This is a genomic window from Streptomyces coeruleofuscus (genome assembly GCF_039532725.1).
GTDB classification, from domain to species: domain Bacteria; phylum Actinomycetota; class Actinomycetes; order Streptomycetales; family Streptomycetaceae; genus Streptomyces; species Streptomyces coeruleofuscus.
On sequence record NZ_BAAASE010000018.1, the window covers coordinates 56,688 to 98,610 of the forward strand.

Genomic DNA, 41,923 nt, shown 5'->3' on the forward strand with positions numbered 1-41,923 from the left:
TCGCTGTTCGCCGAGAAGAGCGCCGACAACACCGTCTTCGGCTGGGAGTTCCCGGTCTCCTGGTACCAGTCGGTCAACCCGGTGCTGATCATGGCGCTGGCGCCGGTCTTCGCCTGGCTGTGGCTGTGGCTGAACCGGCGCGGCAAGGAGCCGAGCACCATCGTGAAGTTCTCCTCCGGCCTGATGCTGGTGGGTGCGTCCTTCTTCCTCTTCCTCGCCCCGCTGTCGATCGCGGAGGGCGGTCACAAGGCCGCGGCGATGTGGCTGGTCGCGATCTACTTCGTGCAGACCGTCGGCGAGCTGACGCTGTCGCCGGTGGGTCTGTCCGTGACGACGAAGATGGCGCCGGCGAAGTACGCCTCGCAGATGATGGGCGTCTGGTTCCTCGCGGTCACCGCGGGCGACTCCGTCACCGCGCTGCTGTCCAACCCGGCCGTCGGCGGGATCAACCTCGACCGGACCGGCTTCGTGGCCCTGGAGGCGGCGCTGGCCGTCGTCGCCGGTTTCGCGGTGTACATGTTCCGCAAGAAGGTCAAGGGGCTCATGGGCGACGTCCGCTGATCGCCGGAGCCTGACAGAGGGCCGTCGCACCCGCGTGGTGCGGCGGCCCTTCTTCATGTCCGCATGTCCTTCATGTCCTGCTTCGGTCTCGATTGTTCGGCGTCCGGGGCGACCCACGGCAGGTCGGAGGGCCGGCGTGCTGCGGGCAGGCGCGGGAGGAGGCGGCGGGGCGGGCGGGACGCGTGGACGGGGCGGCGGGGGCGGGCGTGGTCCACGACGGCCAGGCCGGCGCGGAACAGCGCCGCCGGGACGACCAGGCAGACGAGGACCCAGAACAGGGTCACGCCCCAGGGGCGGCCCACGCCCCAGGGGTGCTCGGCGAGGACCTTGCCGCCGTACTTCAGGGACACGGTGTAGTCGCCGTGCGCCCCGGCCGCGAGTTCCACGGGGAGTTCGATGCGCGCCTTCCCGCCGGGCCGGATCGTGCCGCGCCAGCGCTGGTCCTGCCACTGCGGGGCGAACACACCGTGGGAGGTGCCGACCTGGAAGACGGGGTCCTTCACGGGGGACGTCCCGACGTTCCCGACGGTGACCACGAGCGTCCGGGCGGGCGGGGAGCCGAACCAGGTCAGCAGTCCGCCGGAGCCGCGCAGCCGGGTGTCCGCGAGCAGTGACAGCCGTCCGCCGGCCCGGTCCGCGGGCAGCGGCTCGACGGCGTGCCCGGCGACCTGGAGAACCGCGTCGGCCTCGGCCCCGGCCCCGGTCACCGTCGCCGCGTGCACCACGCAGGGACACGGCACGGGCGGTTCCACGACGGGCAGTTCGCGGCGGAAGCGCCCCTCGGCGTCGGTTCTGACGGCCCGGCCGTCGGCATTGGCGCAGGAGTTGGTGCCGCCGGTCACGCCCCGGGACGGCTCGGCCTGCCCGCAGACCAGCAGCGTCAGCAGGGCACGCGGCCGCCAGCCGCTGCCGGTGACGGTGACCGAACCGCCCGTCCCGGCCTGGGCCCTGGACAGCTCGACGACGGGCCGGTCCGCCGCACCGGCGGGCCCGGCGCCCGCCAGTCCGAGCAGGAGCACCAGCAGAACCGGCAGTGACAGGTACGGAACACGGACGACGTACGGCATCGGCGGCTCCAGCGGTCGTACGGGGGTGCGCTCAGTGGCGTGCTCGCGCCGCCTGGTGACGTCGCGTCAGCCACAGGGCGCCTGCCGCGCCGGCGAGCAGGACCGTCCCGCCGAGGGTGCCGAGGGCGACGGCCGAGTCCTCCGGCCCGGTCTGCGGAAGTTCGGAGCCGGATCCCGAGCCGGAGCCGCCGCCCTGGGTGGAGCCGGTGGCGCCGCCGCCGCTCGCGGCCGTGACGTCGAGGGTCAGGGACGGGCCCGGGTCGTTCGTCGGCGTGCACGTGGTGGTCGTGCCGAGCGCCTTGATGGTGAGCACGCCGGCCGTGAAGGTGACCTCGCCGCTCTTCTTCGGCGTGTACGTGCCGCTCAAGTCGTTGATCTTGATCGGCGTGTTGGCGGGGATCGCGGCGTCGTTGGCGGGGCCGGTCACCGTCATGGTGCCGCCGTCAGCGCCGCCCAGGGCGATGGTGGCGCTCGGGGTCATCGCGCCCTTGCCCAGTTCGACCGGGCTGGAGGAGACGCCCTTCTGCCAGGACATGGTGATCCGGTAGCCGTCGCCGCTCCTGGCACCCTTGATGTCGATGGGCGAGACGGCGCTCTTGTCGCCGATCGGCGTCTTGCACTGGTAGTTGACGTCGACGACCTCGGCCCGGGCCACGGGGGCGGCCATCAACACCACAGAGCCGGCCAGGGCCGCGGCGGACGCGAGCGCGGCGGTTCGATTCCGGTACGACACGGTGCCGCTCCCCTCCTGTTACTGACGGGGTATCAGATCGGGCCGTCAAGGTACGCCCGGGGCGTCGAGGAAGGAAGACACGTGCGCGCGGGATCCGTGGGGATCCGGCGCGTGAGGGGTGACGGAGGGGGGATGCGCGGCGGAAGTGCCGTGGGGCGGCCAGGGACTCAGGCCTCAGGGCCGTAGGCATTCAGGCCTCAGGGCGTTAGGCATTCAGGCCTCAGGGCCGTAGGTATTCACACACTCAGACCTCAGGCACTCAGGCACTCAGACCTCAGGCACTCAGGCACTCAGGCACTCAGGCACTCAGGCACTCAGGCAGCGAACTGCCCGCTCCCCTTCACCCGAACGGCCGAGGGAGGAACCCGCGTCCGGCGTGCGCGCAACGCCGCCGGATCAGGCAGGGGCTCCCAGTTCGGCCCACACCGTCTTGCCGGCGACTCCCGGCGTGCGGACGACGCCCCAGTCCAGGCACAGCCGCTGGACGATGAACATGCCGTGGCCGCCCGGGCGGCCCGCCCGGTGCGGGGTGCGGGGGGACGGCTGGCCGGTGCCCCGGTCGGCGACCTCGATGCGGATCACCTTGTTGTCGCAGGTGATCCACAGCTGGTCCGGCCCCTCGGCGTGCAGGCAGGCGTTGGTGACCAGCTCGGAGACGACGAGCAGCACGTCCTCGGCGGCGGCCCGCTGGTCCGCGGAGGCGGCCGGCAGCCAGCCCCACGCGTACAGCGCCTGGCGGGCGAAGTCACGGGCGAGCGGGACGACACCGCTCGCGCCGTCGAAGCTCAGCCGGCGCACCTGCCGGCCCCCAGGCGGTGCCGCGGCTCCGGACGGCGCGGACACGCCCTCGCCGGACGCACCGCCCGCCGGTACGCCACCCTGGGACGACGCCCCGGAAGCGCCGCTGGGCTCCGGCCCGCGGTCGCCCGGCGAGTAGGGCCGGGTGGTGCTCATCAGCGCTTCACCTCACCGATTCACCAGTTCACAATTCAAAAAATTCACTACACAGTCAGTCACGCGGTGCGCGGCACGACGGTTTCGCGGCGCCCTTGCCGCCCTGATGGACGACCGTTTCAGGATGTCTCCTGCCCGAGCGGACCGTTGGAACACCCCCGTATTCGATACGAAGGGCGTGACGGGGGTAGGGCATCGGTCACAGGGGGATGGCCGAGGCTCGGCGCGCCGAGGCACCGCCGGTCAGCCCGACTCGTCGGCCAAGGCCGCCTCAAGCGTGTCATGGACGCTGAAGACCGCATCCGCGCCCGTGATCTCGAACACGCGTGCCACCACCGGCTGCATCCCGGCGAGCGTCACGCCACCACCGGCGGCCTCTGCCTTCAGTCGCGCCCCCAGGAGCACGTTGAGCCCCGTGGAGTCGCAGAACTCCAGGCGCGCGCAGTCGATGACCAGACGCTTGAATCCCTTGGCGAGGCAGTCGTCGAGTGGCTCGCGCAACAGATCGGCGGTGTGGTGATCCAACTCACCCGCCGGGGTCACGACGGCACTAGAGCCCTCTTCCCGCACCTCCACCAGAAGCCGGCCAGACTGTGCGCTGCCGACTGTCCCGCGGTCCATGCCGTCTCTCTCTCCCGACGTCGTGACTGCTGCTGACGCCCACGAACACTACGCCTTCCCTCCACGCTTCGACACCCGAACAACCACGCACAAACGGACATATGCCCACAAAACGCACTTGCGGTGGGCTCGGGAAAGCGGGTAGGCCTAGTAAGGACACGTAACCGACACGGCCGGCTTTGGAGGCGCCGCACACCGCAGTGCACGTACTGGCTCCGGCAGCCATATGCCGAGAACGATGGAGGACATCATGTCACCCCGGCTCGACGCATCGCGTACCCAGGAAGCGACGTCGACACCCCCTCCGGAACATCTGGATCCCATCGAGCAGGTTGAGACGCTCGTCACACCGGACGACCTTCTCGCCGGACTTCCGGACATCCCCCCGTACGAGGAAGTCGACGCGGTCGACGCACGGGCCCTGTCCAAGACCCTCTTCGAGCGCCTCGAGTCGCTGGAGGAAGGCACCCACGAGTACTCGTACGTCCGCAACACGCTCGTCGAACTGAACCTCGCACTGGTCAAGTTCGCCGCCTCCCGGTTCCGCTCCCGCAGTGAGCCGATGGAGGACATCATCCAGGTCGGCACCATCGGCCTGATCAAGGCGATCGACCGCTTCGAGCTGTCTCGGGGTGTCGAGTTCCCCACATTCGCGATGCCGACCATCGTCGGCGAGATCAAGCGCTTCTTCCGCGACACCTCGTGGTCCGTGCGCGTTCCGCGGCGGCTCCAGGAGCTGCGGCTCGACCTGGCCAAGGCCGGTGACGAGCTGGCCCAGAAGCTGGACCGCGCCCCGACGGTGACCGAGCTGGCCGAGCGCCTCGGCATCTCCAACGACGAGGTCGTCGAGGGCATGGCCGCGTCGAACGCCTACACCGCCTCCTCGCTGGACGCCCAGCCGGAGGAAGACGACTCCGAGGGCGCCCTCGCGGACCGCATCGGCTACGAGGACCACGGGCTCGAAGGCATCGAGTACGTCGAGTCGTTGAAGCCGCTGATCGCCGAACTTCCCCCGCGTGACCGGAAGATCCTGTCGCTGCGCTTCGTCGCGGGCATGACCCAGTCGGAGATCGGCGAGGAACTGGGCATCTCCCAGATGCACGTGTCGCGTCTGCTGTCCCGGACGCTGGTACGGCTGCGCAAGGGGCTGACTGTCGAGGAGTGATCCTCGCCGGACGAGATCCTCACCGGACGACGCTGTACCGGGTGAATGCTTCCTTCGGGGGCGGACCGAACGGTCCGCCCCCAGGCGCGTGCCGTCGGCGGTCTACCAGGGGTTCAGGATCAGCGCGGCCGTCGGGACGAGCGGAGCCGCCAGGCTCAGCAGCCAGTACGTGCGCGGAGCAAGGGCCGTCCGGTGGCGCAGCGGCATGTTGGCGAGCCACCAGATCAGTCCGTACAGCGTGACCACGGGGACGACGATCACGAGCCAGAGGGCCATGCCGTCGTTCTCCGTCGGTTCCCGCACGGTCCAGCCGAGTTCGGCGAGCGGCCAGTTCACCACGAGGTACCACAGCAGCCAGAACGGCACCACGCCCGGGATCCCGAGCAGCACGTTCACCAGCAGTGGCGCCGACCAGTGCCTTGCCATCCGTCCCCGCCCTCCGGTGGTGCCGGTCGTCCGCCGACGCCAACCGCATTGTCCCGGAGCCGGTGATCACACCACGCGCTGCCCGCGCCGCCAGACTCCGGTGACCAACGGGACGCCCGGACGGTAGGCCAGGTGGACGTGGCTCGGGGCGTCGAGAAGCGTCAGGTCGGCGTACGCGCCCGGGGTGACGCGGCCGATGTCGGTGCGCCGGAGGGCCGCGGCGCCGCCCGCCGTGGCCGACCAGACGGCCTCGTCCGGGGTCATGCCCATGTCCCGTACAGCGAGCGCGATGCAGAACGGGACGGACGAGGTGAAGGACGAGCCCGGGTTGCAGTCGGTGGAGAGGGCCACGGTGGCGCCCGCGTCGAGGAGGCGGCGGGCATCCGGCCACTCGGCGCGGGTGGAGAACTCCGCGCCGGGGAGGAGGGTGGCGACCGTGCGGCTGTTCGCCAGGGCGTCGACGTCCTCCTCCGTCAGGTGGGTGCAGTGGTCGGCGCTGGCCGCGTCGAGTTCGACCGCCAGCCGCACGCCGGGGCCGTAGGAGAGCTGGTTGGCGTGGATCCGGGGGTGCAGGCCGCGTGCCTTGCCGGCGGTGAGGATCGCGCGTGCCTGGTCGCCGTCGAAGGCGCCCTTCTCGCAGAAGACGTCGATCCAGCGGGCGTGCGGGGCGCAGGCGTCGAGCATCTCGCCGGTGACGAGGGCGACGTAGGCCGCCGGGTCCTCGGCGAACTCGGGGGCGACGATGTGGGCGCCGAGGTAGGTGACCTCGTCGGTGTGGCGGGCGGCGACGCGCAGGGCTCGGGACTCGTCGTGGGTCGTGAGGCCGTAGCCGGACTTCGTCTCGAAGGTCGTGGTGCCCTGGCGGAGGGCCTCGGCGAGGTAACGGGTGACGTTGGCTTCCAGTTCCTCGTCCGTGGCGGCGCGGGTGGCCGCGACGGTGGTGCGGATGCCGCCCGCGCTGTACGGCCGCCCCGACATCCGGGCGTTGAACTCCTGCGTCCGGTCGCCCGCGAAGACGAGGTGGGAGTGGGAGTCGACGAAGCCGGGGAGGACCGCCCGGCCGCCGGCGTCGACCCGATTGTCAGTGGCGGGTGCTTTGCTTTGATCACCGGTCCACGCGATGCGGTCGCCTTCGATGACGACGGCCGCGTCCTGGATCAGTCCGAGGGGGGAATTGTCACCGAGGGAGGGGTCGTTGGTGACCAGGGCGGCGATGTTGGTGATGAGCGTGCTTGCGGTGCTCGCGGAGTGGGCGGGGCTGACGGTCGTCGCGTTGCTCATGGCGTCCTTGGTGGCCTGGTCGGCGGTGGGGTCGGGTTCGGGGGCCGACCGCTCGGAGGGGCGGCCCGGGGTCATCCGCGCAGGGCTGCGACGGCGTCGGCGAGGGCTCGCGGCACATCCGGTACGAGCGAGTGCGCCCCGTCCCGTACGACGTGCCGGCCTCCCACGACCGTATGCGACACGTCTGCTGCCGACGCGGCGAATACGGCCGTCTCGGCCCCGAGCCGCGGAAGCGGCCCTGCCGTCCTGACCGAGTCGAGCGCGATCGTCGTGAAGTCGGCGAGCGCGCCGGGCTCCAGGGCGCCCGCGTCCTCCCAGCCGAGTGCCGAGTGCCCGTCCGCCGAGGCGGCCCGCAGGAGGGCCGCCGCCGTCCAGTGGCCTCGGGTACGGGTGCGCAGGCGCTCGTTCAGCTCCATGGCGCGTGCCTCTTCGAGCAGGTCGATCACGGCGTGGCTGTCGGAGCCGAGGGAGAGCGGCGAGCCCGCCTGCTGAAGGGCGACGGCGGGCCCGATGCCGTCGGCGAGGTCCCGCTCGGTGGTGGGGCACATGCAGGTGCCGGTGCCGGAGCCTCCGAGCAGGGCGATGTCCTCGTCGGTGAGGTGCGTGTTGTGGACGCCGGTGGTGCGCGGGCCGAGCACGCCGTGGTCGGCGAGCAGCCGGGCCGGGGTGCGGCCGTGGGCCTCCCGGCAGGCGTCGTTCTCGGCCGTCTGTTCCGACAGGTGCACATGGAGCGGGGCCCGCCGCTCCTCCGCCCACCGGGCTACGGTCGCCAGCTGGTCGGCGGGCACGGCCCGTACGGAATGGATCGCCGCCCCGATCCGCGCGTGATTTTGTTCCTTGAGAACTGAACAGCGTTCGGCCCAGGCGTCCGCCGTGCCGTCGGAGAAGCGGAGCTGAGGGGTGGTGGGCGGCTGCCCGAAACCGGAGGAGAGATAGGCGGTGTCGAGGAGGGTGATGCGGATCCCGGCTTCGGCGGCGGCCGCGATCAGGGCCTCGCCCATCGCATTGGGGTCGGCGTAGCGGGTGCCGCCGGGGGCGTGGTGGACGTAGTGGAACTCGCCGACCGCCGTGATGCCGGCCAGGGCCATCTCGGCGTACACGGCGCGGGCGAGGGCGTGGTAGGTGTCCGGGGTGAGCCGGGCGGCCGTGGCGTACATGACCTCCCGCCAGGTCCAGAAGGTGCCGGAGCCGACCTGGACGGTGCCGCGCAGGGCGCGGTGGAAGGCGTGGCTGTGGGCGTTGGCCAGCCCTGGGAGGGTGAGGCCGCGCAGGACCTCGGCACCGGGGGGCGGGGTGGCCGTGCCGGGGCGGACGGCGGTGATGCGGCCGTCCCGGACGTCGAGTGCCACGCCCGGCTCGACGTGCGTGCCGAGCCAGGCGTGCTCCAGCCAGTACGTGCGCGTGGCTGCTGTGGTCACCTGCACGTCAGTCCTTCCAGTACGTCGGCGAGTGCGAGTACCCCGGCCACGCAGTCGTCCTCGGTGGCGGACTCGGCCGGTGAGTGGGAGACGCCGGTGGGGTTGCGCACGAACAGCATGGCGGTCGGGATGCTCCCGGACAGGATCCCGGCGTCGTGTCCGGCGCCGGTGCCGAGGACGGGGACGGTGAGGTCGGCGTCCCTGCCGAGGATGCGGGCGAGTTCGTCACGCAGGGCGTGGTCGAACTCGACCACGGGGGTGAACGACTCGCGCACGACGGCGAGATCGACGCCGTGGGCGGCGGCATACTCCCCGGCAGCCTTCTCGACGCCGGCGACCACGGCGTCCAGGCTGTCCTGGTCGGCGGCGCGCGAGTCGAGCCAGCCGCGCACGAGGGAGGGGATGGCGTTGACGCCGTTCGGCTCGACGGCGATCTTGCCGAAGGTGGCGACGGCACCGGCGAGTTCGGCCTCGCGGCGGGCGGCGAGGACGGTCTCGGCGTAGGACAGCATGGGGTCCCGCCGGTCGGCGAGCCGGGTGGTGCCAGCGTGGTTGGCCTCGCCCCGGAAGTCGAACCGCCACCGGCCGTGCGGCCAGATCGCGCTGGCGATGCCGACCCGGTCGCCGGACAGGTCGAGGGCCCGGCCCTGCTCGACGTGCAGTTCGACGAAGGCGCCGATGCGGGCGAGCCGCTCGGGGTCGGGCCCGATGGCGTCGGGGTCGTATCCGGCGGCCTCCATGGCCCGGGGCAGGGTCACGCCCTCGCCGTCGGTGAGCCGGTGGGCCTGTTCGCGGGTGAGCTGCCCGGCGGTGAGCCGGGACCCGACACAGGCGAGCCCGAACCGGGCGCCCTCCTCGTCCCCGAAGTTCACGATGCCGAGGGGCCGGGTGAACCGCGCGCCCCGGCCGCGCAGTTCGTCCAGTGCGGCGAAGGCGGACACGACTCCGAGGGGACCGTCGAAGGCCCCGCCGTCCGGCACGGAGTCGAGATGCGACCCGGTGACAACGGCGTCCCCGGCGGCGGGGTCACCCAGCCAGGCCCACTGGTTCCCGTTCCGGTCGACCTCGTAGCGCAGTCCGCGGGCAGCGGCCTGCTCCTCGAACCAAGCCCGGCAGTCACCGTCGACACCGCTCCAGGCGAAGCGGCGGTAGCCGTGGGAGGCGGGGTGCCGGCCGATGGGCAGGAGGTCGCGCCACATCTGGTGGAAGGAGGCGCCGACAGGCCGCGGACGGTCTCCCGACCCCAGCGAACCGGTGCCGTTCGCTTCGGTCACGCCTCGTCACCCTCACGCATCGGGACACGGACGCCCTTCTCCTGAGCCACCGACTCCGCGATGTCGTACCCGGCGTCGACATGCCGGATGACTCCCATGCCGGGGTCGTTCGTCAGCACCCGCCGGATCTTCTCGCCGGCCAGCCTCGTACCGTCGGCCACCGTCACCTGCCCCGCGTGGATCGACCGCCCCATACCGACACCGCCGCCGTGGTGCAGGGACACCCAGGACGCCCCGGACGCCACGTTCACCATCGCGTTCAGCAGCGGCCAGTCGGCGATCGCGTCGGACCCGTCGAGCATGGCCTCGGTCTCCCGGTAGGGGGACGCGACGGAGCCGCAGTCGAGGTGGTCGCGGCCGATGACGACCGGCGCGGCCAGCTCCCCGCTCGCGACCATGTCGTTGAACCGCTCACCGGCCTTGTCCCGCTCGCCGTAGCCGAGCCAGCAGATGCGGGCGGGCAGGCCCTGGAAGTGGACCCGCTCCCCGGCCATGCGGATCCAGCGGGCCAGGGACTCGTTCTCCGGGAAGAGGTCGAGGATCGCCTTGTCCGTCTTCGCGATGTCGGAGGCCTCGCCGGACAGGGCGGCCCAGCGGAAGGGGCCCTTGCCTTCGCAGAACAGCGGGCGGATGTAGGCGGGGACGAAGCCGGGGAAGGCGAAGGCCCGGTCGTATCCGGCGAGTTGCGCCTCGCCGCGGATGGAGTTGCCGTAGTCGAAGACCTCAGCGCCGGCGTCCATGAAGCCGACCATGGCCTCGACGTGCCGGGCCATGGACTCGCGGGCCCGGGTGGTGAAGCCGGCCGGGTCCTTGGCGGCGGCGTCGGCCATGTCCTCGAAGGCGGTGCCGAGGGGCAGGTAGGCCAGCGGGTCGTGGGCGGAGGTCTGGTCGGTGACGATGTCGATCGGGGCGCCCATGGCGAGCAGCTGCGGCACCAGCTCGGCGGCGTTGCCGAGGACGCCGATGGACAGCGGGCGGCGGGCGTCCCGGGCCTCCTCGGCGAGCCGCAGCGCGTGGTCCAGGGAGTCGGCCTTGACGTCCAGGTACCGGTGCTCGATGCGCCGGTCGATGGCGCGCGGGTCGCAGTCGACGCAGATCGCCACACCGTCGTTCATCGTCACGGCGAGCGGCTGGGCGCCGCCCATCCCGCCGAGACCGGCGGTCAGCGTGATCGTCCCGGCGAGGGTGCCGCCGAACTTCTTCGCGGCGACGGCGGAGAAGGTCTCGTAGGTGCCCTGGAGGATGCCCTGGGTGCCGATGTAGATCCAGGAGCCGGCCGTCATCTGCCCGTACATGGTCAGGCCGAGGGCCTCCAGACGGCGGAACTCCTCCCAGTTCGCCCAGTCGCCGACGAGGTTGGAGTTGGCGATGAGGACGCGCGGGGCCCACTCGTGGGTCTGCATGACGCCGACGGGCCTGCCGGACTGGACCAGCATGGTCTCGTCCTGCTTCAGCCCCCGAAGCGTCCGCACCATCGCGTCGAAGGAGCGCCAGTCGCGGGCCGCCTTGCCGGTGCCGCCGTAGACGACGAGCTTGTCGGGGTGCTCGGCGACCTCCGGGTCGAGGTTGTTCTGGAGCATGCGCAGGGCGGCTTCCTGCTGCCATCCCAGGGCGCTCGTTTCCGTGCCGCGCGATGCTCGGACGGGGCGGGGTCCTGACATGGTCTGCCTCCTGGTGGGTGCTCCCGGCGATGTTGCTGCTTCTATTCACATCCTGGCCTCATGAATAGAGCTAGTCAATACGTCGGGGCGTCGGCGCGGCGGTGCCGTGGATGTTTGGCTGGATGCATGGGCACACACATCGAGGCGGAAGAGGCGGACGACACCGGCGCCGGCCGGGCGGCCCGGCGGGACGAGGCGGTGCGGGCCGCGGTGGAACAGGGGCTGCTCGGGCCGGACCGCCCCATCGTCGGGCTGCTGGACGTCACCGGCATCCGGGAGTCGGCGGCGGAGCTGCGGGCGGCCTTCGACGCGGTCGTGGCACCGGGTACGCCCGTGCTGCACGCCTTCGCGGTGAAGGCGACCCCGCTGGTGCCGGTGCTGCGGCTGCTGCGCGAGGAGGGCGTCGGCGCCGAGGTGGCGAGCCCCGGCGAGCTGGCGCTGGCACGGGCGGCGGGGCTGGGCCCGGAGATGACGGTGCTGGACTCACCGGCCAAGACGCCCGGGGAGCTGCGCGAGGCGCTGGCCCTGGGCATCGCCGTCAACGCGGACAACCCGCAGGAGCTGGACCGCATCGACGCCCTGATGAGGTCCGCCGCCAGCCGGTCCCCGCTCGGGATACGGGTGAATCCGCAGATCGGCGGGGGTTCCATCGAGGCGACGTCCACGGCCACGGCGACGTCGAAGTTCGGAGTGGCGCTGCGCGACGAGGGCGCCCGGGAGTGGGTCGTCCGGGCGTATCTGGACCGGCCGTGGCTGACCCGGCTGCACGCGCACACCGGGTCCCAGGGGGTCCCGCTGTCCCTGATGGCGCGGGGCGTGGCGGAGACGTACGAGCTGGCGGAGGAGATCAACCGGCGGGCCGGGCGGCGGCAGGTCGACACGCTCGACATCGGCGGCGGGCTGCCGGTGAATTTCGCGACGGACGCGACGACGCCGACGTACGCGCAGTACGCGCGGACGCTGGCCGAGGAGGTGCCAGGGCTGTTCGACGGGCGGTACGGACTGGTGACGGAGTTCGGGCGGTCACTGCTGGCGAAGCACGGGACGGTCGTGGCGCGCGTCGAATACGCCAAGAGCGCGGGCGGCCGGCCGGTGGCGGTCACGCACGCGGGCGTGCAGGTGGCGACGCGGACGGTGTACGCGCCGGAAGCCTGGCCGCTGAGGATCGCCGCGTACGACCCCAAGGGGCGCCCGAAGGACGGTCCGGCCGTCGTGCAGGACGTGGCCGGACCGGCGTGCTTCTCGGGCGACCTGCTGGCCGAGGGCTGTGCGCTGCCGTTGCTGGGGCAGGGGGACTTCGCGGCGGCGCTGGATACGGGGGCGTACTACTTCGCGCATCACTATGCGTACAACTCGCTTGTCCGGCCTGCGATCTACGGGTTCGGGCCGGGCCAGGAGGGGCGTGTCGCCTTCGCGGTGGTGCGGGAGGCGCAGACGGTCGAGGAGGTCGTGGCGGAGTCCGGAGGGGCTCAGGTCGATGCGCTGGTGGGCGGCCGGGCGCCGTGGGTGCTTCCGTAGTGTGCCGGCCACACGTCCGACATGGCTGGTCGCGCGGTTCCCCGCGCCCCTGGGCCGGTCTCCTCCCTGCCCGGTCAGACGAGCGCCGGTGTTTTCCTTCGCGCCCCGCCGGGGGCAGCGTCGCCCGCCGCGACACCCGTGCTGCGGTACGCCTTGACCCGCTTGCCCGCGGGGCCGCCCGCGCCCCCGCGCAGCCAGTCCACCCGCACCCACAGCAACGCCTCGTCCGCGCGCTCGCGGCGGCCGAGCCACGCGGCCTTCAGCCACAGGCCCGCGCCGCAGCCGGCCAGGAGCAGGCCGGCCGCGGCGGGTACGGCGAAGGCGCTGCCCAGGGCGGCGAGGAAGGCGAGGACGAGCCACCAGCGGAGGTGGCGGCGCCAGTTGCGTGACGTGACGGCGCGGTCCTGGAGGATGTCGTGCTTGCCGGCGCGGGCCGCGCAGGCGGCGAGGGTGACGTAGCGCTTGCGGCGTCCGTAGGCCACCGCGGCCGTCGCCAGGACGAACAGTGCCGCCCCGGCCAGGACGCCGATGCGACGGCCCGTCAGTCCCGGGGGCAGCGAGCCGACGCCCGCCGCGACCACACCCAGCCACCACAGCGGTGCCGCCCCCGCCCGTACGACGACGGCCACCCGAGCGAGTCCCTGTCCTCCGCGCGTCACGTTCATCCTCCGTCCGGTCTGCGAAGCGCCTGAAGGGTGTTACAGGAGAAACACGTTAGCGACACAACGTGAGACGAGTCTGAGAATGCGGTGCCCGTGCGGTCAGTCGACGAACAGTCCCCGGGCCGCCGCCTTCACGTCGAACTCCTCCAGGCGGGACTGGGCCTCCGGCAGGTCGTCGCACATCGCCTCCAGCAGGACCCGGCCGAGCAGCATCGGGGCGCAGGCCGTGTCGAAGGCGAGGCCGGTGCCGACGGCGGCGGGGAGCAGCAGGTCGGACATCTTGGCCACCGGCGCGAAGGCGGAGTCGGCGACCGTGACGACGGTCAGCCCGGCCTGTCGGGCGTAGTCGAGGGTGTCGACGACCTCGCGGGGGTGCCGGGGCAGCGCGAAGCACAGCAGCGCGGTCGCACCGGCCCGGACGGCGGCGTCGATGCGGTCGTGGAGCATCGTGCCGCCCTCGTTGAGGAGCCGTACGTCGGAGTGGACCTTGGCGGCGAAGTAGGCGAAGCCGTGCGCCTGGGCGGCCGCCGCCCGCAGCCCGAGCACGGGGAGCGGGCGGGAGGCCGCGAGGAGGCGCCCCGCCCGCTGAACGGGGCGGGGGTCGGCCAGGGCCTCCGCCAGGTGCCGCAGGTTCTCGATCTCGGCCTCGACGGCCTGCTGGTACTCGTTGTAGGACCCGGCGTCCGCGGCGGGTTCGGCGGGGGCGACCTCGCGCAGGTGGCGGCGCAGGGCCGGGTAGCCGTCGAAGCCGAGCGCGACGGCGAAGCGGGTCACGGACGGCTGGCTGACCCCGGCCAGTTCGGCGAGCTCCACGCTCGACAGGAACGGCACGTCGGCGGCGCGCCGCACCATGCTGTGCGCGATGCGCCGCTGGGTCGGCGTCAGCCGGTGGCCCTCGAAGAGCGCCTGCAACCGCGCGGCAGGGCTGTCGGTCGCGCTCATGACGTGTACTCCCCCTCGCCTATTCAGTAGCTGAGGATTCTGCATGAGCATATGCAGACCGGCAAGCGGGACCGAAGGGCCGGCCCTGCCGCTGAACGTCTCTCGGCACCCCGACGTACTAAGGACATCCGTAGTCGATGCGGAGGGCAGCGATGGGAAGTCCGACCCTCAACTGGATGCTGGCGGCGATCGCCGCACTCGTGGCCGTGGTGAGCGCGGCCCGGCTGGCAGCCGCCGACAGCAGAAGGGCCCGGTTCGCGGCCGGAGGCGATCTCGTCATGGCCGGCGGCATGGCTGCGATGTTCCTGCCCGCGACGGCGTCCGGCTTCGGCGACCACGGTCTGTGGTGGGTGGCGGCGTTCACCGCCGTCGGCCTGGGTGGCGTGGCCCTGTCCGTACGCCATGCCCGGCTGCACGGCTGGCGGCACGGCCGCCGCTGGGCGCATCACATCATCGGCAGTGCCGCCATGGTGATCATGACGCTCGCCATGCCCGGTACGAACTCCGCGCCGGTCCTCGCGGTGGGCGGGCACTCGATGGCCGGCATGGGCCACGGGCACGGATCCGACACCGTGGGGATGGCGGGCATGGCCGGGACGGAGGGCATGGACCACTCCTCGGGGATGACCGCCCACGGCATGACGACCGGCGCGGCCCACAGCCCCGCCTCGGGAGACTCCGCTTCCGTGTGGCGTGCCGTCCTGCTCGCCCTCGCCGTGTACTTCCTGCTCTCGATCGTCGCGGCCGTCTGGGCGCGGCTCCGGGGCACCGACCGGCCGGCGGGTGCGGGCCGCGCCGCGGGCAAGGGCCGCTGGGCGCGGCGGCTCCTGGCCCTGCCCGACGCGATCGTGGTGTTCGCCGCCTCCCTGGCCCTCTCCGTCTGGGACAGGGCACGGCCGGGAGGTGACAGGCGCCGGGCCCACGCCGCAGCGGGCAGCCGAAGCCGCCGTCGCCCACCGGGCACGTCACCGGGCGCTGCGCTGACGGCCCACATCGGCATGGGCGGCACGATGTGCGCCATGCTCGTCATGATGGCCGCCTGACCACCCGTCGCGGATCAGTGACCGCCGCTCGACGTGACGGCCAGGCGCTTCTTGAACGTCCTGCCGCCGTCCTCCGACTCGAACACCCCGGTCCGGGTGGCGGCGAGGACGTGCTCTGCCCCCACGGCGGTGAGCGCCTGCGGCCGGCCGCCCGGCACGGTGGAGACCTTCTTCCACGTGGTGCCGCCGTCCGTGCTGCGGTTGAGGCGGCCGGAGCTGTCGATGCCGTAGAGGCCGTCCTTGGCGGTCCAGGAGAGGAAGGCCATCACCGGCCCCCTCCCCGGGGCGAAGGTCTGTCCGCCGTCGCCGCTGCGGGCGACGCCCTCGGCGGTGGTGGCCAGGACGACGCCGGGGTCACCGGGGCTGACTGCCAGGTCCAGTGCGTCCAGCCGGGCCCCGTCCTTCCAGGAGACGCCGTCCTTGGTGGTGCGCACCAGGCCGTTGGTGGAGTCGTAGCCGTAGACGGTGCCGTGGGCGGATTCCAGGGCGTGGAAGTCGGACTCGCCCGACAGGGACAGCGACTTCCAGGTCTCGCCCGCGTCGGTGCTCTTGACGAGCCCCTTGTTGCCGCCGGAGGTCGGGTGCCCGCTGGCGTAGAACGTCTTGTCACCGGCCACGGTGAAGCCCATGAAGTCGTCCCTGCTGTCGCCCACCGGCTCGGGCTCCCCCTCGGGGCCGGGGGTGTAGACGCCTTCATGGGTGGCGACGTAGAGGCGCTGGTCGCCGGGGTCCAAGCCGAGACCGTGGATGTGACTGACGGTCGTACCGGAGGTGGTGTGCGAGCCGGTCGGGTCTTCGCCGTCTCCGGTGTCGGAGCATGAGGCCAGGGTGAGGGTGAGTGCCAGGGCGGTGGCCGCCAGGGCGGCGGGGCGCTTGTTCATGATTCCTCGGGGGCGTACTGGTGCGCGGGAGCGGCGACCGCCGGCCACGGCCGCGCCGGCATGGGGAGGTGACCGCCCGGGGTCCTCGGGTGCCCCTCGGAGCCCCGGGCGGTCGGTGGGTGATGCGGATCAGAGCCGGTCGAGGATCTTCTCGAACTTCTCGACCTCGGCGGACTGGGTCCTCACGACGTCGGCGGCGAGCTTCTTGGCCGTGGCGTCACGGCCCTTCTTCTGCTCGTCCTCCGCCATGGTGATCGCGCCCTTGTGGTGCTCGATCATCAACTCCGCGAACATCCGGTCGAACTCGGTGCCCTTGGCGGCCTCGAGCTTCTTCATGTCCTCGTCGGACATCATTCCGGACATCCCGGACCCGTGGTCCATGCCACCGGACCCGTGGTCCATGCCGGGCATGCTCTCCCCGGCGGACTCCGGCTTGCCCCAGGCCTTCAGCCAGGACTTCATCGTCTGGATCTCGGGGTCCTGGGCCTTCTCGATCTCGGCGGCCAGGGTCTTGATCTCCGTGTCGGAGGCCCGGCCGTCCGCGAGCTTGGACATCTCCAGGGCCTGCTCGTGGTGCGGGATCATCATCTGCGCGAACATGACGTCCGCGTCGTTGAACGCGCCGGGCGCCGCGCTCTCCCCCGTCGCCCGGGTCGGCGAGGCGGAGGCGGAGGCGGAGCTGCCGCTCCCGTGGTCCATGCCCTTCATGTCGTCCCCGCCGCAGGCGGCGAGCAGCAGCCCGCCCGCTGTGATCGCGCCCACCACCGCGAGACGGCGGCTCAGGCGGCGGTTGAGGACGTGCTTGTAGGCAGTCATGTGCGGAATACCTCTTGTCGTCAGTTTCTGGCTGTGCGGAGTGGGCGTCTGCGCGGGCGGCACTGAACGGGCCGCGCGGCGGTTCGGCCTATATCCGCAGAACTGACAACTGGGAGAGGAGCGGTCTCGGCGGTGGAGCGCCGGGGCGCGCCAAGGCCATCGATCGAGCGAGCAGGGCGGTCAGCCGCTCTCGCCGGCGGACCACCAGCGCGTGCAGGAACAGCCCGAGCAGCCACACGGTGAGAACCGCCAGGCACACGGACATCGGGTCCATGCCGCCCGGGAGCTCGTGCACCGGCGACTTGGCGGCCGACGCCGCGCTCCCGTGCTCGGGCTCGGGGTCGTCCAGGGGCGCGGTGTTCCGGGCCATGCTGTCGTGTCGCGCGCCTTCGGCACCGGCGACAGCGCCGGCCGTGCCCGGTCCGTGCGACTCTTCCGGGTGGCCCAGCGTGTGCATGGCGAACACGCCCAGCGTGAGCATGGCGACCAACAGGAGGTACCCGAAGGCCCCACCTGCCCGCAGCCGCCCGCTCTTGGTCAACTCATCCTCCGTGCTCGACCGTACCGGAATACTACTAAGTCAGTTGGGACTTAACCGCCACCACTCGGATTCGGACGAGTCCCGGTCGGCTGAGCGCGTCGAGCGGAGAGGACGAGGTTCTGGATCGAGTTGCCGCGGCGATTTCGGTCAGTGCACGTGCGGACCGCCTGTCGACTGCGGCTTGCCGCGCGGCACGAGGCCCAGGGCGACGACGGCGCCGACAGCGGCTGCCACGACACAGACCGTGAACGCGTCCGCGAAGCCACCCACCGAGCCCCGCTCGAAGCCGGAGGCAGCGACGGTCGAGACGACGGCGACGCCGATCGAACCACCCACCTCGTGGAAGGTGTTGACGACCCCGGAGGCGAGCCCCGCCTCCCGGTGCTCCACCATGGCCAGCGCGGTGGTCGTGGCGGTGACGAACACGGCGCCGACGCCGAGGGAGGCGATCACGAAGCCCGGCAGGAGCCCGGCGTACACGCTGCCGCTCTCCGACAGCCGGGTCAGCGGGACGCTTCCGGCGGCCGCGACGGCCATGCCCGCGACCGCGGTGGGGCGGCTGCCGATCCGGCCGACGAGCCGGGACCCGAGGTGGGCTCCGATGCCGGTGGCCACGGCGACGGGGAGGAACACCAGGCCGGTCCTCAGCGGGCTGAAGTCCCGGACGTGCTGCAGGTAGACGGACCCCAGGAAGAAGAACGCGATCAGCAGGGCCGTGGCGATCAGCATCAGGAAGGCCCCGGCGAGCACCGGCCGCCGGGTGAACATCCGCAGGTCCATCAGCGGAGCTCGACTGGCCCGTTCGACCGCCGCGAAGGCCCCGTACGCGAGCACGGCACCGGCCAGCGGCAGCAGGGCCGAGGCGTCCGCCCATCCGGTGTCCCCCGCCTCGACCAGACCGTAGATCAGAGCGGCGGTGCCCACGGTGACGAGCAGCGCACCCGGGACGTCGAGCCGTGCGGGCTGCGGAACTCGGGCCGGGAGGAAGGCGGGCAGGGCGACCAGCAGAAGCAGCCCGACCGGCACGTTGATGTAGAACACCCACTCCCAGCCGGGCCCGTCGGTCAGAACTCCGCCGAGCAGCACGCCGGCCGCGGAGCCGGTGCCGCCGATCGCCGCCCAGACGCCGAGCGCCTTGTTGCGTTCGGTGCCGTGGAAGGTCGTGGTGACGATGGAGAGCGCGGCCGGGGACAGCAGGGCCGCGCCGGCCCCCTGACCGATTCGGCCGCCGAGCAGCGTCGGAGCGTTCTCGGCCAGACCCGTGACCAGTGAGGCGGCGGTGAAGAGGGCGAGGCCCGCCAGCAAGGTGCGGCGGGCGCCGAGGGCGTCGGCGAGCCGGCCGCCGAGCAGCATCAGCCCGCCGAAGCAGAGGGTGTAGGCGGTGACCACCCAGGTCAGAGTCTCCCGGCCGAGGTCGAGGTCGGTCGCCATGTCGGGGAGGGCGACGTTCACGACGGTGACGTCGAGGATCAGCATGAACTGCGCGAGGCAGATCAGCCCGAGTGCCGCCCAGCGGCGCGGGTCGGCGGGCGGCGGACGGTGATCGCGAGCGGCCGTGTGCGGCGCGCCGGCTGCGGAGTGGGTCATGACGGGTCCTCCGGGCTCTGCGATGGGTGGGTGGATGCGCCGAGTTCGCTCGACAGACGCCCCATCTGAACCGTACTGTTCAGTTCACATGAACTCAACTGTACAGTTCAGATGGATGCTAAGGTCGGCTCATGAGCGTGGACAGCGGCAAACGGAGCGTAGACAGCGGCAAACGGCCCCCCAGCGGACCCCGCGCGGAGCTCAAGCGGCAGGCCATCGTCCGGGCCGCCCGCGAGCTGTTCCTGCGGGAGGGCTTCGGTGTGGGCATGGACACCATCGCCGCCGAGGCAGGCGTGTCCAAGGTGACCGTCTACAACCACTTCGGCAGCAAGGAAGCCCTGTTCACGGCGGTCATCACGGACGCACTCGACGAACCGCTCGCCGGTGAGTCCTCGGCCGCGCTCGAAGGCCTGGCCGCGGCCGAGGACCTGCGGGCCGCCCTCGTCGAGGCGGCCCGCACCTGGGTCCATGCCGTCCGCACCAACCACGAGGTCACCGCCCTGCGCAACCTCGTCGCCGCCGAGCTCCACCGCTTTCCCGAGCTCGGCGAGGCCTGGAGGCACCGCGGCGCGGAGAGCCACCACCCCGCGGTCGCAGGCGCCCTGCGCGCCCTCACCGACCAGGGCCGGCTGGCGATCCCCGACCTACAGGTGGCGATCATCCAGTTCTACGGGCTCCTGGTCTTCCCCCACATGCTCTTCAGCTCCTATGGCATGACCCTCGACGAGGACCTGACGGACCGCCTCGTCACCAGTGGCGTCCACATGTTCCTGGACCACTACGCCCCCCGGGACGCATAGCGGGCCGGCCTGGCTGGGGCGGGCCACCATGTGGTGCCCCGCCCCTGGTCCTGAGGACCGGTGGGTCAGACGCTCGCGGCCAGTGGCTCCGAAGCGGGCTGTGCCGCCAGTCGGCCGGTGCGGTGCAGGGCGTACAGGGCGGCAGCGCACGCCAGGCCGAGCACGGTCAGCGCGATCCACGGCAGCGCGGGCATCCCGGCCGCCCGCGCGGCGTCGAGCGCGGCGCCCGTGCCCAGGTTCCCGACGGTGATGCCGATGCCGCAGATCGTGTTGTACAGCCCGTAGTGGGTGGCGACGAGGCGGTCACCGGAGAGGCGGACGATGGTGTCCATCTCGAACGGGTAGGCGATCATCGTGCCGATGGCCAGCAGCAGCGCGGCGAGTGTCGGCGGAACCGCCGCGAGCAGCCACAGCCCGATCCCGGACTCCGGTACGGGCACGGCGGTGGCGAGCAGGAGAGGCACGAAGGCCAGGCCCATCGCCGCCAGCCCGCGCACGAGCGCCTGGCCGGGCTCGTAGCGCTCCTTGCACCAGGCCGTCACCCGCGTCTGTCCCAGGATCGTGGTCAGCCCCGAGACGGCGAAGAGCATGGCCACCGCCGCCGTGCCGGACTCCCCGTCGCCGCCGAGCCGGCGCACCTCCAGGGGCAGCGCCAGGTAGACCTGGAAGGACAGGACGTACGAGCCGATCATGGCGACGGAGAAGAGCAGGAACGGCCGGTTGGCGAGGATGCCGCGCCACTGGGCGAGCACGCCCTGACCGCCGTCGCCGGCCTGCCGCTTGGCGTCCTCGGGCCGCCGGGCGGGCAGCGCGCGGATCTGTACGACGCTCAGCAGCGCGAAGATCGCGGCGGACACCAGGCAGGTGACACGGAAGTCCACACCGGTCAGCACCATGCCCGCCAGCGGGCCCAGCAGGATGCCCGCCTGGTAGAACACGTTGAACAACGCGAACGCCTCGACCCTGCGCTCGCCCGCGTCGGCCGCGAGGTACGCCCGTACGGCCGGGTTGAACAGCGCGCCGGCCAGCCCGGTGGCCGCGGAGGCGGCGAGCAGGGCGGGCAGGGAATCGACCAGTCCGAGCGTCGCGAAGCCGAGGGTGCGCAGCACGCACCCGGCGACGATCATCGGCTTGTAGCCCAGCCGGTCGGCGAGCGTGCCGCCGACCAGGAACATGCCCTGCTGGCTGAAGTTCCGTACGCCGAGGACGAGTCCCACGATCCAGCCGGCCAGCCCGAGGGTGCCGGAGAGGTGGGCGGCCAGGTAGGGCATCAGCATGTAGAAGCCGAGGTTGATGGTGAACTGGTTCACCATCAACAGCTGGACGCTGCGTTCGTACGACCGGACCTGGGTGAGCAGCCCCTTCACCGGCCCTCCTCCGTGGCGTCGGACTCGCCGCCGGGCAGGTCCCCGGCGTCGTCCTGCTCCTGGCTTCGCAGGGTGAGGGGATCGACCACGGTGGTGCACCGGGTCCAGCGGGTGACCTCCTTCTCGTCCAGGCGGCCGATCAGCTCCGGTTCGGGCAACGGCGGGGAGTCCAGCAGGCCGTGGGCGGCGCAGTAGTCGTCGTCGTAGACCGTTCCCAGATAACGCTGCGGGCCGTCGGGGAAGATCGCGACGATCCGTGCGTCGGCGGGCATCGTCCGGGCCAGCCAGCCGGCCACGAGCGCGACCGCGCCGACGCTCCACCCGCCGGTGGCGTAGTGGGAGGCGGCCAGTTGGCGGCACGTCCACACGGCCTCGTGCGGGGCGACCCAGTGCACCTCGGTGAAGTTCTCGTAGGCGACGTTGCGGGGGTAGATGCTGGAGCCGAGTCCGCGCATCAGCCGGGGCCGGGCGGGCTGGCCGAAGATCGTCGAACCGGTCGTGTCCACGCCGACGACGGTCAGCTCCGGGTAGAGCTGGCGCAGGACCCGGGAGACGCCGGCCGAGTGGCCGCCGGTGCCGACGCTGCACACCAGTACGTCGATGTGGCCCATCTCGGAGGCGAGTTCGAGGGCCAGTGGGGTGTAGGCGGCGACGTTGTCGGGGTTGCTGTACTGGTCCGGGCACCAGGAGCCGGGGTGCTGTTCCAGCAGTCGCTGGACGCGTTCGCGGCGGGCCTGTTGCCAGCCGCCCGTGGGGTGCGGCTCGGAGACGACGTTGACCTGGGCTCCGTACGCGGTCAGCAGCCGGGTCATGGACAGCTCGAGACCCGGGTCGGTGACCAGGGTGACCGGGTGGCCGTACACCATTCCGGCCAGAGCCAGTCCCAGGCCCAGGGTGCCGCTGGTGGACTCGATGATCCGTCCGCCGGGCCGCAGTTCGCCACGGGCCCGGGCCCGCTCCACCATGTGCAGCCCCGGACGGTCCTTGATGCCGCCGGGGTTGAACCCTTCGAGCTTCGCCCAGAAGCCGCGTCCGGCCGGGGCCAGCGGCTCCGACACCCGCAGCAGCGGGGTGTTGCCCACCAGCCCGGACAGGGCGGACCGGCCCGAGGGGATCGCGGCCTTGGTCAATGACTGCATGTCTGTGTGTTCACTCTCGCTCGATGAATGGCCGGTGCGGGTTCATCTCGCGCCCCGTGGCGAGGCGGCGGACGCGGACTGCGGGTCCGCTCTCACGCCCTGGGCACGCGGCAGCCGTAAGGTCGGTCGGCTGCGGGCGAGTGGTCTAGATCCGCCACCGAGACGTTCGGACCAGCTCCACGCGGCCGGTGCGTGCGCTGCGGCGTCTGCGGTGGGCATGCAGTGCGAGGGGTCTCCTCGCGGCCAGTGACACGGCGACGAGTACGGCGACGGCCAGCGCGCCGGGGGGAAGCTCGTCGACCGGCTGGGTCGCGGTCCGGAGGATCACGTCGGTGGCACAGTCCGCAGCCCCGTCGGGGGCGTGGGGGCTGTGGGGTCCGTGGGGCCCATGCCCGTTCTGGCCTGCGGCCATTACCGAGAATCCGGCCGGCACGGACACCGGTTCGTGCGTCTCCTGAGGCACGCCGTGCAGGACGGCGCACAGCACGAGTGCCATCACGAGGGCGCCGCGGATCGCCGAGACGAGTCGGCGCCACGAGGGAGAGCCGGATGGGGCCGATGGGGCATGCGTGAGCGTACGGATATGTGTCGGCACAGGTCCTCCGCGCTGCTGCCACGTCTCCGGCAAAGGACGGAGTGAGGCGCAGACATGGGTGGGGGCAGGACGGCTTCGACGAGCCGGTCGGAGGAACTCCGTACCCCTAGACCTGCTGCACTACGGAGGCGGCTCTCAGAGCCACGGGAGACGCGCCGCCCATGGGGCCACCGGCGGCCGGCCCTCGAACGGGCGAGGCGTCGTAGGAACGGGACGATTCGCGAACCGCCGCTGTGGAGCAGGGAGATATCAGGGCTGAACCCTGCTGGGGCTGCCCGGACACGCAGTGCTCGCTTGGATGTGACGGCCCGTGGCCGCCATGGTGATCGCCGGTTTCCGCGGCGACCGGCGGTGCGGGCTCGACGGCTGCGTGGCGAACACCGTCGGCCGACGGAGCGGCGGGGACCGTCGCGCTGGTGGAGAGGTGCCCCTGGGCACTCTCCACGTGCACGCCGTGCGTGACGAGGACACCGAACAGGAGCACGGCCAAGGCCAGCACGCGCGACAGCGGACCCGCACCGGAGCGGGTCCTGACGCTGCGCCAGGGCGACCAAGCCGTAACCATGCCGTGATCCTAGCGGCTCGTCGGCCGTGGTCGCCCACTGTCCCGCGCACCTCAGTGTGTGTGCCCGGTCTCTTCCTCTTCCTCGGCGGACCGGGTCCGCGAGGGCTCCTCGGACTCGTCCGCCGCACCGCCCGCGTGCACCGTGAAGGCCGCGGTACGGACCTTGCCCTCGTGCTGGAAGTCCAGGAACAGGCGGTACGCGCCGGCGCTCGGCGCGGTCGCGGTGAACGAGACCTCGGGGCCGGGCTTCGTCCTGCCGTCGCCGGGCTCGCCGTTGGGGTGGACGTGCAGGTAGGCGAGGTCGCCGGAGCGCAGGGCGACAAGGTGGCCGTAAGCACCCAGGTAGGGCTGGAGGTTGCGGACCGGCTTGCCGTTCTTCGCCACCGTCAGGGTGAGTTCGCCGGCCTTGCCGGGAGTCAGTGCGCCCCGCAGCTTCACCTCGTAGCCGTCGACCTTCGCCGTGGTGTTGTGCTCGGGCAGCTCGCCGAGTTCGTACGGCCCGGACGCGGCGAGGTCGGCACCGAGGGTGAGCGCTTCGCCGCCCTTCGGCTTGAAGTCGGCGAAGACGCGGTAGCCGCCGGCCTCGGGCAGGTTCACGGGCGTCGACCAGGTGCCGTCCGCGGCCCGGGTGGGGTGCAGGTGGCGGTAGACGGTCAGGTCACGCGAGGCGACGATCAGGTGCAGATCCTTGCCGTGCTCGCGCTGGTACGCGGTGACCTTGCGTCCGCTCCCGTCCTGGACCACGGCGAAGCGCAGGTCGGTCTTCTTGCCGGCCGCGAGGCGCGGGGTCTTCAGGTCGAGCGTGTAGCCGCCGCTGGAGATCTCGAGGCCGCCTGGCGGTGCCGCCTCGTGACCGCCGCCCCGCGCCTCGTGGTGCCCGGCTGTCTCCTTCTCGTGCCCGGCGGTCGCGTGGCCTTCGCCGTCACTGTGCGTGCCGCTCTTCGGCTCGGGTGAGATCGGGTCGATCACGCCGCCCACGCCGTAGGCGGCGCCGAACGTCGCGGCGAGCGCGGCGGCGAAGGCGGTGATCCGCAGTCCGGTGTTCATGACCCACTCCTAGTCTCCGGGCCGCTCGTGCATGCGGCCGATACCTTCAACATACCCCCCGGGGGTACCAAGTCAAGTCAGGGCAGCCCTTGCCATCCCATACGGGAGGGGGGTATACATGGAGTCGTTGCAGATACCCCCCAGGGGTATGAACTACTAGTTGCGGAGGACCCGTGTCGAACTGCTGCACCCCTGACGGAAGCTGCCACACCACGACGGAGGTCAAGACCACCTACAAGGTCGGCGGCGTGGGCAGCGCGCACTGCCAGGGCGTCGTCCGGAAGGCGGTGGGCGGCCTGGACGAGGTCACCGCGGTCGAGGTCGAGATCGGCACCGGTCTGGTCACGGTGACGACCGCGGCCGAGCCCGACGAGGCGCTCGACGCGCTGATCGCCAAGACCGTCGACGAGGCCGGCTACGACTTCGCCGGCCGCGTGGCCGCCTGACCCACGAGCCGGGCGGGGGCCGCAGATCCTCGCGGCCCCCGTTCTCCCTGTGCTCTCGCGCACCTCTTCTTTCGCACCGACTCTTCTTTCGCACCACTCTTCTTTCGCGCATCGCGTCCGTGAGCTCCGAGGAGCAGACATGACCACCACCACGCCCGGCGCCGCCGAGGTCGAACTCGCCATCGGCGGCATGACCTGCGCCTCGTGCGCCGCCCGGATCGAGAAGAAGCTCAACCGCCTGGACGGGGTCGAGGCCACCGTCAACTACGCCACCGAGAAGGCGAAGGTCACCTTCCGCGAGGACGTGACCGTCTCGGACCTGATCGCGACGGTCGAGGCCACCGGCTACACCGCGCGGGAGCCCCGGCCCGAGACCGCCCGCTCCGACGACTCGGCGTCCGGTGAGGGCCCGGCCCAGGAGGAGAGCGACGAGCTGCGGCCGCTGCGCCAGCGGCTGACCGCCGCGGTGGCCCTCGCCGTCCCCGTGATCGCGATGGCCATGGTTCCGGCACTGCAGTTCGAGTACTGGCAGTGGCTCTCGCTCACGCTGGCGGCGCCCGTGGTGACGTACGCCGCCTGGCCCTTCCACAAGGCCGCCTGGACGAACGCCCGGCACGGTGCCGCCACGATGGACACGCTGATCTCCGTCGGTACCTCGGCGGCGTTCCTGTGGTCCCTGTGGGCGCTGTTCTTCGGCACGGCCGGCACGCCCGGCATGACCCACCCCTTCGAGCTCACCATCGCCCGCACCGACGGCGCCGGGAACATCTACCTGGAGGCCGCGGCCGGCGTCACCGCCTTCATCCTGGCCGGGCGCTACTTCGAGGCGCGCTCCAAGCGGAAGGCGGGCGCGGCGCTGAAGGCCCTGCTGGAGCTCGGCGCCAAGGAAGTCACGGTGGTGCGTGGCGGCCGGGAAGAGCTCATTCCCGTCGGCGAGCTGAAGGTCGGCGACCGGTTCCTGGTGCGGCCCGGTGAGAAGATCGCCACCGACGGTGTGGTCGTCGAGGGGTCGTCCGCCGTGGACGCCTCCATGCTCACCGGCGAGTCCGTACCCGTAGAGGTCGGCACCGGGGACGCCGTCACCGGGGCCACGCTGAACGCCGGCGGCCGCCTGGTCGTCGAGGCCACCCGCGTCGGCGCCGACACCCAGCTGGCCCGCATGGCCAAGCTGGTGGAGGACGCGCAGAACGGCAAGGCCGCCGCCCAGCGGCTCGCCGACAGGATCTCCGCGGTCTTCGTCCCGGTCGTGATCGCCCTGGCGCTCGGCACGCTGGGCTTCTGGCTCGGCAACGGCTCCGGACTGACCGCCGCCTTCACCGCCGCGGTCGCCGTCCTGATCATCGCCTGCCCGTGCGCCCTGGGCCTGGCCACGCCGACCGCCCTCATGGTCGGCACCGGGCGCGGCGCCCAGCTCGGCATCCTCATCAAGGGCCCCGAGGTCCTGGAGACGACGCGCAAGGTCGACACCATCGTCCTGGACAAGACCGGCACCGTCACCACCGGCAAGATGACCCTGCTCGCCGTGCACACCGCCGACGGCACCGGCGAGGACGACGTCCTGCGCCTCGCCGGCGCCCTGGAGCACTCCTCGGAGCACCCCATCGCCCAGGCCGTCGCCTCCGGCGCCGCCGCCCGCGTCGGCACGCTCCCCGCCCCGGAGGACTTCGCCAACATCGCCGGCCTCGGTGTCCAGGGCATCGTCGAGGGCCACGCGGTCCTCGTCGGCCGGGAGAAGCTGCTGGACGAGTGGGCCATGTCCCTGCCGGAGGAGCTGCGGCGCGCCAAGGCCGAGGCCGAGGCGGCCGGGCGTACCGCCATCGCGGTCGCCTGGGACGGCGAGGCCCGCGCGGTCCTGGAGGTCGCCGACGCCATCAAGGAGACCAGCCCGGAGGCCATCGAGCGGCTGCGCGGGCTCGGCCTCACCCCCATCCTGCTGACGGGCGACAACAAGGCCGTCGCCGAGGCGGTCGCCGCGGAGGTGGGCATCGCACCCGAGCACGTGATCGCCGAGGTCATGCCGCAGGACAAGGTCGATGTCGTCAAGCGCCTCCAGGACGAGGGCCGTTCGGTCGCGATGGTCGGCGACGGTGTCAACGACGCGGCCGCACTGGCTCAGGCCGACCTGGGCCTGGCGATGGGAACGGGTACGGACGCCGCGATCGAGGCGGGAGACCTGACGCTCGTGCGGGGTGACCTGAGGGCCGCGGCGGACGCCATCCGCCTGTCCCGCAAGACGCTGGGCACCATCAAGTCCAACCTCTTCTGGGCCTTCGCCTACAACGTCGCCGCGCTGCCGCTCGCCGCCGCCGGCCTGCTCAACCCGATGATCGCCGGAGCGGCCATGGCCTTCTCCTCCGTCTTCGTGGTCGGCAACAGCCTGCGGCTGCGCGGCTTCCAGCCCGCCGACCGCTGAAGCGGCCGACCAGGACGGGAAGGAGGCCGCCGTGGCCGGAGAGCAGACCCACCGGGACGTCGTCCTGCGACGGCTCCGCCGGATCGAGGGCCAGGTGAGGGGCTTGCAGCGCATGGTCGAGGAGGAGACCTACTGCATCGACGTCCTGACCCAGGTCGCCGCCACCAACGCCGCGCTCCAGTCCTGCGCGCTGGCCCTGCTGGACGAGCACCTCAACTGCTGCGTCACGGAGGCCATCGTGGAGGGCGGCGAGCAGGCCAGGACCAAGGTCGACGAGGCGTCCAAGGCAATCGCCCGGCTCGTACGGGCGTGACCTCCGAGTTTCTGGGCCCGGGCGGTTTCCACCGCCCGGGCCCGGGGCTGCTCAGGCCCTTTTGCCCGCGGGGCAGTCGGCGCTCAGCCGGAGGCTGAGGCGCAGACACAGGCCGAGTACCTGGCGCAACAGCACCAACTCGGCACCGCCCAGGTCGGTTCCGCAGACCTTCGCGCACGGGCTGTTCGGGGCTCCGACGGCGATTTCCCTGCTGAGTGAGAACATGAGGGCAACATACCCCCTACCCGTATGCGTGACGCCTGTGTGACCATCCTGCGGTGAAGAGGGGTGCCATACGATGTGAGGCACCTCGGTGACGGGGAAGGGGAGGGGGACGGGTGCGACGGCTGGGTGACCTCGAAGCCGAAATCATGGACCGGCTCTGGCGCTGGGGCCGGCCGGCCACGGTCCGGGAGATCGTCAACGACATCAATCGCATGCGCCCGGTCGCCTACACGACGGTGATGACGGTCGCGGACATCCTCCACCGCAAGGGCCTGCTCCGCCGCGAGAAGACCGGGCGCGCCTGGCTCTATGAACCCGAGCGCAGCCGTGAGGAGTACACCGCCGCCCTCATGCAGGACGCGCTCGGCAACACCGAGGACCGTCAGGCCGCGCTTCAGCGGTTCGTGGAGCACATGTCGCCGGAGGACGTGTCCGCGCTGGCTGCGGCACTGCGCGCGATGGGCCGCGTTCCCGGCAGCGCCGAGGAGCCCGGAGCACCCTCGTGACCGAACTCCTCGGCTACTCAGGCGGATTGCTCGTTCCCGGTCATCATGTGCTGCCGCCCCTGACGGTCGCCCTGGTGGTCGGGGTGCTGCTGCCGAGGGCGCTCGCCCGCAGCCACTGGGCGCACCGGACGCCCCGGCTGGCTCTCGCGGTGTGGACCCTGCTCGGGCTGTCCCTCATCGCTTCCGTGTCCCTGGCGGCCCTGCAACTACCGCTTCCGACAGCGAGCAGCCACTACTTGTCCCGCTTCACCGAGGCCTGCATCGTCTCCGGCGGCGCGGATTGCGGGCCTCTCCTCCCGAACGGCCCGGCAGGCGTGGACGCCCGCGTGTGGGCGGCCCTGGTCGCGGCGGCCGCCGTGCCCGCCGTCTTCGGCGTCGCCTTCGCACGTGAACTCCTGAGCGCGAGGCGTCTGCGGCTCCGGCACGCCGAACTGCTGCGCCTCGTCGGCAGCAGGCGACCGGAGTTGCGTGCCACAGTGCTGGAGCACGACACCCCGGCCGTGTACTGCCTGCCGGGTCGGACGTCTCAAGTCGTGGTCAGTTCGGGAGCGCTTGAGGTCCTGACCGGACAGCAGGTGACAGCGGTGCTGGAACACGAGCGGGCGCACATCGCCGGCCGCCACCATCTGCTGGTGGCCGCGGCCGGGGCCTTCGGTGTCATGTTCCGTGGACTGCCCTTGGCCCGGCTCGCCCGCACCGAGGTGGCGCTGCTGCTGGAGATGGCAGCCGACGACCGGGCGTTGCGCCGGTGTTCACGGGACGCCCTCGCCACCGCCCTGTACGCGGTGGCATCCGGTCAGGCGCCCCACATGGCCTTCGCGGCGGGCGGACCGTCGGCGGTGTTGCGCATGCGCCGCATCCTCACACCACAGGACACATACTCTCCGACCCTGCGGACGGTGTTCGTGGCACTCAGCGCGGCGGCGGCCCTGACTCCGCTCGTCCTGGCCTGCTGTTCCGTTCCTGGTATCACCGGTTGACTCCGGGGCATCCTGGGGGAAGGTGCAGACCTGATGCACGCGGTCGAAGTGCGATCCGCCGTCCTTGCCGAGGCGCCCGCCGTGTCCAGGCTGCTCGCCGCCGCGATACGCGAGAGCTATACCGGAATTCTCGAAAAGGACGCCGTAGAGCGGCTGGTGAGCGTGCATTGCTCACTCCCCCGCATCAGCGCGGAAACAGGGGTTCCCGGTGGCGCGCCGAGCTGGTTGGGCTGGCTGGTGGCCGTCGAGGCCGGCGGGCAGATCGTCGGCGCGGCCGCAGGAGGCGTACCCGCGCCGGGTGAGGGGGAGTTGTACGCGCTGTGCACCCTGCCGAAGCGCCGCCGTGACGGGATCGGCAGTGCGCTGTTGTCCGCCCTCACCGAGCGCATGCGAAGACACGGCGCCCGGCGTCAGTCGGTCAGCCTGCCGTCGGCGGACGACCCCTCGCTTCCTTTCTGCACGGCTCACGGCTTCACCGGTGCGGGACGGCGATTGAGCCGGGCGCTGTGAGAGTCGCGGATTCGACGCGGGCGTCGCTGACGAGTCCGACGTCTCTGGCGTAGACGCGAATTGGCGTGAACGCGCATCCGTGGAGGCTGGCCCGTTGTGAAGGCCTGCGGACACGATGGTGGCGCGGCGCGGTCCCGGCGGCACGGGGCCCGCCCGGACGGCAGGACCGGTCGAGCCACCTGGAGGAGCGATGCACACACAGACCGGCACACCGGTGACGCCCGCGCCCGGCCCGGTCCCGCCGTCCCGGATCACCACCGCCTCCCCCGCCCTGTGCGCCTGGCTTCCCGGACTCGAGTCCCTCGCCCCCCACACCGAGGACCAGTTGTGGCTGCGCGACGCCCTGCTGGGGCCGTTCAGCGGCGACATCGTCGAGTATCTGGCGCTGGCCAGGGCCACCGGCGGCCCGGTGCTCGACCTCGGCTCGGGCGCCGGGCGGCTCACCGTTCCGTTCGCCCGCCACGGCTTCACGGTCGAGGCGGTCGACCGGGACGCCCCGAGCCTGGAGAGACTGCGCGCCTGGGCCGATCGCATCGGCCCGCAGGTACGCGGCCGGATCACCACCACCCACGCCGATCTCGCCCGGCTGCGCCTGCGCCGGCACTACCGACTCACCCTGCTGGCAGGCGCCATGATCGCGGCGATCCCCCCGCACGCCCGCCCCGGGATGCTTCGCGAGATCGCCGCCCACCTGGGCGCGGACGGCGCGCTCGCCCTGGACTACACGGCCCACGACACGGCGGGTCTCGCCGAACACCCCCATCGCACCTGGGCGTTCCAGGTGCCGCGGTTCGACGGGGTCACCGAGTGGGTCGTTGCCCGTCAGGTCTTCGACCTCGCCGCCATGAGCGAGCAGATCACCTACTTCATCGAGCGCTCGGGGAAGACCCGGGTCCGCCGGTCGATCGCGACCACCGACAAGTGGATCGTGAACCAGCAAGACCTGCTGCGGGAACTGCGGGCCGCCGGCCTGCGCATCGCCGACCGGCGGCAGCAGTGGCTCGACGAGCGGACGCACAGCGTCCTCCTGGTGTGCCACCCCGCCGAGTGACCCCCGTCACATTACTAAGATGACTCGGAGTTCCCGAGTACCTTGTGTGACAAGGTGTGATCGGGGCATTTCGGAGAATCACGAGGGGGCGCTTCGCAGTGGTCTACGGCAGTGGCCGAACGGGGACTCAATCCACTGACCTGGCTCTCGCCCTCTACCGGAGACTGCGGGCACGAGGAGCGTCCAGCTTCCGGGAAGTCGCGTCCGAGATGGACTTATCGGACGACGAACGCGATCGATGTCGCAACGAGCTGCTCGGCCTCGGTCTGGTCGTCCCGACGGGAAGACTCCACGACAACCGCCTGGAGCTGGACGCGGGCAAGGCGTCGGAGGCGGAAAGCGACTCGGTCACCGTCATAGCACCGGAGATCGCCCTGATCAGACTGCTGGAGCGGGAGCGCACCCGGCTGCGCAACCACCTCGATCAGGCCGACCGGGCCCACCACACCCTGCAGACCCTGGCCGGCAACTTCCTGCGCACCGAGACTCTGGCCCAGGCGGCAGGCGTGGAGATCGAGATCATCAGCGACTACCGCCGCATCCAGCAGGTGCTCGAGGACATCACGGACACCGTGCAGCACCGCCTCGCCTCGATGCATCCCATCGCGCGCGGCAGGGAGATCCCCGAGCGGGCGCTCGACCGCGATCGGCGTCAGATCGAGAACGGCGTTCAGGTTCGCTCCATCTTCAATCAGCGCCTGACGTCGGTCCCCGAAGACGCCGACCACCTGAGGATGAAGGCGAAACTGGGCGTCGAGGTACGCCTCTCCCCGGTCGTACCCATGAACATGATCATCGCCGATGAGCAGTTCGCCCTGCTCCCGGCCGACCCCGAGGACGGCTCGGCGGGGGCCATCCTGGCCCGCGGCCCTGCCCTCGTACGGTCCTACCTGACGCTGTTCGAGCACTGCTGGCACACCGCGACCCCGTACGGCGAGCAGGTCCAGCCCGCGCGAGGGGGCGACGGACTCACAGAACAGCAGCGCGCGGCCCTGCGCATGCTCGCCTCCGGCATGAAGGACGAGAAGGTCGCCCGCAGCCTCGGCGTCTCCCTGCGCACCGTCAGCAGGATGATCTCCGAGCTGATGCAGGAACTGGGCGCCTCCAGCCGCTTCGAGGCAGGAGTCCGCGCCTCCCGGCTGGGCTGGCTCGACTGACCCTCCGCAAGCGGCTGCCCCGGGAACAGGCTGTCGGCTCTCTGCACTCCGGTGGGGACAAGAGGTACGATCCATTCAAACTTTTGATCTCACCAGGCGGCGGAGAGATGACACGCGAAGCAGTGGCGAACGAGCGCGAAGCGGCCATCCAGCAGCTCCGCGATGTCGGTCTGCGCGTGACGAGCCCCCGCCTCGAGGTGCTTCAGGTACTGACGGCCGGCGGCCATCTCGACGTGGAGGAATTGACCGCCGCGGCCCGGGAGCGGCTGGGAACACTGACATCCCAGGCCGTTTACGAGATGCTGCGGCATTTTCTGGACACCGGCCTGGTGACGAAATTCGAGCGCCCCGGATGGCCGGCCGTGTTCGAACTCTCCGGCCCACCCCACCAGCATGCGCTGTGCGTCAAATGCGGACGCGTGGAGAATGTCGTCCACGAGGCACCGCCCCCTCCGGGAAACGGCCTGGAGGACTGGCAGCTGAATGACGCCGATGTCGTCTTCAAGGGGCTGTGCCCCGACTGCCGGGCCATCTGAGACACCATCGGGCGACATGGGCGGCCCACAGGAAAGAGCCCCGGCGAGCCGCTGCGCGCGGCGTCTCCGGGGCTCTTTCCTGTGCCCTCCGTTACAGGCCAGGGGACTCGCTCGGCCAGTTGTTGTCCTGCGGGGCCGTCGGAGCCGTCGGCCAGTTGTTGTCCTGCGGGGTCGTGGGGACCGACGGCCAGTTGTTGTCCGTGCCGTCGGCCACCACCTGCCGCGTGACGGAGTTCTCGACGGGCATGGCGGTCACTACGGCGCCTCCTGCGACCGCCCCGCAGAGAATCGCAGCGAGGACGAACTGGCGAGCAATACGGAATCCGGTGGCGCGCACAGCTGCGGACACTATTTCCCTCCAGGATGCGAATGGATATTCCGCCTTCGGGGCCCGTGCCGCCGGGCTTCCCTCGAAGACATTTCCATCATCACCCGCCCACGAGCGGGAATCTACGATTCCACAAGTCGTGGATATGTCATGGCACGGATATGACATCCTTCCGCGTGAGGGCAGTGGCGAATTCAAGCCCCTTTTGGAACGAGCCATACTTTTGGTCGCACCAAAGGAATGTTAAGCTGGTACCGCGGCCCTTCTGTTCCTCCAGGAGGGAGTGGCCGCCGGGGCAGGGGTGTGCCGCCGCCTCTGCCCCACCCTGGCGCCCCTGTTCTCCAGCGCGCGCTCGTACACCTGAAGCGTCCGCTGAGCCGCGGCGTCCCAGCTCATCTCCAGGGCGTGCCGTTCGGCCGCCACCCCCATGGCCTCGGCCGCCGCCGCGTGCCGTGCGAACCACAGCAGCCTGCGTGCGTAGTCGCCAGGCTCGTGCCCGCCCACGAGCAGTCCCGATTCTCCGTCCCGGACCGCCGTCGGCAGTCCGCCCACGGCCGCGGCCAGCACCGGCGTACCGCAGGCCTGCGCCTCCAGGGCCACCAGACCGAAGGACTCACTGCGCGAGGGCACCACCAGGACATCGGCCGCCCGGTACCAGTCCGCCAATTCCGCTTGCGGCACCGCTCGTTCGAAGCGGATCACATCCAGCAGACCCAGCCGCCCACACAGCTCGCGCAGTTCGCCGGGCACCCGCGTGCCCGAGCCGCTGAGCCCGCCGACCACGGGCACGAGCAGCCTTCGGCGCAGATCCGGCGCCTCCCGCAGCAGTTCCGCCACGGCCCGGACCAGGACGTCAGGGCCTTTGAGCGGCTGGATACGGCCGGCGAAGAGCGGGACGAACGCCTCCTGCGGCAGGCCCAGTCGGGCGCGCGCCGCTCTCCTGCCGTCGGCGGGGTGGAACGTCCGCGTGTCGACTCCGGGCGTCACGACATCGGTGCGGTGCGGCGCCGCTCCGTAGAGGCTGCGCAGCGCGACCGCTTCCTCGGGTGTGTTGGCGATGAGCCGGTCGGCGGTGGCGGCGAGTCTGCTCTCTCCGTGGATGCGCAGCTCCGGCTCGGGCTTGTCGCCGGGCGCGAGGGAGGCGTTCTTGACGCGCGCCAGCGTGTGCATCGTGTGCACCAGGGGGACCTGCCACTGTCCGGCGGCGAGGCTGCCCGCCTGGCCCGACAGCCAGTAGTGCGAGTGCACGAGGTCGTACGGATGGCCGACGCCCGCCTTGAGCAGGGCGAGGGCGAACTCCAGCACCAGCCCGGGCATGGCTTCCTTGGGCAGGGCACGGCACGGACCGGCGTGCAGATGCCGTACCCGGACGCCTGGAACGAGCTCGACGCGGGGCGGGTGCCCCTCGCCCCGGCAGCGGGTGAACAGGTCGACGTGGGCGCCCTGTTCGGCCAGGGCCCGGGAGAGTTCGACCATGTAGACGTTCATGCCGCCCGCATCGCCCGTGCCGGGCTGGTGGAGCGGTGAGGTGTGGACGCTGAGCATGGCGACGCGCAGGGACACGAGGGGAGCTCCTTCAGCTGGGATGCCCGGTAAGCCGTTGTGCCCACCCGCTCCGCCGGGCGGAGCGGGTGGGCACAACGGCTTACCGGGTGATCAGAAGCCGAAGACGGGTCCGGACGGCGGAGCCAGCCGTGTGCCCGGAGCCGGTGGGACCAGCGCTTCCGGCACCACCGGTCCTCCGGGTGTGAGCCGGAGCGCCTGTGCCAGCCGCGCGGCGCCTTCGGGCATGACGGGCCACGCCCAGGACGCCAGAGCGGAGGCCACCGCCAACTGGGCCATGATCGGGCGGAGGTGACGTCCGGTTCCGCTCGGCCGGCGCCGCTCGAAGACGTTGACGTAGCCGAAGTCCGTGGTGCAGCTCACCACTTCGTCCAGGACCGCGACCGCGCGGCGCGGATCGAAGGCTTCGTGCCCGTACGCCTCGCGCACGTCCTCCGCCGCCCGGTGCAGCCGGCGTCGCAGCGCCTCCCACCCGTCGCCCCCCGGCTCCGCGTCGGGGACCCGCCCCGCGCACTCCTCGCGTACCGCGGCGAACAACCGGTTGAGCCAGCTGTTCCAGGTGCCGTCCAGGATCTGCCGGGTGCGGTCGAGCTCGTCCCGGCGGAACTCGGTGCGGCGGCCGAGCGGCCTGGCCTGGAGGACATGACGGCGCAGCGTGTCCGAGCCGAACTCGGTGAGCAGGTCGAGGGCCCACACCATGGGCTTGCCGTCGGGCCCCCGCGCGTCCTCGACGTCGATGCGGTACGTCTCGTTGACGTGGATCTCCTGCGGCAGTTTGACGCCGCGGGCCACGAGGATCGCGGGCAGCAGGACGACGTGGCAGAAGGAGTGCCCGAATCCGCAGAAGTGGACGGCGCGTTCGGGCAGGGGCTTCTTGTCGTAGCCGTAGCCGAACAGGTGCATCGCGGCGGCTTCGAAACAGGCGTCGACGCGGTGGCCGGAGAAGCCGTCGACGGGGATCGGAACGCCCCAGTCCCCCGGGTGCCCGACGGCCACGTCCGGCAGGCCGTCCTCGATGAGGCTCTCGCACAGCACGGCCAGACGCGGCGGCAGCCCGGCGGAGCTCCAGTGGTCGGCGAGCTGTTCGCGCAGCGGTTCCAGGGGGAGGTAGAGGCGACGGCAGCGGCGCGGCCGCCCCGGCGAGCCGCACAGGGAGCACACCGGGTCGACGAGTTCGCCGTCGTTCGGCCTGGCACACGTGTGGCACAGGCCGCCGTCGCCGCGCGTGCCGCAGTGCGGGCAGACGCCGGTGACATGGGCGCCGTACAGCCAGCGGTCACAGCCTTCGCAGTACGGCAGCAACCGGGTGCGGGGTGCGATGACGTCCTGCGCGTACAGGTCCGATAACAGGTCCTGAAGCCAGCGCTGGTAGCCACGGTCACGGCGTGGCTGGACGATGTGGTCGAACTCGACGCCGGAGCGCAGCCAGTCGGCGGTGATCGCGGTACGGAAGCCCTCCGCGACCTCCTCGGGCTTGCGTCCACCGCGCAGCGCCCGCAGCTCGACCGAGTCGGCGTGATCGGCGGTGCCGGTGGTGAACAGCACGGACTGCCCGTCGGCGCGCAGATGCCGGCTGAGCACGTCCGCGGCGACGTAGGGGCCGGCGAGGTGTCCGATGTGCAGCTCGCCGTCGCTGTCGGGCGGGGTTGCGGTGATCCAGAGTGGGGTGCTCATGGACGAGGCTCCTTGGCGGTCAGGTGAACACTGCTGGGCGACGGGCACTCAGCGGGGCTCGAAGTGGAACGAGCGGATGAAGCAGTCCCGTGGCTGCTCGACCGCGTAGACGATGCATTCGAAGAGGGCCTGGGTCGTGAGCTTCTCGTCGGGATACTGCGCGTCCCTGCCGATGCCCTCCCATTCCGCGGAGCGTGGATCGGAGGTGGAGAAGTCGGGCGGATAAAGGGAGAAGACGCGTACGCCGGAGGGCCGCAGTCGGCGCGCGAGAATGTCGGCGAATCCGGCCTGGGCGCCCTTGGCTGCGTAAAAGGCCTCGTGTGCCGGGGAATCGGCCGCTCCGCCGAGGCCGCAGACGGCGACCATGTTGATGATGTCGGGGCGCTTGGAGGCGCGCAGCAGCGGCAGGAAGTGCTTGACCATGAGCACCGTGCCGCCTGCCGTGGACTCGATGGTCTCGACGATGGAGTCGTCGGAGGCGCCCTCCAGTTCGAAGCCGTCCAGCCAGCGTGCGCCGTTGTTGACGAGCAGGTCCACGCGGTCCGTGTGCTCACCGACCTGCCGGGCGAAGTCCCTGATCTCGGCGGGCCGGCTCAGATCGCAGCCGAACGCGTGAATACGGTTCCTCGCCTCGCCCAGCACTTCGGTACGGGTGTGTTCCGCGGCCTCGACCGTGCGGGCCGAGACGAAGACCTCGGCACCCAGGTGCGCGAATCCGATGGCGATCGCCCGCCCGAAATACCGGGACGCCCCGGTCACCACGACGCGCAGGTTCTCGAATTTCATCCTGGAGATCTCTCCCCCCGGTCGGGACGCAGCAGAGAAGAATTCCCCTTGACCTGGCGGGAATGCCCGGCGGGAATTGCTGACCGATCACCAGAGTGGCAGAGAGATGTGCCCCGTCCAGCCCCTGAGCAGGTGCGCGTTCACGCCGTGACGCGGATACGCCAGGGAAGGGGCACGGCGCGTTCGAGCACCCGGGCACGCTTGCCGTGGACGGCGACGTGCCGAAGCCGCTCCGCCGTCGCCTCGGTGGAGACGTGGACCGGGCCGGAGGGGGTGTCGAGACGCAAGGAGCGAGCCGCGCGGGGGCACGCCTCGTACGCCGGGCCGCTGTCGAGGGCCAGGCGCGACAGCAGCGTTCCTGCAACGGCTGTCCCCGCCGCCAGACACACGCTCCCCGTCAGCGCCAGGGCCGGATGCCATCCGGAGACCGTCACCGCACGGACCGACAGCCGCCCGGGGCGGTACGAGCCCACCGCGGCGACCTTGGGGAGCGCGCCCCGCGGCGGCATTCCCAACAGCCGGGCCGCCGCCGCCCGCACGGCGATCAGCCGCCCGAGCACCGGCGGCCCCGCTGCGAACAGCGCGTGGTCCGAGTCCAGCCCGAGGTCGCGGGCGTCGACGAAGACGTACGGATTGCCGTACCGGACGATCGACACCGTGAGCCCGCCGAGCCGGTCGGCGGGGCGGCCGGTGGGCAGCAGGTCAGCGGTCGCGGCGACCCGCTCCAGCCGTACCGTGTACGCCCCGTGCGGCTCCGGCACGCACACCACCGTGTCCCCGGTGGTGACCGCCCGTACCCGCACCGCCCCGGGCCGTCCGGTGCCGACGACGGCCGCGAGCAACGAGTGGCCGCACCCGGTCCGGAAGTCGAAGCCGTCCGGCAGGCACTGCACGAAGCGGTAGTCCAGGTCGCACGACGGATCGGCGGATGTCCCGATCAGGGCCAGCTTGCGGATGCCGCCGCGCCCCGTGCGCTCAAGCCACCGCCGTACGACGGTGAGTTCCGCGCACGACGCCAGGGCGCCGGCGGGGAGCCGGTCCCTGTGCAGCACGAGTGTCGGCCCGGGCGCGCCTTCGGCCTGGACGACGTCGCCGGTCACGCCGCGCAGCCGACGGAGACCCGCAGTCCCTGGACGACTTCCGTCCACAGCTCGTGCACGGCCAGCGCCCACAGGGTGAGGGCGTCCTGGTGCGAGGGGCGCTCCGCGTGCCGGGTCAGCAACGCCCGCACGCGCTCCGGCCGTAACTGCCCGGTCCGCATGAGCCTGGACGGCGCGAGGAGTTCACGCACCGGTTCGAGCAGTGGGCCTCCGGGGGCGAGCATGGCGGCGAGGGGCAGGGTGAAGGGCTGCTTGGGCCTGTTCAGCACGGCCTGCGGCAGCAGGTCGCGCCCTGCTTCGTACAGCGCGCGTTTGCCGTGCCGCTGCTCGGCCGGCAGTCCGCGGGCCACCGCCGCGACGGCCGGCTGACAGAACGGCATCCTGGCTTCCACCGCCCAGGCCATGCTGAGGTGGTCGACGCGGCGCAGATGGTAGGCGGGCAGCCTCCAGCGCGTCTCGAAGCCGGTGAGGGTGGTGACGCGGTCGGCACGGGAGGCGCGCAGCTCGGCCGTGATCCGGTCGGCGGCGGAGCCGTGCTCGGCGATGAAGGCCCGGTAGTCGGGGGTGTAGAGCCACTCGCGCATCAGGCGTGGGGCGGCGCCGAGCGCGTCGACGTAGGCCGCGGTCCAGTCGGTGCCCTCGGGTGCGGCCAGGGCGGCGCGCACCCGGTCGTACCCGCCGAAGAGTTCGTCGGCGCCGTCGCCGGTGAGCGCCACGGTGAAGCCCGCTGCGCGCACGGCCCGGAAGAGGGCGTAGGTGCTCAGTGTGATGGGGTCGGCGTTGGGCTGGCCGAGGTGCCGGATGGTCCGGGTGAGCAGGGAGGCGAACTCGGCGGGGTCGACGTCCACTTGGTGGTGGACGGTGCGGGCGCGCCTGGCCACGGCCTTGGCGTAGGCGTGTTCGGCGTCCGGCCAGCGGCCGCGGTAGCCGAGGTGGAAGGTGTGCAGCGGTGCGGCGTGCTCCGCGGCCAGCGCGGTCACGAGCCCGGAGTCGAGGCCGCCGCTCGTGATGGCGCAGATCGGGACGTCGGCGTCGGCCAGCCGGTGCACCTCACGGCGCAGTGTGTCCAGCACTCCGGTGGCCGGTGCCGGTGCGGCCCGGCGTAGGCGACGGCGCAGGACACGCAGGCCCTCGGTGCCGCGGGCGATGGCGGTGGCGCCGGGTGGCAGGTTGCGGATACCGCGCAGGGCGGTCTCGGTGCCGAAGGGCGTCCTGGTGGCCAGTACGGTGTCGAGGGTCTCCTCGCGCGGATCGGCCGGCACCCCGTCGAAGGCGAGCAGCGCCGGGATCTCGGAGGCGAACCGCACCACACCGTCGGGTCCCTGGTGGTAGTGAAGGGGCTTCATGCCCATCTCGTCGACCGCGAGGAGGAGTTGGGGCAGCGGTGTCCGCAGGTCGAGGACGGCGATCGCGAACATGCCGTCCAGGTGGTCCGCGAAGGCCGAGCCGTACTCGGCGTACAGCGCGGGCAGGAGGCTGCCGTCGCAGGCGTCGGGGAAGTGGTGCCCGCGCGCGGTCAGGTGCCGGCGAAGCTCACGGTGGTTGTAGATCTCGCCGTTGAGTACGGCGGTGACGCCTGGTGCGGTGGGCAGCCTGAAGGGCTGGGAGCCGCCCGTCGGATCGGTGACGGCGAGCCGGTCGCAGCCGAGCGACCAGCCGCGTCCGGCGAGTACACCGCGCTCGTCGGGGCCGCCGTGGCGCTGCCGGGCCGACACCGTGGCCAGCTCGGGGCCTGTGGCCGCCACGGCGAAGGAGCCGAAGATCCTGCACATGCCGGTCGCCTCCGGGGTCTTGTATCCACCAATGTTTTGAATCTACCAATTCTTTGGCTGGCACGTAAGTGCCATGTCGCAGACACGCCACGGGTAACGCCTTGTCGCCCTGTCACGCGGTCAACAGGCTTGCCTCATGGACGAGTTCAAGGCCGACTCCCCCGACCGCGGCGCACCCGAGAGCCTGCTCGTGGTGGCCGCCCACCCGGACGACATCGAGTTCTGCGTGAGCGGCACGGTGATGCAGTGGATCGCGCGCGGAACCCGCGCGACGTACTGCGTCGTCACGGACGGCGACGCGGGAGGGTACGACGAGCGGCTCCCGCGCCAGGCGATGGCGGATCTGCGCCGCGCGGAACAGGTCCACTCGGCCAAGCTCAGCGGCGTGCACGATGTCCGCTTCCTCGGCTACCCCGACAGCTTCGTCGAGCCGAGCGTCGAACTGCGCCGCGACCTGTGCCGCGTGATCCGCCAGGTGCGGCCCACGCGCGCGATCATCCCCAGCCCGGAGATCAACTGGGCGCGGGTCGCGGACCTGCACCCCGACCACCGTGCCGTCGGTGACGCCGCCCTGCGGGCGGTCTACCCCGAGGCGCGCAACCCGTTCGCGCACCCCGAACTCCTCAAGGACGAGGGCCTCGAACCCTGGATCGTCCCCGAACTGTGGCTCATGACCGGGCCGAGGCCCAACCAGTACGTCGACGTCACGGCCGTCTTCGACCGGAAGGTCGACTCCCTGCGCATCCACACCTCACAGACCGCCCACTTCGACGACCTGGCCGGCCTGCTGCGCGACTGGCTCACCGAACACGCCAGGGCGGGCGGCCTGCCACCAGGCCGCCTCGCCGAGGCCTTCCAGATCGTGAAGACGGACTGAGCCGACCGCGTCACCGGTAGACGCACAGCTCCTGCTCCGCCGCCCCGTACAACTCGTAGCGCGTCCCGACGAGCGGGCGGCCCGTGTAGATGCGGATCAGTGTCGGCACGTCGCCCCAGAACTGCGCGACCGGGCGGCCCTCGGTCTCGTTGCCGAGGACCAGCGGCGGCGTGCTGCAGCTCAGGAACGCGTGCAGGCGCGGGGTCTTCCGTCTGCGGCTGGTCACTTCGAGAAGCGGCAGCGCGTACTCGGTGCTCTCGCCGCCGTACGCTCCCGGCTCGCCGAACGCCTCGCGTACGTCGCCGGCGTGCACCCACTCCCCCAGCGCCACCGCGTCCAGCGACCCGTCCTTGTGAGCGGCGATGACGTCTCCCGCCTCGGTGAAGCCCCGCTCCAACTCGTCGAGGACACGGCTCAGCGGCCAGTCCTCGCGCTCCGCGACGTCGGCGGCGTTCGACTCCGGCAGGAACACGCCTTCTTCGAGGCGGCCCTCGACGATACGGAACAGTGCGGCACCGCAGTGCGCGAGGAGTTGACGCACGGTCCAGCCGGGGCAGGCCGTGCGCAGCTCGAACCGCTCCTTGTCAGAGGCGCGGAGCAGGGGCATCAGGGCGTCGCGCTCGGTGCGGAGCAGCCGGCCGGGCAGCTCGGGGTCCCGCTCGGGCTCCTCGTACTCGGGGTACTCGGACATCGTGTCTTCACCGCCTGCTCAGTAGCGGTAGTGGTCCGGCTTGTACGGGCCCTCGACCTGCACACCGATGTACTCGGCCTGCTCCGGACGCAGCGTGGTCAGCTTCACGCCCAGCGCCTCCAGGTGAAGACGGGCGACCTTCTCGTCCAGGTGCTTGGGCAGCACATAGACACCCGTCGGGTACTCGTCGGGCTTGGTGAACAACTCGATCTGCGCCAGCGTCTGGTCCGCGAACGAGTTGGACATCACGAACGACGGGTGACCCGTGGCGTTACCCAGGTTCAGCAGACGCCCCTCGGACAGCACGATGATCACCTTGCCGTCCGGGAAC

The 41,923-nt window shown here is 71.6% G+C and carries 42 protein-coding genes (1 of these 42 running past the window's edge); 15 read left to right on the forward strand and 27 right to left on the reverse strand.

The window, feature by feature from the left end; genetic code table 11:
• Positions 1-561, forward strand: the end of a protein-coding gene (locus tag ABFX81_RS40875; RefSeq protein ID WP_346139588.1) for a peptide MFS transporter. It extends 945 nt beyond the left edge of the window; only the last 561 of its 1,506 coding nucleotides appear in the window; the start codon falls outside the window, past its left edge; its stop codon occupies positions 559-561.
• Positions 562-614: 53 nt separating this feature from the next.
• Here the strand turns inward: ABFX81_RS40875 and ABFX81_RS40880 are convergent, their stop codons facing one another.
• The 4 genes from ABFX81_RS40880 to ABFX81_RS40895 form a co-directional block, all read right to left on the reverse strand.
• Positions 615-1,628, reverse strand: a complete 1,014-nt coding sequence (locus ABFX81_RS40880) for a hypothetical protein (RefSeq protein ID WP_346139589.1) — start codon at positions 1,626-1,628, stop codon at positions 615-617.
• A gap of 31 nt (positions 1,629-1,659) precedes the next feature.
• On the reverse strand, positions 1,660-2,361 hold the full coding sequence (locus tag ABFX81_RS40885) for an LPXTG cell wall anchor domain-containing protein (RefSeq protein ID WP_086842745.1): 702 nt from the start codon (positions 2,359-2,361) through the stop codon (positions 1,660-1,662).
• A 396-nt stretch (positions 2,362-2,757) separates the two neighbouring features.
• Positions 2,758-3,315, reverse strand: a complete 558-nt coding sequence (locus ABFX81_RS40890) for an ATP-binding protein (protein ID WP_086842747.1) — start codon at positions 3,313-3,315, stop codon at positions 2,758-2,760.
• Positions 3,316-3,558: 243 nt separating this feature from the next.
• Entirely contained in the window at positions 3,559-3,936 is a 378-nt protein-coding gene (locus ABFX81_RS40895; protein ID WP_086562403.1) for an STAS domain-containing protein, read from the reverse strand.
• A gap of 250 nt (positions 3,937-4,186) precedes the next feature.
• Between ABFX81_RS40895 and ABFX81_RS40900 the strand changes: the two genes are divergently transcribed.
• Positions 4,187-5,101: an RNA polymerase sigma factor SigF gene (locus tag ABFX81_RS40900; protein ID WP_086842775.1), complete on the forward strand. Its 915-nt coding sequence runs from the start codon at positions 4,187-4,189 to the stop codon at positions 5,099-5,101.
• 102 nt (positions 5,102-5,203) lie between these two features.
• On the opposite strand, the gene ABFX81_RS40905 is transcribed toward ABFX81_RS40900, so the two are convergent.
• The 5 genes from ABFX81_RS40905 to hutU form a co-directional block, all read right to left on the reverse strand.
• Positions 5,204-5,527 (reverse strand): hypothetical protein, encoded by a 324-nt coding sequence (locus ABFX81_RS40905; protein ID WP_086842749.1) that lies wholly within the window; start codon positions 5,525-5,527, stop codon positions 5,204-5,206.
• Positions 5,528-5,593: 66 nt separating this feature from the next.
• Positions 5,594-6,883: an imidazolonepropionase gene (gene hutI / locus ABFX81_RS40910; protein ID WP_086842751.1), complete on the reverse strand. Its 1,290-nt coding sequence runs from the start codon at positions 6,881-6,883 to the stop codon at positions 5,594-5,596.
• A complete protein-coding gene (locus ABFX81_RS40915; protein WP_428837266.1) occupies positions 6,880-8,232 on the reverse strand; it encodes a formimidoylglutamate deiminase in 1,353 nt (450 codons plus the stop codon). Before ABFX81_RS40915 ends, hutI begins: the two co-directional genes overlap by 4 nt.
• Positions 8,223-9,425 carry an allantoate amidohydrolase gene (locus ABFX81_RS40920; protein WP_346139617.1) on the reverse strand — a complete coding sequence of 401 codons (1,203 nt, stop codon included), beginning with the start codon at positions 9,423-9,425 and terminating at the stop codon, positions 8,223-8,225. The genes ABFX81_RS40915 and ABFX81_RS40920 overlap by 10 nt, the downstream gene beginning before the upstream one ends.
• Positions 9,426-9,496: 71 nt before the next feature.
• A complete protein-coding gene (gene hutU / locus ABFX81_RS40925; RefSeq protein ID WP_086842755.1) occupies positions 9,497-11,161 on the reverse strand; it encodes a urocanate hydratase in 1,665 nt (554 codons plus the stop codon).
• Between the two features lie 126 nt (positions 11,162-11,287).
• On the opposite strand from hutU, the gene ABFX81_RS40930 reads away from it, so the two are divergent.
• Positions 11,288-12,679: a type III PLP-dependent enzyme domain-containing protein gene (locus tag ABFX81_RS40930; RefSeq protein ID WP_086842757.1), complete on the forward strand. Its 1,392-nt coding sequence runs from the start codon at positions 11,288-11,290 to the stop codon at positions 12,677-12,679.
• A 74-nt stretch (positions 12,680-12,753) separates the two neighbouring features.
• Here ABFX81_RS40930 and ABFX81_RS40935 read toward each other — a convergent pair whose 3' ends face one another.
• Both ABFX81_RS40935 and ABFX81_RS40940 read right to left on the reverse strand, forming a co-directional pair.
• Positions 12,754-13,338, reverse strand: a complete 585-nt coding sequence (locus tag ABFX81_RS40935; RefSeq protein ID WP_086842779.1) for a hypothetical protein — start codon at positions 13,336-13,338, stop codon at positions 12,754-12,756.
• 102 nt (positions 13,339-13,440) lie between these two features.
• The gene (locus tag ABFX81_RS40940; RefSeq protein ID WP_086842759.1) at positions 13,441-14,283 is read right to left on the reverse strand and encodes a MurR/RpiR family transcriptional regulator; all 843 of its coding nucleotides are present in this window, start codon (positions 14,281-14,283) and stop codon (positions 13,441-13,443) included.
• A 152-nt stretch (positions 14,284-14,435) separates the two neighbouring features.
• Between ABFX81_RS40940 and ABFX81_RS40945 the strand changes: the two genes are divergently transcribed.
• Positions 14,436-15,326 carry a DUF5134 domain-containing protein gene (locus ABFX81_RS40945; RefSeq protein ID WP_346139595.1) on the forward strand — a complete coding sequence of 297 codons (891 nt, stop codon included), beginning with the start codon at positions 14,436-14,438 and terminating at the stop codon, positions 15,324-15,326.
• A gap of 14 nt (positions 15,327-15,340) precedes the next feature.
• Here the strand turns inward: ABFX81_RS40945 and ABFX81_RS40950 are convergent, their stop codons facing one another.
• From ABFX81_RS40950 to ABFX81_RS40965, 4 genes are all read right to left on the reverse strand, one after another.
• Positions 15,341-16,207, reverse strand: a complete 867-nt coding sequence (locus tag ABFX81_RS40950; protein WP_086842761.1) for a F510_1955 family glycosylhydrolase — start codon at positions 16,205-16,207, stop codon at positions 15,341-15,343.
• A gap of 129 nt (positions 16,208-16,336) precedes the next feature.
• Positions 16,337-17,023, reverse strand: a complete 687-nt coding sequence (locus ABFX81_RS40955; protein WP_086842763.1) for a DUF305 domain-containing protein — start codon at positions 17,021-17,023, stop codon at positions 16,337-16,339.
• Between the two features lie 88 nt (positions 17,024-17,111).
• On the reverse strand, positions 17,112-17,564 hold the full coding sequence (locus tag ABFX81_RS40960; protein WP_086842765.1) for a DUF6153 family protein: 453 nt from the start codon (positions 17,562-17,564) through the stop codon (positions 17,112-17,114).
• Between the two features lie 147 nt (positions 17,565-17,711).
• Complete coding sequence (locus tag ABFX81_RS40965; protein ID WP_086842767.1) at positions 17,712-19,151, reverse strand: DHA2 family efflux MFS transporter permease subunit; 1,440 nt, start codon at positions 19,149-19,151, stop codon at positions 17,712-17,714.
• 131 nt (positions 19,152-19,282) lie between these two features.
• On the opposite strand from ABFX81_RS40965, the gene ABFX81_RS40970 reads away from it, so the two are divergent.
• Complete coding sequence (locus tag ABFX81_RS40970; RefSeq protein WP_086842769.1) at positions 19,283-19,951, forward strand: TetR/AcrR family transcriptional regulator C-terminal domain-containing protein; 669 nt, start codon at positions 19,283-19,285, stop codon at positions 19,949-19,951.
• 65 nt (positions 19,952-20,016) lie between these two features.
• Here the strand turns inward: ABFX81_RS40970 and ABFX81_RS40975 are convergent, their stop codons facing one another.
• The 3 genes from ABFX81_RS40975 to ABFX81_RS40985 form a co-directional block, all read right to left on the reverse strand.
• A complete protein-coding gene (locus ABFX81_RS40975) occupies positions 20,017-21,318 on the reverse strand; it encodes an MFS transporter (RefSeq protein ID WP_086842771.1) in 1,302 nt (433 codons plus the stop codon).
• Positions 21,315-22,457, reverse strand: coding sequence for a pyridoxal-phosphate dependent enzyme (locus tag ABFX81_RS40980; protein WP_086842773.1), 1,143 nt, complete (start codon positions 22,455-22,457; stop codon positions 21,315-21,317). Before ABFX81_RS40980 ends, ABFX81_RS40975 begins: the two co-directional genes overlap by 4 nt.
• A gap of 1,211 nt (positions 22,458-23,668) precedes the next feature.
• Positions 23,669-24,664, reverse strand: coding sequence for a hypothetical protein (locus ABFX81_RS40985; protein ID WP_346139599.1), 996 nt, complete (start codon positions 24,662-24,664; stop codon positions 23,669-23,671).
• 173 nt (positions 24,665-24,837) lie between these two features.
• Between ABFX81_RS40985 and ABFX81_RS40990 the strand changes: the two genes are divergently transcribed.
• The 3 genes from ABFX81_RS40990 (at position 24,838) to ABFX81_RS41000 (ending at position 27,836) form a co-directional block, all read left to right on the forward strand.
• Entirely contained in the window at positions 24,838-25,110 is a 273-nt protein-coding gene (locus ABFX81_RS40990; protein WP_086845092.1) for a cation transporter, read from the forward strand.
• Positions 25,111-25,249: 139 nt separating this feature from the next.
• The gene (locus tag ABFX81_RS40995) at positions 25,250-27,523 is read left to right on the forward strand and encodes a heavy metal translocating P-type ATPase (protein ID WP_086845090.1); all 2,274 of its coding nucleotides are present in this window, start codon (positions 25,250-25,252) and stop codon (positions 27,521-27,523) included.
• Between the two features lie 31 nt (positions 27,524-27,554).
• A complete protein-coding gene (locus tag ABFX81_RS41000; protein ID WP_086845088.1) occupies positions 27,555-27,836 on the forward strand; it encodes a metal-sensing transcriptional repressor in 282 nt (93 codons plus the stop codon).
• Positions 27,837-27,887: 51 nt separating this feature from the next.
• Here the strand turns inward: ABFX81_RS41000 and ABFX81_RS41005 are convergent, their stop codons facing one another.
• Positions 27,888-28,061 (reverse strand): hypothetical protein, encoded by a 174-nt coding sequence (locus ABFX81_RS41005; protein ID WP_346139602.1) that lies wholly within the window; start codon positions 28,059-28,061, stop codon positions 27,888-27,890.
• Between the two features lie 113 nt (positions 28,062-28,174).
• Here ABFX81_RS41005 and ABFX81_RS41010 point away from each other — a divergent pair, with 113 nt between their 5' ends.
• The 6 genes from ABFX81_RS41010 to ABFX81_RS41035 all read left to right on the forward strand — a co-directional run bounded on the left by ABFX81_RS41010 (position 28,175) and on the right by ABFX81_RS41035 (position 32,801).
• Entirely contained in the window at positions 28,175-28,567 is a 393-nt protein-coding gene (locus ABFX81_RS41010; protein WP_086845085.1) for a BlaI/MecI/CopY family transcriptional regulator, read from the forward strand.
• Entirely contained in the window at positions 28,564-29,547 is a 984-nt protein-coding gene (locus ABFX81_RS41015) for a M56 family metallopeptidase (RefSeq protein ID WP_346139604.1), read from the forward strand. The genes ABFX81_RS41010 and ABFX81_RS41015 overlap by 4 nt, the downstream gene beginning before the upstream one ends.
• A gap of 33 nt (positions 29,548-29,580) precedes the next feature.
• Positions 29,581-30,057 (forward strand): GNAT family N-acetyltransferase, encoded by a 477-nt coding sequence (locus ABFX81_RS41020; protein ID WP_086845083.1) that lies wholly within the window; start codon positions 29,581-29,583, stop codon positions 30,055-30,057.
• A 190-nt stretch (positions 30,058-30,247) separates the two neighbouring features.
• Positions 30,248-31,108, forward strand: a complete 861-nt coding sequence (locus tag ABFX81_RS41025) for a methyltransferase domain-containing protein (protein WP_346139606.1) — start codon at positions 30,248-30,250, stop codon at positions 31,106-31,108.
• 209 nt (positions 31,109-31,317) lie between these two features.
• A complete protein-coding gene (locus ABFX81_RS41030) occupies positions 31,318-32,265 on the forward strand; it encodes a helix-turn-helix transcriptional regulator (protein ID WP_346139608.1) in 948 nt (315 codons plus the stop codon).
• A gap of 107 nt (positions 32,266-32,372) precedes the next feature.
• Positions 32,373-32,801 (forward strand): transcriptional repressor, encoded by a 429-nt coding sequence (locus ABFX81_RS41035; protein ID WP_086845077.1) that lies wholly within the window; start codon positions 32,373-32,375, stop codon positions 32,799-32,801.
• A 91-nt stretch (positions 32,802-32,892) separates the two neighbouring features.
• Here ABFX81_RS41035 and ABFX81_RS41040 read toward each other — a convergent pair whose 3' ends face one another.
• From ABFX81_RS41040 to asnB, 6 genes are all read right to left on the reverse strand, one after another.
• The gene (locus ABFX81_RS41040) at positions 32,893-33,057 is read right to left on the reverse strand and encodes a hypothetical protein (RefSeq protein WP_346139610.1); all 165 of its coding nucleotides are present in this window, start codon (positions 33,055-33,057) and stop codon (positions 32,893-32,895) included.
• A gap of 315 nt (positions 33,058-33,372) precedes the next feature.
• Positions 33,373-34,716, reverse strand: coding sequence for a D-inositol-3-phosphate glycosyltransferase (gene mshA / locus ABFX81_RS41045; RefSeq protein ID WP_428837268.1), 1,344 nt, complete (start codon positions 34,714-34,716; stop codon positions 33,373-33,375).
• 69 nt (positions 34,717-34,785) lie between these two features.
• The gene (locus ABFX81_RS41050) at positions 34,786-36,366 is read right to left on the reverse strand and encodes a class I tRNA ligase family protein (RefSeq protein WP_086845075.1); all 1,581 of its coding nucleotides are present in this window, start codon (positions 36,364-36,366) and stop codon (positions 34,786-34,788) included.
• Positions 36,367-36,414: 48 nt separating this feature from the next.
• Positions 36,415-37,152 (reverse strand): SDR family NAD(P)-dependent oxidoreductase, encoded by a 738-nt coding sequence (locus ABFX81_RS41055; RefSeq protein WP_086845073.1) that lies wholly within the window; start codon positions 37,150-37,152, stop codon positions 36,415-36,417.
• Positions 37,153-37,292: 140 nt separating this feature from the next.
• Positions 37,293-38,252: a PrpF domain-containing protein gene (locus ABFX81_RS41060; RefSeq protein WP_346139612.1), complete on the reverse strand. Its 960-nt coding sequence runs from the start codon at positions 38,250-38,252 to the stop codon at positions 37,293-37,295.
• Positions 38,249-40,024 (reverse strand): asparagine synthase (glutamine-hydrolyzing), encoded by a 1,776-nt coding sequence (gene asnB / locus ABFX81_RS41065; RefSeq protein ID WP_086845069.1) that lies wholly within the window; start codon positions 40,022-40,024, stop codon positions 38,249-38,251. The genes ABFX81_RS41060 and asnB overlap by 4 nt, the downstream gene beginning before the upstream one ends.
• A gap of 136 nt (positions 40,025-40,160) precedes the next feature.
• Between asnB and ABFX81_RS41070 the strand changes: the two genes are divergently transcribed.
• Positions 40,161-40,901 carry a PIG-L family deacetylase gene (locus tag ABFX81_RS41070; RefSeq protein WP_086845067.1) on the forward strand — a complete coding sequence of 247 codons (741 nt, stop codon included), beginning with the start codon at positions 40,161-40,163 and terminating at the stop codon, positions 40,899-40,901.
• Between the two features lie 10 nt (positions 40,902-40,911).
• Here the strand turns inward: ABFX81_RS41070 and ABFX81_RS41075 are convergent, their stop codons facing one another.
• Positions 40,912-41,592, reverse strand: coding sequence for a maleylpyruvate isomerase family mycothiol-dependent enzyme (locus ABFX81_RS41075; protein WP_086845065.1), 681 nt, complete (start codon positions 41,590-41,592; stop codon positions 40,912-40,914).
• A gap of 18 nt (positions 41,593-41,610) precedes the next feature.
• On the reverse strand, positions 41,611-41,923 hold a 313-nt coding region (locus tag ABFX81_RS41080; protein ID WP_346139615.1), incomplete at its 5' end, for an adenosylhomocysteinase.

Excerpts from the sequence above, each read along its gene's own strand:
- ABFX81_RS40880 (WP_346139589.1), bottom strand. The coding sequence starts at position 1,628 with ATGCCGTACGTCGTCCGTGTTCCGTACCTGTCACTGCCGGTTCTGCTG.
- ABFX81_RS40890 (WP_086842747.1), bottom strand. The coding sequence starts at position 3,315 with ATGAGCACCACCCGGCCCTACTCGCCGGGCGACCGCGGGCCGGAGCCC.
- ABFX81_RS40895 (WP_086562403.1), bottom strand. The coding sequence starts at position 3,936 with ATGGACCGCGGGACAGTCGGCAGCGCACAGTCTGGCCGGCTTCTGGTG.
- ABFX81_RS40900 (WP_086842775.1), top strand. The coding sequence starts at position 4,187 with ATGTCACCCCGGCTCGACGCATCGCGTACCCAGGAAGCGACGTCGACA.
- ABFX81_RS40905 (WP_086842749.1), bottom strand. The coding sequence starts at position 5,527 with ATGGCAAGGCACTGGTCGGCGCCACTGCTGGTGAACGTGCTGCTCGGG.
- hutI (WP_086842751.1), bottom strand. The coding sequence starts at position 6,883 with ATGACCCCGGGCCGCCCCTCCGAGCGGTCGGCCCCCGAACCCGACCCC.
- ABFX81_RS40920 (WP_346139617.1), bottom strand. The coding sequence starts at position 9,425 with ATGTGGCGCGACCTCCTGCCCATCGGCCGGCACCCCGCCTCCCACGGC.
- hutU (WP_086842755.1), bottom strand. The coding sequence starts at position 11,161 with ATGTCAGGACCCCGCCCCGTCCGAGCATCGCGCGGCACGGAAACGAGC.
- ABFX81_RS40930 (WP_086842757.1), top strand. The coding sequence starts at position 11,288 with ATGGGCACACACATCGAGGCGGAAGAGGCGGACGACACCGGCGCCGGC.
- ABFX81_RS40940 (WP_086842759.1), bottom strand. The coding sequence starts at position 14,283 with ATGAGCGCGACCGACAGCCCTGCCGCGCGGTTGCAGGCGCTCTTCGAG.
- ABFX81_RS40945 (WP_346139595.1), top strand. The coding sequence starts at position 14,436 with ATGGGAAGTCCGACCCTCAACTGGATGCTGGCGGCGATCGCCGCACTC.
- ABFX81_RS40950 (WP_086842761.1), bottom strand. The coding sequence starts at position 16,207 with ATGAACAAGCGCCCCGCCGCCCTGGCGGCCACCGCCCTGGCACTCACC.
- ABFX81_RS40955 (WP_086842763.1), bottom strand. The coding sequence starts at position 17,023 with ATGACTGCCTACAAGCACGTCCTCAACCGCCGCCTGAGCCGCCGTCTC.
- ABFX81_RS40965 (WP_086842767.1), bottom strand. The coding sequence starts at position 19,151 with ATGACCCACTCCGCAGCCGGCGCGCCGCACACGGCCGCTCGCGATCAC.
- ABFX81_RS40970 (WP_086842769.1), top strand. The coding sequence starts at position 19,283 with ATGAGCGTGGACAGCGGCAAACGGAGCGTAGACAGCGGCAAACGGCCC.
- ABFX81_RS40980 (WP_086842773.1), bottom strand. The coding sequence starts at position 22,457 with ATGCAGTCATTGACCAAGGCCGCGATCCCCTCGGGCCGGTCCGCCCTG.
- ABFX81_RS40985 (WP_346139599.1), bottom strand. The coding sequence starts at position 24,664 with ATGAACACCGGACTGCGGATCACCGCCTTCGCCGCCGCGCTCGCCGCG.
- ABFX81_RS40995 (WP_086845090.1), top strand. The coding sequence starts at position 25,250 with ATGACCACCACCACGCCCGGCGCCGCCGAGGTCGAACTCGCCATCGGC.
- ABFX81_RS41005 (WP_346139602.1), bottom strand. The coding sequence starts at position 28,061 with ATGTTCTCACTCAGCAGGGAAATCGCCGTCGGAGCCCCGAACAGCCCG.
- ABFX81_RS41020 (WP_086845083.1), top strand. The coding sequence starts at position 29,581 with ATGCACGCGGTCGAAGTGCGATCCGCCGTCCTTGCCGAGGCGCCCGCC.
- ABFX81_RS41025 (WP_346139606.1), top strand. The coding sequence starts at position 30,248 with ATGCACACACAGACCGGCACACCGGTGACGCCCGCGCCCGGCCCGGTC.
- ABFX81_RS41030 (WP_346139608.1), top strand. The coding sequence starts at position 31,318 with ATGGACTTATCGGACGACGAACGCGATCGATGTCGCAACGAGCTGCTC.
- ABFX81_RS41035 (WP_086845077.1), top strand. The coding sequence starts at position 32,373 with ATGACACGCGAAGCAGTGGCGAACGAGCGCGAAGCGGCCATCCAGCAG.
- ABFX81_RS41050 (WP_086845075.1), bottom strand. The coding sequence starts at position 36,366 with ATGAGCACCCCACTCTGGATCACCGCAACCCCGCCCGACAGCGACGGC.
- ABFX81_RS41055 (WP_086845073.1), bottom strand. The coding sequence starts at position 37,152 with ATGAAATTCGAGAACCTGCGCGTCGTGGTGACCGGGGCGTCCCGGTAT.
- asnB (WP_086845069.1), bottom strand. The coding sequence starts at position 40,024 with ATGTGCAGGATCTTCGGCTCCTTCGCCGTGGCGGCCACAGGCCCCGAG.
- ABFX81_RS41070 (WP_086845067.1), top strand. The coding sequence starts at position 40,161 with ATGGACGAGTTCAAGGCCGACTCCCCCGACCGCGGCGCACCCGAGAGC.
- ABFX81_RS41075 (WP_086845065.1), bottom strand. The coding sequence starts at position 41,592 with ATGTCCGAGTACCCCGAGTACGAGGAGCCCGAGCGGGACCCCGAGCTG.